Source organism: Acinetobacter sp. YH01022 (genome assembly GCF_013420235.1).
In the GTDB taxonomy this organism is placed as follows: Bacteria; Pseudomonadota; Gammaproteobacteria; order Pseudomonadales; family Moraxellaceae; genus Acinetobacter.
The window spans coordinates 57672-115342 of sequence record NZ_VOYP01000006.1; the positions used below are offsets into that span (position 1 = coordinate 57672).

A 57671-nucleotide genomic window follows, 5' to 3' on the forward strand; every position below is an offset into this window, starting at 1 on the left:
TAGGTGATATTAAAGGTATTTGGGAAGCTTCGCGTTTTGATTGGGTACTCAACTTTGTTCTGCAAGCTCAACAACATAATGATGAAGCACTGCATGTGTTAGATGCGTGGTTAAACGACTGGTGCCAGAAAAATGCTGCCTATTTAGGGCCCAACTGGAAATGTGGGCAAGAAGCCTCTATTCGGGTCATGCATTTAATTGCAGGCTTAATTGGTTTAAATCAACTGACACAACCGAGTCAAAATATACAACAACTTATAGCATTACATTTAAAACGGATTGCACCTACCATTGATTATGCAATTGCCCAAGACAATAACCATGGTACTTCTGAAGCGACAGCACTTTTTATAGGTGGGGCATTACTCAATCATGTGACACCTAAACCAGAATATAAAGCATGGCGAGAACTTGGGCATAAGTGGTTGGAAAATCGAGCTCAAAAACTGATTATGGAAGATGGTGGATTTAGCCAATATTCAGTGACTTATCATCGTGTGATGCTGGACTCATATTGTCTGGCAGAAATAGTTAGACAGAAATTAAGTTTGCCTAAATTTTCTCAGCGCTTATATAACCAACTGGGAAAAGCCACTAATTGGCTGTATATTTTGACACAGCAAGATGGTGATGCACCGAACCTAGGTGCGAATGATGGCGCTAAGCTTTTGCCTGTCAGTGCGACTGATTACCGCGATTTTAGACCAACTGTACAGTTGGCGAGTACTTTATTTTGTCAGCATAGTTATTATGCCGAATCAGGAAATTATGATGAGACATTGGATTTCTTCGGTATAAATAAAGTGCAGAAATCGGATTTTAATCTGCCAAATAAAAATGTCTTATTTGATTCCAGCGGTTTAATTACTGCTGAGAACAGTAGATTTTTTATTGCTTTTAAATTGCCTATTTTTCAATTTAGACCGAGCCAATGCGATGCCTTACACTTAGATGTATGGTGTAAAGGCAAAAATATTTTAAGAGATGGTGGTACTTATAGTTATAACTCTTCAGCAGAAGAGCTAGAGTATTTTAGCGGTACAGAAAGTCATAATACTGTGCAGTTTGATCAACATTTGCAGATGCCAAGATTAAGCCGTTTTTTATTTGGTGCATGGTTGAAGCCTGAAAATTTAAATTATCAAAAGTATCAATTTTCTTGTGGTTATAAAGATAATTGGGGATGTAAACACCAAAGAAATATTGTTTTAAAAAATAAAACTATCCTTGTTACAGATCATATTTCAGGTTTTCAAGATCAGGCAGTTTTACGTTGGCGCTTACAGCCTGGTAAATGGGAACTTAATGATAAAAAAATTTGTAATGGTGCGATTTCAATTGAAATTAAAACAGATAACGAGGTGGAGATAGTTCTTTCTTCGGGATTTGAGTCTCGTTATTACTATCAGAAAACCGTCTTACCTGTACTAGAGGTGAAGGTAAAGCAGTCCTCAACAATAATCACAGTAATTAAAGATATCTCATGAAAATTTTATATTTCCATCAGCATTTTTCGACTCCTAAAGGTTCGGCAGGCATTCGTTCTTACGCGATGGCGCAATCGCTTATTCGTAATGGACATCAAGTGACGATGGTATGCGGCTCCTTTGGCGCTGGCCAGACTGGCTTAACACAGCCCTTTGATAAAGGCGTGCGTAAAGGAAATGTAGACGGTATTGATATTATCGAATTTGAATTGCCATATTCAAATAGTTTGTCTTTCTTAAAACGCATCTTAATTTTTTTAAGCTTTGCATTTAAATCAATCAAAGTTGCTTTTACAGAAAATTATGATGTGTTATTTGCAACTACAACACCCCTAACGGCTGGCATTCCAGGAATTTTTGCTAAATGGTTGCGAAGAAAGCCATTTGTATTTGAGGTTCGGGATTTATGGCCAGAACTGCCTAAAGCCATGGGGGTGATTAAAAATCCAATTGTATTGTGGATGATGTCTATATTGGAGTGGGTGTCTTACCATTCAGCAGACCGTTTGGTTGGACTATCGCCAGGTATCGTGGAAGGTATTGTCAAACGTGGTATTGATCCACAAAAAGTGGCATCTATTCCGAATGGCTGTGATTTAGATATTTTTGCCCAAGAACAACAGGCTTGGCGTCCTGAGCAGGTAAAAAATACTGATTTAATGGCAATTTTTACGGGAACACATGGTTTAGCCAATGGCTTAAGCGCTGTGATTGAGGCTGCGGCTCAGCTGCAGCAGCGTGGACGTGACGATATTAAAATTGTGCTTGTGGGCGATGGGATGCAAAAAAAAGCATTAATGGAACAAGCTAAGCAGTTAGATTTAAACAATATTATTTTCCATGATCCTGTAAATAAAACCAAATTGGCTGGCTTAATGGCAAGTGCAGATGTCGGCTTGCAAATTTTGGCGAATGTACCAGCATTTTATTATGGTACCTCTCCAAACAAATTTTTTGACTATATTGCAGCAGGATTACCTGTCTTAAATAACTATCCTGGCTGGCTGGCAGAGTTGATTGAGCAAACGAACTGCGGTTTTGCTGTACCGCCAGAAAATGCACAGTTATTTGCAGATGCATTAGAATATGCAGCAGATCATCGTGATGAGCTTGTGGTTATGGGTGAAAATGCACAGAATTTAGCTCGCTCTCAGTTTAACCGTCAGGAACTTTCACAAAAGTTTGCTGAGTGGGTAGCGCAAGGATAATATAATGCTAAAACGCCTCCTCGATATTATTATTGCTTCTATTGCCCTTATCTTGCTGTCACCGTTGTATTTTTATGTGGCACATAAAGTGAAAAAAAATCTGGGCTCACCAGTGTTATTTCGTCAGGTGCGTCCCGGTTTACATGGCAAACCTTTTGAGATGATCAAGTTCCGAACCATGAAAGATGCGGTGGATGAACAAGGCAATCCATTACCGGACAGTGAACGTCTAACGGCTTTTGGTCAGATGCTGCGCTCTACCAGTCTGGATGAAATGCCAGAATTGTGGAATGTAATTAAAGGCGATATGAGTATTGTTGGTCCACGTCCATTACTGATGGAATACCTGCCACTTTATAATGCCGAACAAGCTAAACGTCACAATGTGCGTCCAGGTATGACCGGTCATGCACAGGTGAATGGCCGTAATGCGATTAGTTGGGAAGAAAAGTTTAAGCTGGATACCTGGTATGTTGAAAATCAATCAATTTGGCTTGATTTTAAAATTATGCTGAAGACAGTAAAAAAAGTTATTGCTAAAGATGATATTAATGAAGCTGGTGAAGTGACAATGACAAAATTTACTGGCACTAAGACGGATCATCATTATGATTGAAGTCTATGCAATTTATGGTGCATCTGGGTGTGGCCGTAGTTTAATGCCAGTAGCACGTGAACAGCTAGAGCGTGATAATATTCAAGCTGAAATTTATTTTATTGATGACAGTTTAACTGAAAAAATTACAATTAATGGCCATGTGGCTTTGAATTATGAAGCTTTTAAAGAATTAAAAGCTGATAAAAAATTCACTTTAATTGCGATTGCCAATAGTCAAATTCGTGAAAAAATTGCGATAAAACTTGAACAAGATGCAATTGAGCGATGGACTGTTCAGGCAGATAATGTCGTGCGTATGGATGCAATAGAAATTGCTCCGGGTGCTGCTTTAAGTCCATTTGTGACTCTCACTTCCAATATTAAAATTGGCAAATGTTTTCATGCCAATTTATATAGCTATATAGAACATGATTGTGTAATTGGCGACTATGTTACTTTTGCTCCTGGAGTAAAATGTAACGGCAATATTCATATCCAAGATCATGCTTATATTGGTGCAGGTGCCGTGATTAAACAAGGCACACCAGACAAACCTTTAGTGATTGGTAAGGGTGCTGTGGTAGGAATGGGCGCTGTCGTGACTAAAAGTGTGCCACCAGGCGTGACAGTAGTTGGCAATCCGGCACGTATTTTAGAGAAAAAATAAGCTTTTCAATTTTAAAAATTCAGGACACATCATGTTAAATACTGTATTTGAACCATGGCCAAGTTTTACTCAGGAAGAAGCGGATGCAGTTTCCCAGGTTTTATTGTCGAATAAGGTCAACTACTGGACCGGACAGGAATGCCGTGAGTTTGAAAAAGAATTTGCCCAGTTTGCAGACACCCGGTATGCAGTGGCATTGGCCAATGGAACCGTGGCGCTCGATGTGGCTTTAAAAGCACTGGGTATCGGGGCAGGGGATGATGTCATTGTCACCTCACGTACCTTTCTGGCTTCAGCCAGTTCCATTGTGACAGCTGGGGCAAATCCGATTTTTGCCGATGTGGAAATGGACTCGCAAAATATCTCACGTCGTACGATTGAAGCAGTTTTAACGCCTAATACCAAAGCGATTATTTGTGTGCATCTCGCTGGCTGGATGTGTGATATGGATCCCATCATGCAGCTGGCTTCCGATAAAGGCCTGTATGTGATTGAAGATTGTGCCCAAGCCCATGGTGCCAAGTACAAAGGGAAATCTGCAGGTTCAATCGGTCATATTGGTGCCTGGTCATTCTGTCAAGATAAAATTATGACCACGGGTGGTGAAGGAGGAATGGTCACTACCAATGATGAAAATTTATGGAAAAAAATGTGGTCTTATAAAGATCATGGTAAAAACTTTGACAGTATATATAACAAACAGCATCCACCGGGATTCCGCTGGTTACATGACTCTTTTGGTACCAACTGGCGCATGATGGAAATGCAGGCTGTGATCGGCCGTATTCAGCTGAAAAAAATGCCAGAATGGACCGCAAAACGCATCGCCAATATGCAGAAAATTTATACCGCATTTGCAGACAATCTATATTTTACCGTGCATCGCCCCTCCAATGACTATGTACATGCTGCCTATAAATGTTATGTACAAGTCAATAATGAAAAATTGCCTGAAGGATGGTCACGTGATCGCATTATGGGTGAAATTAATGCGCTGAATGTGCCTTGTTTTAGCGGTTCCTGTTCAGAGGTCTATTTGGAACATGCGTTTGATGGCACGTCATGGCGCCCGGAACAGCGCCTGGCGAATGCACAAAAACTTGGCGATAACAGTCTGATGTTCTTGGTGCATCCTACCTTAAGTGATGAAAGTATTAACAAAACTGTGACGGTAATTCAACAGGTCATTAATAGAATAGTTGCTTAAACTTTTGAGAGAAATGCACCGTATTCGGTGCATTTCTCTATTATCACTCTAAGTTACCAATAGAATCATGATTCATTAAAAATTTATTAGAATTGAGACAACGTACCCAGTGAAATCGATCATTACGCCTTTCGTAGAATCACCGCGAGCCGCCAAACTTGCATTTTTAATTATTCTGGATTTTTGTACTTTTCCGGTCTTGATCTGGCTATGTTATGCGATTCGCCTTTTTGATTTAGGCGCAGAGGTAGTGCCTCATCTGGCTTTTGGTGCAGTTTGGGTGAGTGTCATTGCCGTTGCATCGCTTTTGCTCTGTGGGGTTTACCGCTTTATTGTCCGTACTTATAATGAAGTGTTTATGATCAAAATAGGACTGGCGACTGCATTGGCTGTCTTCGGTCTTTATGCCTTGGCTTATTTTACCCCGGCATTTATTCCGACCTCTATTCCGCTGATGTTCGGCTTTATGATGTTTGCCTGGATCTGGTTTAGCCGTGGCATTATCCGCTTTATTATCCGTTCCTATTTGCAGGCTGACGTACAGAAAAAACGCATTGCGATTTATGGTGCGGGTAATGCAGGCCAACAGGTTGCTGCTGCACTTTATCGTTCCAATGAGCATTTACCGGTCATGTTTATTGATGACAAACGCTCATTGACTGGACAGCAGCTGGGGCGACTTAAAGTCTATGATGCCCAGACAGCCCTAAAGCTCATGAGCAAGCAAAAAATTGATGAAATTCTGATTGCTTTGCCTTCAGTCGGACGGGTCCGTAAAAGTGAAATCATTAAATTTTTAGAACCGGCACATTTAAAAATTACCGAGATTCCGGGATTGACCAAACTGGTCGATGGTGAAATCCGGATTTCTGATATTCAGGAAGTAGATATTATTGACCTGCTGGGACGCGATCCGGTGCCGCCCGTAGCAGAGCTTCTGGCCAAGAATATTAAAGATAAAGTGGTGATGGTCACCGGTGCAGGCGGTTCGATTGGTTCAGAGTTGTGCCGCCAGATTGTAAAAAACCAGCCGGTGAAAATCATCATTTTTGAATTAACCGAGTTTGCCCTGTATAGCATTGATAAAGAACTCCGGCTAATGTCACAGTGCGAGATTATTCCGATTCTGGGCTCGGTGCTGGACCAGCAAAAACTGGAACGTGTGATTGAACAGTATGGTGTGCAAACCGTCTATCATGCAGCAGCCTACAAGCATGTACCATTGGTTGAGTGTAATCCGCTGGCAGGCTTGAAAAATAATGCAGTAGGAACGGCGTTTAGCGTGAATGCGGCTGTGAAGAAAGGCGTCGAAACCTTTGTGCTGATCTCAACTGATAAAGCGGTACGTCCGACCAATGTCATGGGCGCCAGTAAACGTATGGCAGAACTTTACTGTCAGGCTATGGCGGAAGCTCAGGACCAGACCCAGATCAGCATTGTCCGTTTTGGCAACGTACTCGGTTCTTCTGGCTCCGTGGTGCCCTTGTTCAAGCAGCAAATTGCCAAGGGTGGACCGATTACCGTGACTCATCCGGACGTGACCCGTTACTTTATGACTATTCCGGAAGCGTCACAACTGGTGATTCAGGCCGGTGCCTTGGGTGTTGGTGGCGATGTATTCCTGCTGGATATGGGTGAACCAGTGCGTATCCAGGATCTGGCCCGTCAAATGATTGCCTTGAGCGGACTGAAAGTCCGTGATGAGCAGCATCCGGAGGGCGATATAGAAATTCAGTATGCTGGTTTGCGTCCAGGTGAAAAGCTGTATGAAGAACTGTTAATTGATCAGGAAAATACCGATATTACCTCACACAATCGTATCCTGAGATCATTTGAAAAACACGTTCCGTTACAGGAAATTACACAAGTGTTTGATAAAATCCAGGAACTTTCTGCTACGCAGGCAGATATCGACTGGGCCTTGTCACAGCTTGAATATTATGTTGATGGCTATCAACGTGGTAAAGAAATTAAAGTCAATTAAGTGAAGTTCATTTATGATTAAGAAAGCCATTTTGCCAGTCGCAGGCTTGGGTACCCGTTTTCTTCCAGCCAGTAAGTCTATTCCTAAAGAAATGGTGACGGTGGTGGATCGTCCAGCGATTGAATATGTGGTACGTGAGGCTGTTGCAGCAGGAATTGAACAGATTATCCTGGTCACACATTCATCTAAAGCATCGATTGAAAATTACTTTGACCGTAATTTTGAGCTTGAAACGACACTTGAAAATAAAAAGAAATTCGATTTGCTTGCAGAAATCACAGAAATTTTACCCTCGCATGTCAGCGTGATCAGCGTACGTCAACCACAACCCCTAGGTTTAGGTCATGCAGTACTCTGTGCCAAGACCGTGATTGGCGAAGATGACTTTGCGGTTTTATTACCTGATGTATTGGTGAAAGATCCAGAGTCAGTAAATGATTTGAGCTTAATGATTCAACGTTTTAATTCATCTCAAGCTTCACAAATTATGGTGGAAGCTGTGCCGGATCATCTGGTCGATCAATACGGCATTATAGATGTTGCAAGCTCACCTTTAGAAGGTGAAAGTAGCGTAATGCAAGGGATTGTGGAAAAACCGGCAGTCGGTACTGCACCCTCCAATCTTTCCGTCGTGGGGCGTTATGTCCTGCCTGCCAAGATTATGCAGTTATTGGAAAATACCCCCAAAGGTGCAGGCAACGAAATTCAGCTCACCGATGCGATTGCGGAATTACAAAAGACCGAAACAGTTGAAGCCTATCGAATGAAAGGTCAAACCTTTGACTGTGGCAGCAAATTGGGTTATCTCAAAGCCGTGTTACATTATGGTGTAGATCATCCTAAATTGGGTGAGGACTTTAAAGCGCTTATCCAGGAACTTGCATTATAAGGCGGTGAATGATGAAGGTTGCAGTATTTGGACAAACCCTGTACTCAGGTGTTCTGTCAGCATTGTTGGCTGAATGCGGCCATCAGGTGTACTGGTGTGATTTTCTAAAAAAAAGTGCTTTAGAACAAGCCTATGCCCAAGATGATGCAGTCAAACAGTTACTGGATAAACAGCAGCAAAATGGATTTTTAAAATACTGTCACCTGAATGATATTGCCCTGGATATGGATGCCTATTTCTTTAGTTTTAATCCGACTGAAGAACATCTGGGAATTGAAATATTAAAAGAAATCGGTCAGCGTCAAATTATTCATCCTAAACTGATGATCAATGCGTCCACGCTAGGCTTGCATGGCACCGACAAATTGCAAAAATATTTACCTGAGGATGACTGGGTGTATTTACCTGACATTATTCAGGAGGGAAATGCCTTGGCCAGCATGACTCAGGCCGAACAGTTGATTGTGGGCTGTGAGCAAAGCAAGGTTCAACTCAAAATCCAGGAATTACTGCGTCCATTGTTTCCACGCCATCAGCAATATCTATTTATGCCCGTTTTAGATGCCGAATTTACCAAACTCAGCATTTCAGGCATGTTGGCAACACGGATTAGCTATATAAACGATTTGGCCGTAGTTGCGGAAAAACTGGGCATTGATATCGAGCATGTGCGGCAGGGCATGGCAGCGGATAGCCGGATCGGGTCGTCCTATCTGTATCCGGGAGCGGGTTTTGGCGGAGAAAACTTCTCGCATGATATTCTTACCTTGGCCAATACCGTGTCCGGGACAGGAACGAAAAGTCAGCTGTTGGCGCAGGTGTGGGACATCAATGAACAGCAAAAAGAGCTGCTGTTTAGAAAGCTGTGGAAATATTACCATGGCGATTTAAAAGCTAAAACGGTGGCAATTTGGGGTGCCTCTTTTAAAGAAAATACGGCACGTATCCAGCAGTCCCCCATTCATACCATGCTGAAAGCTTTATGGGCACAGGGCGTAACGGTCAAGCTGCATGATCCGCAGGCATTGGCGGAAATTGAGAAAGTCTATGGTCATCGTGAGGACCTGATTTATTGTACTGACCAGTATGAAGCCGTAAATGGCGCACATGCCTTATGCCTGTTAACTGCCTGGAAACAATATTGGAGTCCGGATTACCCGACTTTATTAAAAATCATGCGGCATCCGCTGATTTTGGATGGTCGAAATATTTATGATCCAGACTATGTGAAAGGTCAGGGATTTGCCTATATGGGGGTAGGGCGTTAATGATGAATCAAGCACAACCTTATCCAGTAGAAGTGGCTGATACAGTTCTAAGCAAGCTGCTGAAATTGAAAAATGAAATTGGAAACAAGCATTTAACCGATTTTTTTGCAGAAGAAGATCAGCGTTTTCAAAAAAATTCTGTAAATTTAGACACGCTTGTCTTCGATTTTAGCAAGCATCGGGTCAATCAGACGGTACTTGACCATTTGGTGGAATGGGCCAATGCACAAGAGCTCAAGCCCTGGATTAAACGGCTGTTTTCCAGTGAAGCCATTAACTATACCGAACAGCGTGCAGCGATGCACTGGGCATTACGTTTGCCTCCGCATGATCAACTGCATGCTGACGTTGCAGCACAGGTTCATCAGCAACTTCAGCGCATGTATGCCCTGGTGGAAAAAATTCATGCCGGTCAATTTCGTGGTGCGACCGGAGAAGTGATCCAGGATGTGGTCAATATTGGGGTGGGAGGGTCGGATCTTGGGCCAGTGATGGTCAGTCATGCCTTATCCGATTTTAAAAAACAGACCACCAAGCCTTTAAATATACATTTTGTATCGACCATGGATGGCAGCCAGTTGTCGGCATTATTGCATCAGCTGCGTCCTGAGACCACTTTATTTATTATCTCATCCAAGTCTTTTAGCACCATTGATACCTTATCCAATGCGCAAACCGTGCGTTTATGGCTGGAAAAAGCATTAGGTCAGCATCCGCATATTCTCAAGCACCATTTTATCGGGGTATCGACCAAACCCGAGAAAATGACCGAATGGGGCATTGCGCCTGAAAATCAGTTGTTGCTCTGGGACTGGGTCGGTGGGCGTTATTCGCTCTGGTCATGTATTGGCTTGCCGATTGCATTAACCATTGGGGTTGAGGGCTTTAAGCAGTTACTGGTTGGCGCATATGCGATGGATCAACATTTCCAGCAGGCTCCTTTCAATGAAAATATTCCTGTACTGATGGGCTTGCTGGGTGCCTGGAATACCAATTTTTTAGATATCCAGACCCATGCCATTTTGCCTTATGATGGTCGTTTAAAATACTTTGCCTCATATTTACAACAGCTGGAAATGGAATCGAATGGTAAATCGATTCAGCGCAACAATGAAAAAGTTCAACTTGATAGCTGCCCGATTGTGTGGGGTGAGGTTGGACCCAATGCCCAGCATGCTTTCTACCAGTTATTGCATCAAGGTACACAAGCCGTAAGCTGTGATTTTATTGCACCGGTAAAACGTTATAATGCCAATCAATTTACCTATGCCGAAAATGCCGAAGCCTTGGTCGAGCAGCACCATTTGGCCTTATCCAATTGTCTGGCTCAATCACGCTTGCTGGCATTTGGCAATCAAGCCTTGGATCAGGCTGAACTCAATGATTTACCTGCCTATAAACAATATGCAGGCAATCAGCCCAGTAGCACCATTTTACTCCAGGAGCTGACACCCTATAGCCTGGGGATGCTGATAGCCATGTATGAACATAAAGTGTTTGTACAGTCTGTGCTATGGAATATCAATCCCTTTGACCAATGGGGTGTGGAAAAAGGCAAGGAAATAGCTAATCAGCTGCTGCCGATTTTAAGTGGCGAAAGTCAGAATATTTCAGACCTGGATGACTCGACTCAAGGTTTAATACATATTTTATTAGGAAAAACACATGGCTAAAATTTTAGTGACCGGCGGTGCAGGCTATATTGGCTCACATACCTGCGTGGAACTTTTAAATTCAGACCATGAAGTGATTGTGCTGGATAATCTTTGCAATAGTTCGGAAGAATCTTTAAACCGTGTACAACAGATCTGCGGAAAAACCTTAACTTTTGTGCAAGGCGATATTCGTGATGCACAGGTTCTAGATCAGGTTTTTCAGCAGCATCAGATTGATGCGGTGATTCATTTTGCCGGTTTAAAAGCGGTAGGGGAAAGCCAGCAGATTCCACTGGCTTATTTTGACAATAATATTTCCGGCTCCATTCAACTGCTACAGGCCATGCAGCGCGCCGGAGTATTTAATCTGGTCTTCAGTTCATCGGCCACAGTGTACGATGAGGCGAATGTGTCGCCTTTAAATGAAAGTATGCCGACTGGTATGCCGACGAATAATTATGGCTATACCAAACTGATGGTTGAACAGCTTCTACAAAAGTTGTCGATTGCAGATGAACGCTGGTCGATTGCACTACTGCGTTATTTCAACCCGGTCGGTGCACATAAGAGTGGTCGTATTGGAGAAGATCCGCAAGGCATTCCAAATAACCTGATGCCATTTGTCACTCAGGTTGCTGTAGGCCGCCGGGAAAAATTGGCGATCTTCGGCAATGATTACGATACCGTTGACGGAACTGGCGTGCGCGATTATATCCATGTGGTGGATTTGGCGAATGCTCATTTGTGTGCCCTGAATAACCGCCTTATGGCAAAAGGCTGTCGTGCCTGGAATATTGGAACCGGTCAGGGCTCATCGGTTCTGGAAGTGGTGAAGACGTTTGAACGGGTCAACCATGTGCCGGTCGCCTATAGCATTGAGCCACGCCGTGAAGGCGATGTGGCGACTTCATTTGCAGACAATAGCCGTGCTGTGCAAGAGTTAGGCTGGGAACCGCAATATACTCTGGAAGATATGCTGGCGGACAGCTGGAACTGGCAAAAGCAGAATCCGAAAGGGTTTATCTAAGATCCGATCATGAACAGACAGGTGAATTCGATGATCTTGAAATTAATTTTGAGTGATTTATATCGATATACAGGCAATCAAAAACTGAGTTCTTTCATTAAAAATTATTTTTTTAATCGAGGGTTTAATTTTTCTGTCTGGCTTAGAATCGCCAGTTCCAAAACCTGGCTTGCCAAGATTGCCTATCCTGTTTTTTATTATAAAAAGAAAAAATATGGCATTGATATTCATGTCAATACAAAAATTGGCTTTGGCTTATATATTGGTCATGGTGGACCATTGGTGGTAAGTCCAACGGCAACCATAGGTAATAATGTGAATTTGTCGCAATATACCACCATCGGTGCAAATTTAGGTCCGGCGGCGATGATTGGGGATAATGTCTATATCGGGCCGAATGTGTGTATTATTGAAAATGTTAAAATTGGCAATAATGTCACCATTGGTGCGGGCAGTGTAGTGACCAAAGACATCCCTGAAAATGCGACTGCTGCGGGTAATTATGCCAAGGTGCTTAATTTTGAACAGCCAGGAAAGTTTGTGAACAAAAGATATAAACTTTAAATGACTGGTTTTTAAAATAAAAAGAGCTCAAATCGAGCTCTTTTTATAAGATGGCAATACTAGGCGATTGCCATCTTATTTTTAATGATTGCCTTGAATCAGCAGGGTCAATTCATCGACATAATCCTGTATCGGTTCAGGATTCCTATCTGCACGGCTTTCAATATTTAAGCGCAGTAATGGCTCGGTATTGGAAGCGCGTACATTTAAACGCCATGCGCCAAAATCCAGGCTCACACCGTCTGTTCGATCAATGGCCGGATTTTGATCGGCATAGTGATCAAAAATCTTTTGAATGGTCGTTTGGGTATCTGCCACTTTGAAGTTGATTTCGCCTGAACATGGAAATTTTACAATCATTTCTTCTACCAGGGCGGACAACGGTTTTTGGGTTTCAGACAATACCGACACTGCTAACAGCCATGGAATCATGCCGCTATCGCAATAGGCAAAGTCACGAAAATAATGGTGTGCACTCATTTCTCCGCCATATACGGCATTATGCTCGCGCATTTTTTCTTTAATGAAAGAATGACCTGATTTAGACTGGATCGCTTCACCCTGGTATTGTTCAACAATGTCAAAAGTATTCCAGACCAGGCGCGGGTCATGCACAATTTTCTCACCCGATTGTTTCAGCAAGAATGCTTGGGCCAATAGCCCTACAATATAATAGCCTTCAATAAACTGGCCTTTTTCATCAAACAGGAAGCAACGGTCAAAGTCGCCATCCCATGCAAGCCCCATGTCAGCCCCATGCTCAATGACGGCTTGACGCGTGCTATCCCGGTTTTCAACCAGCAGCGGGTTGGGAATGCCATTCGGGAAGGTGCTATCAGCCTCATGGTGAATTTTAATAAATTCTACCGGTACATTCAGAACCTTGAATTTTTCTTCAATCGCATCAATCACATGACCAGCTGCACCATTACCGGCATTTACCACCAGTTTCATCGGTGCGATCTTGGAAGCTTCGATGTAAGTCATGAGATGATCTACAAATTCAGGCAGGATATTATATTTTTCGGTCGTCCCTTTTTGCTCAACCTCTTTAAAGACCCCTGATTCTGCCAAAAGCTGAATGTCTTTTAGACCGGTATCTGCACTGATTGGGCGGGCATTTTCACGCACCAGTTTCATGCCGTTGTAATCCATCGGATTATGACTGGCAGTCACTTCAATGCCGCCTTGAACATCGAGATGGAAGGCAGCAAAGTAGACTTCTTCCGTTCCCGTCATGCCTAAATCGAGTACCTTAACACCAGCATCATTTAAACCGCGAATAGTGGCCTGTTTCAGGCCTTCACTGCTCAAACGAATGTCACAACCGATGACCACTGTTTTAGGTTGATAGATCTGTCCATAAGCCCGGCCAATTTTATAGGCAATGTCTTCATTTAATTCTTCACCCAATTTTCCACGAATATCGTAGGCTTTAAAACAACTCAGCGTCATGTTTTTTACTCTTTCCTTTGCAAGAAAAAGGCCGGTTACCCAGCCTTATATCAGAATTTATTATTCAACTGTGACCGATTTTGCCAGGTTACGCGGCTGATCGACATCCGTTCCACGTAAGACTGCTACATGGTAAGACAGCAGTTGCACAGGAATACTGTAAACAATTGGCGCAAGGAGCGGGCTAATACCTGGGATATGAACCACATGCTGACGCTCTTTGCCTTTAATGCCGCTGTTTTCATCGGCAAAGACAAACAGCTCGCCACCACGAGCCTGAACTTCTTCCATATTGGATTTAAGTTTATCGAGCATGTTATCTTGCGGAGCAAGAATTACCACTGGCATGTCATTGTCTACCAGTGCTAATGGACCATGTTTCAGTTCACCAGCCGCATAACCTTCGGCATGAATATATGAAATTTCTTTCAGTTTCAATGCACCTTCAAGGGCAATCGGGAACTCGGTACCACGACCTAAAAACAGGCAGTGCTGTTTTTCTACAAACAGCTCAGATAAACGCAGAATATCTTTATCTTGCTGTAGGGTATCTAAGATGACTTTAGGCGTATGCCATAAATCAGTGGTAATGGCGGTAATTTGTTCAGCCGGGATGCTTTGCTTGACTTGACCGATTTTCAGTACCAACAGCATGAGTGCGGCAAGCTGGGTGGTAAATGCTTTGGTTGACGCAACGCCAATTTCAGGGCCAGCCAGGGTTAACAGGCTATGATTGGTTTCACGCACCATTGAAGAGGTAGCCACATTACAAATGGTCATGGTCGTAATGTTCAAACTTTTTGCAGCAGCGCGTTTTTGGGTATCGCGCAGCGCAGCCAGAGTATCCGCAGTTTCACCAGATTGAGAAATACACACATACAGTGTGTTATTGACAATCACAGGGGTGCGGTAACGGAATTCGCTGGCAATTTCCACCTGGCAAGGCAGGTCAATCAGTTGCTCAAACCAGTATTTTGCAATCATGCCGGCATGGTAACTGGTCCCGCAGGCAATAATTTGCACCTGCTGAATCTTTTCAAAATCCGCAACTGCATTTTTCAAGAAATCTTCGCGCAAATTGTTGCCATTCAATGCTTGGGAAATGGTTTGCTGAATGGCCTCTGGCTGCTCATAAATTTCTTTGAGCATGTAGTGCTTATATTCACCTTTAGATGCATTGCTGACTGTTGCATCCAGCTCTTTTACTGGACGATTCACCAATTGCCCATCCACAAACACTTCAATGCTATTACGTGTTAAACGTGCAATATCACCTTCTTCCAGATAAATAAAACGGTTGGTAATTGGAAGCAGGGCCAATTGATCCGAACTGATAAAGTTCTCGCCAATGCCGACACCAATAACCAAAGGTGAACCTTCACGAACGGTAATCAGCTCATTCGGATGATCGGTATGCACGATACCCAGTGCATAAGCCCCTTTGAGCTGAGGAACAACCTGTTGAACCGCTTCTAGAAGACTGGAAGTTGATTTCAATGCATCATTGACCAGATGTGCGACAACTTCGGTATCCGTTTGTGAAGTAAACACATAGCCCAGTGCTTCAAGATCATCTTTCAGTTCTTGATAGTTTTCAATAATGCCGTTATGCACCACAGCCACCGTACCAGAAACATGCGGGTGAGCATTATTTTCAGTCGGTTTGCCATGGGTTGCCCAGCGGGTATGGGCAATCCCCAGTGAACCTTGGATATTCGACTCATTCACTGCCTGTTCCAAGTTGATCACTTTACCCACACGGCGTTCGCGCAGGACATGACCGCCATTGATCAGCGCAACCCCAGCTGAATCATAGCCACGGTATTCCAGGCGCTTAAGACCTTCAATTAAAATATTGCTAATATTACGTTCTGCAACGCCACCGACAATTCCGCACATATTTATAATCCTCTTATTTTTTCAATTTTTGGGGGCGTTGATAGTTTTCTTTAGCCACTTGTTTTGATCGTTCAAAGGCCAAACTATTTTCTGCTACATCGCGTGTGATGACTGAACCTGCACCGACAGTGGCACCATTGCCAATACTGACCGGGGCAACCAGTGAACTGTTCGAGCCGATAAAGGCTGAATCACCAATAATGGTTTTAAATTTATTGGCACCATCATAATTACAGGTAATGGTACCGGCACCAATATTTGAACCTGCGCCGACTTCAGCATCACCTAAATAAGTAAAATGATTGGCTTTAGAGCCGAGGCCAATTGTGGAATTTTTCACTTCAACAAAGTTGCCAATATGCACTTCATTGGCAAGCTTGGCACCCGGGCGTAAACGGGCAAATGGTCCAATTTGCGTATCTTCACCGACTATTGCATTGTCGAAAATACTATAGGGTTGTACTTTGGTGCCTGAAGCAATCTTGGTATTCTTAATCACGCAACCCGCACCAATTTCAACATTGTCTCCGAGTTCGCAATCACCTTCGATGATCACGTTGATATCGATCCGCACATCTTGACCGACTGTAAGATTGCCACGCAGGTCAAAACGGCTTGGATCAATGATATGCACGCCTTGCTGCATCAGCAGTTTGGCCTGATAGGCCTGAAATTCACGTTCCAACGCTGCCAGCTGAACCCGGTCATTCACGCCTTCCACTTCAAAGGCACGTTCCGGTTCAACAGAAGCCACTTCAAGACCATCGGCAATCGCCATGGCCACGATGTCGGTCAGGTAATATTCGCCTTGGGCATTGTTGTTGCTTAATTTTGGTAACCATTGATGCAGTTTGGCATTACTGACACAGTAAATACCGGTATTGATTTCCTTGATTTGACGCTGTGCATCGTTTGCATCTTTATGCTCAACAATGGCTTGAATTTTATTGTTTTCACGTACGATACGGCCATAACCTGTAGCATTGGCCAGGGTTAATGTCACCAGACCAATTCCTGTTTCACGTGAAACAGCGAGCAGCTTTTCCAGGGTTTCTTGGCTAATGCAAGGGACATCACCGGAAAGAATGAGTGAAACACCATCAGTAGGTAGCACCGGTAAAGTCACTTTTACCGCATGACCGGTACCGAGCTGCTCGGCTTGTTCAACCCATTGTACATTTTCCTGTGCAAAAGCTTGTTGAACTAGATCACCACCATGTCCAAAAATGGTAATAATATTTTTGGCATTTAATTTTCTAGCAGTTTCAATGACATGGCCGAGTAGAGGGCGTCCTGCGAGCGGCTGCAATACTTTGGGTAAGCTCGAACGCATTCGAGTTCCTTTACCTGCAGCAAGAATAATCACAGAAGTTGACATAATACACCTTAAAAACTTGGCTTAAGCCATTGAAATGTTGAGGTACACGAGAATACAGATTGCGGCCCAAATGCCGGCAATAATATCGTCAAACATAATGCCGAAACCTCCACCGACTTGTCGGTCGATGACACGAATAGGCCAGGGTTTCCAGACATCAAATAAGCGGAACAGGACAAATCCGATGAGCACCCAAAGCCAGCTCATTTGTGCGAAGTAAATCAGGGGCAGGAAGGTAATCGATTGTCCTGCAAATTCATCCCAAACAATACGGCCATCGTCATGTACGCCCATTACTTTAGCGGTTTGCCCGCAAATATAAATGCCGATAAGTGACATTAAAACCATGGCAATAATGGAGTTGGTAAAGCCAATTGCAAGCCAGGCAGGAATAAACAGCAATGCAAAGGCCGAACCAAAAGTGCCCGGCGCTTTGGGTAACAACCCGGAACCAAATCCGACACCGCAAAAAACGATAAAGCGGTTGTACCAGGACATGTCTTTAAAATGAATCGCAGGTTTATGCAAAGTGTTGATATCCATGAAAATGCAGCGAATGATCTACGCCATTCTGCACAAAAGTTAACTCAGTTTTTTGGTCAATTTGTCCAATTTTGCTAATGTTGACATCTAATTGTTGTTGCAAAAGCTTTTCATAATTTTGCGGGCTTATTGTAAAGCATAACTCGTAGTCATCGCCACCCGCGAGGGCATATTGCCATTGCTGTTCTTGAGTTAAATTTTGTAAATCTGGACTGATCGGTAACTGGCTTAATTCCAGTATTGCACCCACTTTTGAGGCTTTTAAAATATGGCCTAAATCTTGTGCTAATCCATCAGACACATCTATCATGCTGGATGCCAGGCCTTTGAGTTGTTGTCCAAGCTGACAACGTGGCGTTGGATAATCCAGACGTTTTTGTAGCGAATGTCCTAAATTGTGCAAAGCAAATGCAGCATCACCGACTGTGCCAGAGACACAGACATAATCACCGACTTGTGCGCCTGAGCGTGTGATGGCTTTGCCGGTTTCTATCCAGCCAAGTGCAGTGACCGAAATGGTGAGATGAGGACTTTGCGTGGTATCACCGCCAATTAAACTCACCCCAAATTGATCGCAGCAATCATATAAACCCTGGCTAAAGCCTTTGAGCCAGTCATGATCAATTTGGGGTAGGCTCAATGCCAGTAAAATGCTGTGCGGTTTGGCACCCATGGCGGCAATGTCAGATAAATTGACTGCAACAGATTTCCAGCCGATGGCATGGGGATTTGTATCTAAGGGGAAATGTCGTCCAGCAACTAAAGTATCGGCACAGATGACCAGTTGTTGCTGTGGAGGAGGGGTGAGCAAGGCTGAGTCATCACCGACACCCAAATCGACCGACGCAGAAGTTTGTCGATTAAAATAAGTATCAATGATCGAGAACTCAGCCATACAACAAATCTACTTTATTTAGTTGGCTTGTTGCTTTTCTGCTGCACGCAAGGTTGTCGCTAAACGATCCAATACACCGTTGATGTATTTATGGCTGTCTGCACCGCCAAAATGTTTAGCCAGCTCGATTGCTTCATCTAAAACGACACGATATGGAATTTCAAGATGTTCTTTCAATTCATACGCACCCAGACGAAGAGTCGCGAGTTCAACGCCGTCAAGCGCACTAATTTCACGATCCAGCACAGGGATTAGGAGCGCATCCAATGCTTCATGATTGGCAACCACTTGAGTCAACAATTCATGATAATAGCCGAGATCCACTTTGTGCATGGCATTTTCCACACGTGTACGTGCTTCAATTTCATGTACCGGATTGTGGCTCATCTGCCATTCATAAATTCCTTGTACAGTAAAACGACGTGCTTTGCGTTTTGCTGCATAAGTTGCTTGAAGTGTTTGCGACATAGCGTTAAATAGCCTTTAACAAGTTAACCATTTCAATCGCAGTAAGAGCAGCTTCACTGCCTTTATTACCTGCTTTTGTACCCGAGCGTTCAATCGCCTGTTCAATACTATCCGTAGTCAATACACCATTAATGATCGGTAAGCCAGTGTCCAGGCCAACCACGCCTAAACCTTTGGCACATTCGCCAGCAACAAAATCGAAGTGCGGCGTGCTACCACGAATCACTGCGCCCAGGGCAATAATGGCATCAAAACGATCAGCAGCAGCCAGTTTCTTAGCCACTACCGGAAGTTCCCAAGCGCCAGGTGCATGAACAACAGTGATATTATCCTCTGATACACCATGACGTTTCAATGTATCAATTGCGCCTTCTAATAGATGTTCGACAACAAAACTATTAAAACGACCCACTAAAATCGCGTAACGGCCTTCGCTCGCGAGATGTAACATACCTTCAATACGGCGAACTGCCATAGCAACCTCGATGATTTCTTAAGTTGTTTGATGTGCAGTGATGTATTCCACCACTTCTAAGTTAAAACCTGATAACGCATTAAAACGTAATGGAGAGCTGAGCAATTTCATTTTCTCAACCCCTAAATCACGTAAAATCTGGGCACCGACACCAATGGTTTGGTATTGTTGAGACAGTGCAGCATTGGATTTGGCTGGTTTGGGTGTATTTAAACTTTCCAGTGCAGGGCCAAGGTCCGGTAGATGATGTTGGCCAATCCAGACTAAAACGCCACGCTCGCTAGAGGCAATTTCTTTCAGCGCCTTGTCGAGATTCCAGGCCGGTTCGCCATCTTGCTTGTTGATTTTCAGCAGGTCACGTACCGGGTTAAAGCCATGAACGCGAACGGTAGTGACCCCTTCTTTGGGTTCACCTTTGACCAAGGCTAAATGAATGTCCGGGTTACCAATTTCACGGTAACGGAACAGTTCGAAAGTTCCATATTCCGTATTTAAAGTCTGTTGATCCAGACGTTCAACCGTTTGTTCATTGGTCATGCGGTAATGGATTAAATCCGCAATAGTTCCGATTTTCAAACCATGCTTTTCAGCAAAAATTTCTAAATCTGGACGGCGCGCCATGGTGCCGTCTTCTTTAATAATTTCACAAATCACTGATGCAGGTTCAAGTCCTGCAAGACGGGCCAAGTCACAGCCTGCTTCAGTATGCCCGGCACGGTGCAATACGCCACCTGGCTGTGCCATCAACGGGAAAATATGACCCGGTTGTACAATATCCGCAGGTTTGGCATGCGCGGCCACAGCAGTCTGAATGGTATGAGCACGTTCAGCTGCTGAAATACCCGTTGTAATACCGTTGGCAGCTTCAATTGAGAGCGTAAAGTTAGTCCCGTGCTGTGCGCCGTTGGCATCCACCATGAGGGGAAGATTGAGCTGCTGACAACGGTCGCGGCTCAAGGTGAGACAAACCAGACCACGTGCATGTGTGATCATGAAGTTGATGTCTTCAGGACGTACGTGAGTCGCAGCAATGACGAGATCACCTTCATTTTCGCGGTCTTCATCATCCATCAGGATGACCATTTTTCCTGCACGGATATCTGCTACGAGCTCTTCAACGGTATTGAGCGGCATCAACCTTCACCTTCTTTTTGTCTCAAATGACATTTTGCTTGCATTGATTGTTGCATAGTCTACCGTTTTTTTACGATGTTTGCCTATGCTTATTGATTTCCATTCCTGGTTCATTGTTATACACAGAGCCTGAACGCTTGAAAAGAGGCCTTTATTTTAAAAAGCCGTGATTATGCTGAATCTTTAAGCAGTTGAAATACATAAATAATGACAAGCTTATGCAAAATGCTGCTGATTTATAGAGTTTTGTATGCGAATAGAAACCCCAACCTTGGCAAGAGTCACCGACATAAAATACACTAAATAACATAATTGGTATTTTAATAAACCCTATATATAACAGTTATATAGAGTTTTTATTTTGTGTGGTGTGATTTAAGGTAGGGTAGGGTACTTTGATTTTTGGTCACTAATTTATTGTGATAATCAACAATAATAACCAACATATACATGCTTAACCTAAAGGTGTTTTACTGACTGGTATAATTTTATGATGAGAGGGGTGTTGCCTGGGGCTACGGTTTCTGTTTTGCCTTTTGGCGTAAGACGTACAAATATAAGCTTTCTACTTTTTCACGTGCCCATGGTGTGGTACGCAAGAATCGCAATGATGATTTAACACTTGGGTCTATGCAAAAACATCTAATTTCAATTTTACGACTCAAGCCTTCAAAGCCACCATAGTAATCTAGCAACTCATCCAAAATGTCAGCAAGTTTTTTGCCGTGTAAAGGGTCGTTGGGGGTGTTCATAATAGATCAATCGTATTTTGGGTGGCCATTATTATAACCTTGGCTAGTTGGAAAACTAGAGAGTTGGAATGTAGGTAATGATGGACTGAATAGCCACCAAAATTCTGGAGCACCCCCAGCCATCGAGTGAGGCATCATATATATGACTCGGTAATCCCATTTGTTGTGTAGGAAAGTTTTTTCTTAATGGGTCACCTTTTTATGGAAGTAGGTAAGAGGAAAGCTCTAAACCTTTATGGATCGCTTCAGTACTGTACTCAAAGGAAATTAATGGTTGACCTGTGATTGCTGTTGAGAAGACCAGTGTATCCTAAAGCCAATATTCACCCCATCCATTGTAGTAAATATTAAGTTTTTTGAGCATGGGTTTATTTTCTTTTGATACGTTGGCGAGCCGTATTGCTCTCATAGCGAAGAATGTCATCTACACTGTTTAAATGAGGTTTGAAGAGTTCCTCTAATTCTTTTAATCGGCCTAGTACCATGGCAACGCGTATTAAATTTTCAAATGAAACATTTCGACCAGCTTCCAGATTAGATACTGTATTCACACTAATACCAGCACGTGTAGCGACATCTGCCTGAGTCATTTCCAGATAAAGTCGTTCTTTACGAAGCCTCTCACATAATAAAGTAACAACTTCTTTAGGTTTTCTGAATCTTAAATCCATAATATTGGGTCTTATGTTTATATATGACTATTAAGCCACAAAATAATGGAGTTATAAAATGTGTTGGTTGATCGGTGAAAAGGTGCTTTATTGGCTGATTAGATCCTATTAGATTAAAGAAGTCTAATTAGACATTTACAATCTATAGCAATAAAGAATCATTGCTGAGTAATTAAAATGATGACCATCTCCAATGACCCTTGGCATTTTCCACGTACAGAACTAGCTAAACAAATTTTGGGCATGCTTGAAACTGGGCTAGCTAGTTCTCTTACTTTTTTGCCCCGCGCAGAATGGGAAAAAGAATTTTTACGAAAAGATATTGCGCCCCTAGCAGAACAGCTTGGATGGCGCGTTTTTTATTTCAGTTTTTTAGATGCAGGCCTGCATAGTGAGGGGGCAGTTTGTAAAAGCTCTTGATGAGTTTTCAAAACAAAATGGCTATCGTGCCTGCATTTGAATACTAATTTAGTGAGCGATGCATCAGTTGTTTTTTCTTTCTGATGCTATCTCATCTTGCTTTCAACCTAAATTAATCTTTGTTGCACTTCGTCTGAGAATCTAAGAATATAAAAAACCACCGCAAGAGGTGGTTTTCTTCAGACTCAAAACATAAAGATATTACTCTGGGACGTATATCATCCGGCCATCACTCATTTGATAAGTCACTCCGGCTTTACTGCCTTCTCCCTCACCCATTTTCCCGGTTGATTCGTACTGCCTGATTTCCTTGCCATTCTTGTATGAAATTTTCATATTGGCTTCACCAGGATTTTGGACCACAATCACCTTGTCTTGCGAAAATGGATTCAATGGGTTTTGCACCACCAGCATCATCAAAATCACGCATAACACTAAAAACAAATCAATGAGATTGACTACTGACAGCATTGGATCATCACTTTCATCCTGTTCCATAAAACGCATCAGCTATCTCCCTGCAATTTTGTCAACCGAGTCAGTTCATAGTGTCGTAATTCTTCCAGCAGCCAACGACGACGTACCACCAAGATATAAAAACAAATGGAGGCAGATATGAGGGATAAAATCACTGACGAAAAAGCCACAACCATGTTTTGTCCTACCTGCTCCGACTGACCACTCGACAGTGCCAATAGGGCAGGCCCCATTGGAATCATGGTGGCAATCAGACCAAGCATCGGCGCGGTACGTGACACAATCCGCAACCATTCCAGACGTTTAATGATCCACAGTTCGAGATCATCACTACTGATTGGTGTTGTTTGACGATCTGCATAACGCGCCAACATGGACTGATAACGTGTCGTGTTTCTCAGCCATGCTTCAGTGATAAAGCTGCCCAAAGCACATAAGGCAAAAATCAGCATTAGTAAGATCAACAACATCACAGGCCATAAAAATAATTTAGAGGCATGATAAATCAGACTTTCGAGTTGTAAAATTTGCATAACCGACCTTAGCGTTGACGTTGTTGATAGATTTGATGCGCTGCACCAAATCCTAAAATCGTGAATAAAAATAAAAGGCCATAGTGCATGACATCTTGTTGTGGCTCTTTTGGCTTTTGTACGGCTTCTAAGGTTTGACCTTTGACTTTGACCGTGTTTGATACCGTTTCAGGAAGCGACTGTATTTTGGCTACATCCATCTGAAAATCGGTCTTTTTCATCAGTTGTTGTGTTGCTGTCTCCTGTTCGACAGATACTGGCGTATTCAGCCCCACACCTTGATGACGCATCGCTGTTGATGCCGCTACATGCGCTGGCACTTGCGATGCGGATACAGAAGCCACATGCTGATCAGTGTTCCAGGTTTGTGTTTCTGCTTCTGTCGAGTTGAGCGGCATCTGATGCAACTGTGCTTGCATAAATGCATCCACACGACGCGATGAATCGACATGATCCAAGCGCTTACGTAAAGTGTGAATACGTTCTGCGATTTCAGCTTTGGTTTCTTGATCCGCCTGCCAGTAATCTTGATGAATGGCTTCAGCCATACGATTTAACATTTGCAGCTGTGCACTGGGATGATGCTTTTCAAACCATTCATTGACACCCAACTGACGTTTATCCTGTACATAAGTGTCATATAAATCATCCCATTGATCCTTCCGGACCACAGCCGGGTCTGCCACATTCCATCCATATAAATTGTTCGTGGCATTTAACACTTCTAAAGTACCTGCATAACCTTCTTGTTGCATGGCCTTAATCCAGGTCGGATTTAAATAACGCGTGCGCATTTCATCAGACAAATAGGAGTTTAATAAGGTCACTTGCGCTTTATTCTGGCGTAAATCAGTTATCAGTAATTCTGGCGAAGCACCTTGAACTTGACGTACAGCCAGCGATAAACCACCCAAATATTCAAAAGGGTGATCGGTTGATAAGACGCCCTGTACATTAGATGAGCGCGACATGATCGCCATTTCCACACCTTTCAGGTTTTCGGCAAACATGTTGACAGGCAGCTGTTCTCCCCATGTCTGTTCACCATAGGCATATTGCAATCGATTTAAAAACGTACTGGCCAGCTGCTGTTCCTGATCCCATTGATCATCTGTTAAAATTTGCTGACTAAAACCCGAACCATATTCTCCCGGAGCATTGCTGAAAATGCGTAGGCGCGATAAAGACTGAGCCTGTTCGGGGGAAATGTGCTGTGCAATAAGGGCCTTTTCCAGTTGCTGGCTATGCGTATAAATTGGGTTGTCTGCTTCATCCAGTTGGGCAAGTTTGGACATGGCTTGTGCCAACAAACGGATAAAACCATCAAACTGGTCCCTGTAGACACTCGTGGCCTGTACCACCACATCCACCCGTGGACGCTGCAATGCTTCACGTGGAATAATCTCCAGTTGTACCAGTTTACCCGCATCATTCCAGACCGGCTTTAAACCCAAGGCGGCAAGGACCTGACCTTCAGAGACACCCAAATGGCGAATCGTTTCAGAAGACCATAAACTCACTGCAATTTTGGCAGGATATTTATCCGGATGTTTTTGTTGATATTGTTGAATCATCTGGCCAAAGGTTTCACTGCCCATGCTATAGGCAGATGGAGTAGGAATTTTACCGGCTTCAAAAGCATATAAATTCCGTCCACTGATCGTTTCGGGTTGGCGAATCGGATCACCGCCTGAGCCAGGAACGATAAAGCCGCCATTTAATGCCGTTAACAGGCTGCTCAGTTCCATCTCTGCACTCAAACGTTGATAATTTTCCTGAGCCGTCGTGATCCATTTTTTTAACTTGGCATTTAACTTCATCTGTTCAATTTCAGTATCCTGATCCGGATTGGCCAACACATGCTGCTTTAAGAAACGAAATGGCAGCGACTGTTGAATCGCGGCAACATCACGATTAAAAATTTCCTTCGGGTCATATTTTAGGTCCTGAATAAAATCTGCACCTAACTGTTGTAGTACAATTATCAAACGCTGCTCATCTTCTGCAGCTTGCCCAAACTGGTGTAAGCCCATCGGCACGGCCTGTCCTGCCAAAGCATGCAGATGATCATGCAACTGTGCATAAAAGGCTGGGAAATCTGCCTGCATTTGTGATTCGGATAAGCTTAAATCCTGAGCAATCCCACTTTTCAGGGTTTGTTGGATCAGCCGGTTTTGCGTGTCCTGTTTCACCATGCCATCATTCAGCTGTACATATTGATGAATAAGATCATGCAAATCACGCAGTTCATCATATAGACCTGAAGGTGCCAACGCTGCCGTTTGATGGCTAATGGTCACCGCACGTCCACGACGTTTGGCTTGTATTGCCTCTGCAAGATTGTCCTGGACATAAGGATAAAAAATCGGTAAATCGCCTGCCGTCAGATAACTATAATCATCGACTGACAAACCCTTATCCTTGCCCGGCAACCATTCTTGTGTGCCATGTGTTCCTAAATGAATCAGGGCATTGGCATGCTGTTGCAGATATAGATATGTGGCCAGATACAACGGGTCTGGAACTGAATCTTGGCGATGGTAATCTTTTCCCGAGCTTGAACGAGGTGGCTGTGGCAGAAGCATCACCTTACCGTATTGCACGCGTGGAATCGCGAAATACCATTGTCCCTTACGTTCGACTACGGCCCAGTGTTCTTGCAATCGTGCCAGAGTCGATGTTGTGGCGAGTTCTTGCTGACGGTCAGCAGGCAGTTGTGCCAGCCATGTCAGATAATCCTGGACTGGGAAATAGGCAAGCAGGTCCTGTGTGGCTAAATCTTTTAATTTTTCAGGTTGATTCAATCCTGCAAGGAGCTGTCTGGCATCGTGAATGATCTGTTGTTCACTCACCGTGTGGGTGTCATATCCGGCGTGTTGCAAGGCTGTCTGAATATTTTCCAGGCTTCGCGGAATATTCAAATTCGAGGCTGACAGATTTTGCTGCCCGTGCGGGTAGTTCCAAAACATCAGCGCAAGCTGCTTTTCTGCATTGGATAAATATTTCAGCCTGGCTTGTGCCTGGGTGCGCCGTAGTAAACTGCCAAGTTGCCCAGGCATCCAGCTTTCTTGACCATGCTCATGGATGGACAATACCGTCGGATCAGAAAACCCCCAGGTTTCCGGCAAACTTAAAAACACCGATGCCAGATGTGGTGGCACACCTGAGGTCGCGCTGTGCCAATCTTCCATGCTGCCATGAAAGGATAAGGCTTGAATCATGGGGGCATTGATTTTCTCAAGCTCTGCGACCAGTTGCTGACCATTTTGAATATGCGTCAAATTCACCATCGCCGTGATGGGCATGTCCTTAAAATATTCAGACAGTGTCGTTTTCGCTTTAGACTCACTCCACAACAGTACAACAGGCATCACGTGCTGCTGTTCAGTCAGCTCAATCAACTCATCAAGACGTGCTGTGGTTAAATTGGTTAGATTGCTTGGATGCATCACATACACCACACGTGTCTGTGCTTGAGTATGCTGTGTCTGATAGCTGTCATACCATGCCTGATAGGCTTTCACGCTGTCAAAAATCTGCTCGGCTTTGGAATGATAAATGGCGATGTCCGGCATTTTTTCAGCCTTTAAAGCCTTTTTTTCCCCGGTCGTGATCCAGCGCTGCAGGGATATAAATAATTGCTTAAAGTTGTTCATGCCACCACTCGCATATAAGTCAAGCAGTTTAAAACCGTACAGCATTGGAACTTTGTGAAACTTGGGTGCTCCACCGCCTACAATCATATAAGGACGCTTCTGCTGTTCAAGTCTTGCAAGTGCAGCGTCCTCGACCTGCTTACGGTCTGGTGGCCGAGGTACGTCTAAAATCACCATTTCGGCTTGCTGAATGGCCGACTCAAGCTGTTCCATTTTTTGCTCAACATTCATATGCTGAAGCTGGACACCTTGTTGTGCTGCCAGCGCTTTTAATTTTTCATACTTCTGTGCACTGACAAAATCATTATGCAGAATTAAAAGCTGTGTCTGTGCTGACTGCTGTGCCATGGCCGCTGTACTGAATCCAGCCCATAGACAGATCAGGCAAAAACAGAATTTCCCTAGAGAATACCCACGGAGTTGACCTGCGAGTAAATGCTGAAAGATCACCATGCTTAAAATCTCGCATTCAGGCCGAGGAAGTAGCGACGACCAGCATCGGTAGAACTGTGTAATTGATCAGGATCGAAACCGGTTTTCTCATCGGTAAAGTTTTCGATCCCTGCTTGTAGCTTGAGTTGATGGGTCAGCTGATAATCAGCATAGAGATGCCATAAGCTATAGCCTTTGCTATAAGGCTGATCCGCCGCCTGGAATTGGCGACTGCGGTAATGGTGACGTAACCGTGTGCTGAACTGGTCTGTGGCTTGCCAATTTAATGAAGTATTCCATTGATGCTTAGCGCGATCCGGTAAAGGCTGTTTACTGCTTTGATCTTGTGCATCTAGATAGGTGTAATTGGTTTCAAGATGCCATGCTGGTTCAAACTGGTAGGCCGCACGCCATTCCAGGCCTTGCAACCGGGCCTGAGCAATATTGACATAATCCAGACAGACCTTGCCCGCCACATCACAACGCGTGCGCCGTGCAGTTTCAATCAAGTCATCGACATCGTTTTGGAACCAGCCAAGTGAACTCTCAAACTCGCCATGATGAAAATGCAGTCCGATTTCATAAGCGGTGTTGGTTTCTGGCTGCAAGTCAGGATTGCCACGAATGATGCCACGTCCGCCCATTGCTGCATGCGACTCGAACTCAGCTGAAAGCTGTTTCAGTGTGGGGGCTTTAAACCCCCGGCCGATGCCGGATTTTAGGGTCCACTGTTCAGTTAAATCCAATGCGGCACTCAGTTTCGGGCTGAGTTCCCAACCAAATTTTTCATGCTCATCCCCACGCAAGCCCATACCTATTTTGAGGGGGTCACTGACTTGCCATGTGTCTTGCAGATAAATACCGTAATGCGTTGCACGATCTTTGTGTTGCTGATTCACGGTGGGGTCTTTTAACTGTTCGGAACGCAGTTCATTGCCGACAATAAACTGATGCTTGCCCTGTTCAAATTGCAACTGCATACTGGCAATTTGATCCGTCAGTTGCTGTGGTGAGGTCGTGTCTCCGCCATCGCTACGCCGGCTGTCACGTTTAAAGTCCGTTTGATACAGTTGTACAGTGCTTTTGCCCCAGTCCCATTCACCTAAATGCTTCAACCCGACACGACGACGCTCAATATCATCATTAACCTGATAATACTGACCGCGTGTTCCACTGCGCAGATCTTGACGCTGTTCTTCAGCATAGTCCGTAAAAATTTCTATCTGCTGTGCAGGGTTTAATTGCCAGAATAGTCCCACATGGGCTTGGGAATTTTTTTGCTGGTCTTGTAGATATACTTGATGCTGTGCAGGATCATGCAAAGCATCGCGCTGACGGTATTCGCCCCAAAGACTGATGCCTAAACGGTCTTGAATCAGTGGCCCTGCAAGGTAAGCACTACTTTTAAACAGATCACCTCCCAAGTCGCTTTCATTCCATACCGACTGCAGACTTGCTGAACCTTGCCATTCATCAAGCGGTTTTCGAGTAATTACATTGACCACCCCGCCCAAAGCTTCAGAGCCATACAATGACGACATGGGGCCTCGCACCACTTCGACTTGCTGGATTACCTCAGCGGGAATCCAGTTGAGTTCGGCATCCGAATGGGCCACCGCAGACGAAGATGAATTAATGCGCTGACCATCGACCAGATAAAGGGTATGTTCTGGATTCATACCGCGAATAGAAATACCTTTTCGATTTAAGCCGAGTCCTTGACTTTGAATCCCGACTCGGTCGTCCAATGCATCCGATAGATCTCGTACAAAACGATTTCTAAGGCTATTGCCATCAACGACATCAATACTTGCAAGTGCTTCATGGATATTTTCTGGTTGGGCCGATGCCGTAACCACAATGGTGTTCATACTGTGAATGGGATGCTCCGCTGCTACATCTTCAGCGGCAAAGGTGCTGTGTTGAACACATAACAGTCCGGCACCTAAAATAAAAATACGCATATTGTCTTATTGGGTTTTCATCTATTTCCATAAAATGTTATGTTATAACATAATAAAATGTAAATGATTTTATACGCTTTTCTGCATTCATGGTCAAAATGGATACAATTGTTAGAAGTAAAGGACTTTGTTGCACAAACAAAGGCACTGTTGTACATAACAACGAAGGGTAAGCTAAAGGGGTGGCCTATAAATCCCTTCGACGGCCTAATGCCAGTCAGTTAAGAGATTGACTGGCATTTTTTTGGATATTTCTGTGGTTTTCCTTTCACAACTCGTGGGTAGTTTCTACTTCTTCTTTCCGGTAAAACATACCTTTTAGATTTTTCCATCAAACTTTCTAGATGTTTAGGCAAATTGCCTGCGGAGGCCAAAGAATCAAATCTCAATAGGTTAAGGATAGCAATAGAGGTAATATGAAAGCTCATTCTCAAAGGACTGACTTTTGCACGTTGAGCCATATATAGCTAAATACCAAATAAATTATCACAATGTTTTTGAATAATTCATCAATGTCTTTTATTCGCAAATTATTTTTAAACCAGAAAATGGTAGTTATGAAATCGAGGATGCTCTTTTCAAAGAATGGATTATGGATGAAGCATAATTTTGAAAACTCACTTGGATAAAAATAATACTTTACTACTATAATAAGTATATAATAGGCAAAACTGCCTATACTTTACTATTTAAATAGAATTATGAATGATTTTTGCTCTATCCAAATATTTCTGAATAATCAATGGATCGATTGTGCCACTATTGAAGTAATAGGTGAAAAAGCTAAAGGTTGGAAAGCTAGCTGCGGAACATATTATTCAATGGATTATGCAATTGAACATATGGGGTTACGAGATGGTCATGCTGTTTCAAACCATTATCCGATTAATTTAGAAAGCAATATTGAGCCTACGTGGCCAGCTTTTCTAATTGATCTATTACCTCAAGGATATGGTCGAAAAGAATTATTAAAAAAACTTGGCCGCCCTGAGTATGAAGAAGAGTCAGCAGATTGGCCATTGCTTAAAGTAGGAGCGAGCAATCCTATTGGTAACTTAAGAATAAAAGAAGCTCATGAATGGCTTTTAACTCAATATTCAGATCAGTTAGTACAAGGATTTTCAATACAGGAAATTATTGAACGTAGTGAAGAGTTTCTTGAGTCATTATCATCTTTTGGACTATTTATCTCTGGATCATCTGGCGTTCAAGGCGAGTGGCCAAAACTATTACTCACACAAGGCCATGATGAGTTATTTTATCTTGATCATACGTTACCTGATGAAATGGCTAAACAGCACTGGTTGGTTAAATTTAGCCGAGGAACAGATCAATGTCTGAACAAAATTTTGAATCAAGAACCCTTATATATGCAAATAGCAGCATATTTAGGATTGCGAGTGTTTAGACCGCTAGAATTACATGGAAGAACTTTATTTATTCCACGTTTTGATCGGCAAGTGGTGAATAACCGTGTTGAAAGAATAGCTCAAGAAAGTTTAGCTTCTTTTAGTGGAAAAGCGGGCTTCGGAGTAAAAATGTCTCATAACGAAGTCTGCAAAATTATAATGAATTGCTGTACGGATCCAGAAACAGAAATTCTTGAATATGTAAAAAGAGATTTAGCCAATATCGCTTTAGGAAATAAAGATAATCATACCCGTAATACAGCATTTCAAAGGTTTAACAATGGCGATATTCGATTAACGCCTTTATTTGATTTTGCCCCTATGTGGTTACATCCAGATGGAATCGCAAGATCTACTCGATGGGAAAAAGACGATAACAACTGGGCTTCAATTGCCCATCAGATTGTAGAATGCAGTTCTTTAACCATAGAACAAATAAAATCTTTATTTTCTGAACAGTTACCTTTGTATCAAGGGCTTTTAACCCAGATGAAATCTATCGGGATAGATGATGAAATTCTAGAAAATTGTGCATATCGCATTGAAGGTATTTGCGCACAATTAAAGGAGATTTGTTATGGATAAACGTTTTATTCCCCTCTCTCAAATAGAGCAAATTAGAAAAAGACAATATGTTTTAGAAATGATTAAGCTTAATCCAGACTGGCCGATACATGTCATTGCAAAATTCATTAGAACAGAGCTGCATCTGACATTACATGAAATGTCCAAGATCACTAAAATTTCGCTTCAAACTTTACAGAAACTAGAGCGATCAGATGCAAATCCAACTCTAGAAACAATGCTAAAACTTTTGACCCCATTTGGTTTAAAATTAACTGTTGTGAAGAAATGATCACTTTCTATCAGGATATTTTCGATCTCAATGAACTGTTTAACTTCTCGAATTTGATTGTCTTTATTCACAATATTCCTATTGAGTGAGTCGAATCTGTGCTCAGGTTGAGCAGTTCGGCTACTGTTCTGAAATGACAGCTTTGTCCGTTATAATTGTATAAACATTTTTAGTGTCTGGTAATTATGTCCTCATTGATCAATTTTCTATCTCGCTTTAGTACTGCAACTCTTCAGCGCAGCCAGAGCTATGCTAAACACATTGATAGGAAAACGATTGAGTTCTTTGAGGAAAAAGACGGGGTTACGATGTATGCCCAAATTGAAGGAACAGATTATTACGATACCGCAATTACCTATAATCCCCAAAAAGACCGTTTAATCGATGATGACTGCACTTGTCCAGTTGGATATAACTGTAAACATGCTGCTGCTTTAGCGCGGTTATTCTTTCAAGAATATCGTCAGGAATTTCAACAGCGTTATGCTGAATCTCAATCTCCGCAGGGAATCGCAAAACGCCAATGGGGGGATGATCAGGCGCAGCGCTGGTTGAATGATTTTAAACGGTATTTACAACAGACTGAACCAGAGCAATCTGTCGAAACAAACAATTATTTAATTTACCTTCTAGATCAGTCGGTCAGCTTAAAGAAATTGACAGTTGATGTTCAGAAGGCTAGACGCAATAAAAACGGCTCAATTGCAGGGGAAAGTTATTATACCCAATATGAAAATATCACCAGAAAGCATCTGACTTTACCTGAACAAAAACGACAATTATTTAACCAGATTTATTATTACGCCAAAATAAACAGCGACGAACGCTTTTATCAAAGCAATCTTGATATCTCCAGCATTTTATTGGAGCATTTCAAATCTTTTATTCAAAGTGGCGATGTGTACTGGAAAAAAAAGAGCCATGCTGCACTTCAATGGTCAGAACAAGGCTATCACATCGAACTGATCTGGCAACAAGGTGTAAACAAACAGACAGAGCATTTAAACATTGAATTGGTCAATGGTGATATTCGACTCGATTTAAAATCAAATCCTCATATTCATATTCTCGCGAGCCATCCACCATGTTATGTGGATATTCAACAGAACACGGTGGGCCAGTTATATGGTGAATATACGGCAAATCTTCTGTACCATTTTTTACAGATGCCTGATCTTCCAGCTAAGCTCTTGCCAGAGTTTGAGAAACTGACTCATCAATATTCAGAGGTGAAAAAAATGCCTCAGCCCGAGTCTATTCAGCATATTGATGTCCTTGAGGGAAGTCCCCAGCCAATTTTACGCTTCGGTGTTTTAAATAAATTTGATTGGAAATGGGAAGAGTCTGTTTGTGCTGAAATTGAATTCTCCTATGCAGGCGGGCGAATTAAAGCAGGTACATCAGGTGACAGTTTTATTGGTGAACAGCATGGCAAAATGGTGCGACAGCTTCGGGACTTAGTTCAGGAACAACAGTCAATCCAGCGTTTACAGCTATTGGTCGAATCACTGAAGTGGGTGAAAGATCTTAGTTATGACCAGCAATTAAAACTGGATAAACAACGTCTTGATTCTATGGTTTTTGCTTTCTATGGAGACTGGATCAAACAGCTGATGCCCATCAATCAAATTGAGTTGATGGGCTGGCAGATAGAGCATCTGGAAAACAGCCCCTTTAACCTGCAATATGTTGAAAATTTAAATATTTCCATCACTGAATCTGAAGGCCAGCAGGACTGGTTCAATATCGGGGCGACGGTTCAAGACAGTGCAGGCAATTCTTATAATTTGCTTGATGCGCTCGTAGCTTTGGTGCGAGTAAATCCTGATTTACTTGATCCGCGGACTTTTATTCATCTGCATGACAGTCAAATTTTCACCGTAAAAACTGCAGTTGATCAACCTGATTTGGCTCTATCTGCTAGGGATATTAAGCCGATATTGTTGCATCTGCAGAGCATTTTACAGCAAGAAGAGCGCAGTATTGATCGCTATGATGCGAGTCAATTATTAGAATTGCAGCATAATCTTGGGATGACATGGCAGGTCAGTGATCGCCTGCAGCAATTTGTACAGAAATTCAAACAAGGCTATCAGCAACAACTGCCGACACCACAAGGTTTTCAGGGGGAGTTGCGTCCATACCAGCAGCAGGGCTTAGGCTGGTTACAGTTTTTAAGGGAAACCCAGCATGGCGGGATTCTGGCAGATGATATGGGCTTGGGGAAAACAGCACAAACTTTAGCCCATTTACTCATGGAAAAGCAGGCTGGGTATTTGCAGGACAGTCCCGCCTTAATTGTTGCACCCACATCGCTGATGCATAACTGGTTCAAAGAAGCGGAGAAATTTACCCCTGAGCTCAAGGTATTGCTGCTACAGGGGCCCGACCGCCATCAGAATTTTGAGCAGATTCCGCACTATGATATTGTGTTAACCACCTATCCGCTTCTAGCGAGAGATGAAGAACAACTAAAGCAATATGAATATCATCAACTCATTTTGGATGAGGCGCAGAATATCAAAAATCCGCGTGCCAAAGCTGCACAGGTAGTACGCCAATTAAAAGCACGACATCGTTTGTGTCTAACAGGTACCCCGATGGAAAATCATTTGGGTGAACTGTGGGCACTATTTTATTTCCTGATGCCAGGATTTTTATATTCACAAGAAATTTTTAATAAAAAGTACCGTCATCCGATTGAAAAACGCGGTGATCAGCAGTTAAGGCAAAAGCTGGTCAACCGGATTAAGCCCTTCATTTTACGTCGCTTGAAAACTGATGTAGCCAAAGAATTGCCAGAAAAAACTACGATTGAAGTCAATATTGATATGAATGACCAGCAATCCAAGTTATATGAGGCTGTTCGTGCCACGATGCAGGAAAATATTCAGAAAATTGTGGCAGAAAAAGGCTTTAAACGTAGTCAAATTCAAATTTTAGATGCCTTACTGAAGCTACGTCAGGTGTGCTGCCATCCTAGCTTACTAAAGCTGGATTCAGTGAAAACCGGGCAGGCACACTCTGCCAAACTTGAACAGTTGATGGATATGGTCGTTCCAATGGTGGAGGAGGGGCGAAAAATTCTGATCTTCTCTCAGTTTACCTCAATGTTGGAACTGATTGAGCAACAGCTCCATCACGCAGAAATTGGCTATGTGAAGCTGACTGGAAAGACCAAAAAGCGAGATGAAGTCATTACAGCATTTCAGTCTGGACAAGTGCCAGTATTTTTAATCAGTCTGAAAGCAGGAGGGGTCGGTCTGAATCTAACTGCCGCAGATACGGTCATTCACTATGATCCATGGTGGAACCCTGCTGCTGAAGATCAAGCTTCAGATCGTGCATGGCGGATTGGACAGGACAAGCCAGTATTTGTGTATAAGCTGATTACCAATAAAAGCATAGAAGAAAAAATTCTTGCCTTACAGCAAAATAAAGCAGAACTGGCACAGTCTATTCTAAGTACCGATCATGAGGGCGAAGCGAAACTGACGGAAAATGACGTGATGAACTTGTTTGAGAAATTTTAGTTTGGTTTCAGATTACCCTAATCATCTGTAAGTATCTGAAAGTCTGGATGCAATTTTTTCCAATGTTCTCTTAATTTTTCTTTATGAACAGAAATCATAGGTAAGTCTAGTAATAGCACTGGCCATACTGACCGTGCTTTGTCCATGATCGCGTGAAGTTGTTTTTCAATAACACGCCATGGAACACCGACTTTTTCAGCCCATTGTTCAAAGTGTTTCATCTCAGCTAAATACCAATCTTTATTTTTGGTAAGATTCAATGCGAAATGACGTTCATTTTCAACATATACACTAGTCATCAATATATCGTATGCGGGAGATAATCTTGGTGTTCTTTTGTCCTGATAAATCATACTCCAGTTTTTTAAGTGTGCATCTCCATTGGCGAGCAAAATGTTGACAAGTAAGCGGCTAGCAAATTGCTGAATATCAAAAATTTTGTTATCTGAAAATTGATAAATGATCTTTCCTATCTGCTCATAATTTGTGGTGCTGTATTTCTGATGTGGATATGCGCCGAAGATCTGAGCAAAATCTTCGATGTGAATAAGCTCTGTAGTATCAGCAGTACTCTGTCTATCAAATCTTTTGATTGCGAAAGCATATTGCTCTTGGGGTAAATTTAATGGTGGAAGGTCTTGTAAAAGGGCCATATCCACCAAGCGAATCTCAGGGACATCTATTCCGACCGTTTTGGCAAGGGTCATCATAGAATATTCATTTAGCGGAACAAAAGCATGTCTGGAAGAAGGAGTTTTGATAATCCAGTCCCCGAGTAGAGTCGTTTCCGTTGCCTGTGCTAGTGTAAAACGCCCATCTTTGGCTTTCATGGAAAACTTCATTTGGACGCCGGCCAAGGAAAACTTATTATCTGTTCGAATCTCTTGCTTTAAAATTTGATCTGGATTCGAGATCTGCAGTTTGAATTTTATTTCATCTGGAATTTCTTCTGGATCTAATGGAGTCGCAATGAGTGCTCCAGGTAAATCATGACCTAAATCTGCCAATAACTGAAATTCATTGTCTATATGTACTTTGAGGCTTTGTGCAATCAGTTCACGTAATGCCCCTTCTGGTAGCAAGTTTGATAGCAAGGGGTGTAAGCGCTGATGTGTAACATAGGTCTTTTCTAAAATTTTATCCGCTTGAGGATACAAGGGGGAAGTTAGCAGGCTCAAGGTCGGACGTTGCTGATCAAAGCGGAAAGAATCTGTAAAAACCAGAATATTTTTTCCGCTCTGAAATCCTGCCAAGTATCCAACGACAGCGTGATGTAATGTTAATTTCAGGACGGCAACAGTATTCATGGTTCCTCTTCTCCGAGAAGACCCTTCCATGGGTTTGTCATTAAGTCATCCTCATCTTCAATAGTGACTTTAATTTCATCATTCAATAATTGTCTGATCAAATGAACCTTATCATCAGGGATGAGCATCAGTTGAGCATTTAATCCTGCTGCGATAATTTCTAAGGTCTCTAATCGAGGATTCCCCTGACTTTCCAGTTTTTGGTACTGCTGTCTTGAAATGCCTGTACGTGATTGCATATCAATTTGCTTTAAACCCAATAGGGTTCGTCTTTTTTTGATTTGCTGAAGTAAAGATTCACTCATTGTAGACATATTTATTGCTTTTAGGTGTTATAGGAAATATATTAATTTCTTTTTTTTAAAAAAGCAATTTATCAAAAAGCTCCTAAGATAGTGATAAAGTGGTCGTGGATTGAGAGCATTTAAGGTCCATTGAGACCATTTTTATTGTCGTGGGCGCGCGGTCACATCTTGGTCACAAAATTATAGGTGCTGTTGTTGCTATCCTTCTCAGGAAGAAGCCCAAACAATGGGGGATGAACTAATCAGGTTTTATGGAGTATGAAGGGCGTATCAAGCTCGATGGGATGAGCCCAGAAGCATTTGAGGTAGCTTCAAAATGAGGCTGTTTCATGTCTAGGATACTGGGAGCAGTCCAAGTTGAATAGCCACCGATTTTGTAGACGACTTTTAGTTAGATAGACGAAATTTGTCTAGGAGAGTGGTGGTAGTCCAAAGTATGTTGAATTAATCGGAGAAAAGCTCCGTATTGATGTCGAGATTCTTATAGAAAAACACATAGGTTTCAATGCCTAACATTAAAAAATGAGAGCTTAAGGCTCCCATTTTTGTGGATTAAGTTCGAGAGTTTGTGGTCGGCCAACACAGGCTAGATGCAGACAAAATTTAAACGCTGCAAGTGCTCTACCATCTTTTATTGAGTAAAGCTGTAGACGAACATAATCTTCCTGTGTCGTTGGATGCTTTTTTGTTTTTGATTTAGCAAGTTTTCGTAATAAAGGATGTTTCTTAGTATCTAGAAATTCTACTAAATCATCTTGTCCAAGCAAATGCCAAAATTGACGTGGAAACAAGTCTTTTATCATGGAATAAAATGATTCCAATTGATCGATTTTTCCCCATCGATAGTGAATACCTGTATGAGAAGCGGTGACACGACTTAAGAATATTTCAAGCACTGCTTTAATTTGATCTGGATTCTTTTTAAATGAATTTTGAATCTTCTCAAAAAAATGGATCATTGCTGTTTGTTCTTCTGCGGTGTCGATCATGGCAGGTTTGAGGGGAGCTGACTGATGATTTATGTTGTTAAGATCAAATAATCGGGGGTTGTTTTTTTGAGACTTAAGATTGCTTAATTCTTTGGCATTTTCATACCAATGGTTAACGAGTTCGATGGGTAAACTCATTTCTAGTGATACACGCTGTGGGTCACGATGAATCTCTAGTAAATTAAGACACTTGTAAAACAATGCAAATGAGACTTTAGATTCTTTTGTTCCAGCAAAGTATTTAAAATAGTCATGGGATTCAGAGTTAAATAAAGCAATCTCATTTAGAATATCTTCTGCATTGCTGTTTAACCAGCCAGTTTGATTGTTGAGTAAACGCTGACATAAATGATCAGCATGCTTTTCGAAATTAAATTGATCCGAATCTTTCGCTGTATTTAAAAATTTGAAAGAAGGTTGATATCCCATTATTTTCTTGGCTAACTGATTATTCATGTCTGGGTGATATTGCAGTATTTTGTATCCAGCCATCAGATAACTTAAATGGATATAACTTTTAAATGTTTCGGTAGGATCAATATGACCCAGTAAATGGGCAATAATAAACCAATGATGTTGACCATGTGAATTGCGGAGTATCTCTGCTCGAATAGATTGATATTCTTCTTCGGTGTAATCCGTCAGATTTTTTACAAGTGGAGTGTAATCAGAGTTGAGAAGAACTGATAGGTGATTTGCTGCAGTGTGTCGGAACGAGTGGAAAGAATAATCATGATAATTAAAAAGCTCATTCAGAATCATTTTAAAAGGCGTAGTCACCGTATGCCTATTAAGTTTTGTGTTCTCATTCCAATTGCGAAACAAGTATAAGTTTTTTTGTTTGAGTAGACGTTGCTCGACCACATAGCTGTGGAATAGTTGATATTCATCAGCTTTTAACAAACAATATACAGGTACTATACGTTCAGCACTATCTGTTTTGAGTTCATGTAGATTCCCTTGCTTTTTAGAACCATAAGGTTGAATCCAGACTGATAGATTGATCAAACCTTCTATATCGCGGACGCGTAATCCGAGAATTTCATTAATACGCATACCAGTTCGGTAAGCTAAAATATATATAATTTTTAATGTCTTATAATGATTTTCTTTGATATTGGTATTTGTGAATAGTGCATCCAACTTGTGCATGAAAGCCTTATAAGTTAAAGGGCCTATGATGCGGGCTCTAGGTCTGTTTTGAGTAGCGATGAATTCTAAGTCAAATGACTCTGTGTTGAAGACTTTTTGTTGGAATACATGGAAGCGTTTCAACATCCTGATCGTTTGGCCTTTTGATTTTTTGAAATCAGGTTGATTTGCTTCAGCTGCAAGTCGAGTATTCGTAATGATTTGTTCGTAGATTTTATTCAGAGTCGTATTCAGTTCATCTTCGGCATCGAGATATTGTAATGAATGAGTCAACCAAGGTTCAGCAATCCGGGTGTAGTAGGTGTAGATCGAGCTAGCAGCTAAACGTTGATTTTCCTGAAATGTCTTTTGAAATTGAATCACGCAAAATTTAAAAATTTCAGCGATAGGCTGGATTTTTTCCGGAGCAGGTTTATAAAGACTAATGAGCCATAAAACCATACGTTTGCTATATTCATTAAATTTTTCGGCATTTTCAATACAATATTCGATAATTAATAGATCAATACCTTTATCGGTTTGTACAGTACGAATAAGCTTTAAAAGATCTTTATGAATTTTGATGACATTGTCTAAGGCCTGTTGAGTATCATCAGAGTAGGACTGATTCAGGATAGAAGGCGATTTTTCTATATCGACATCATTAATAGGATCCTGCTGATATTTGAATTTTGGTTGAAGAAATCGTTCAAATTCAGTCTCTGATAATCCACATGTTGCAGTGTTTTCAAGCAGACATTGTGAGAGTGCCGGATCAATGGCAACGTTCGGGAGTTGCATCCAGTTAAAACTAGTATGGTCACGTAATAATACTTTAAAATTTTTGAAGAGAACTGATAATGGTAACTGAAGTTTATTAAAAATAAGCTCCAAGTAATCATCAATATTTTGATTTACGTTACGAATATTTCTGGTGTTGAAGTGGATTAACCATAAACGGGTAATTTGATCTGGAATAAAATTACGTGATTTTCGTATGGTTTTTTCATCAATAAATAGATCTCCATAAGATGGAGAGAGTGGTTCCAAAAATATGATGTTGATATCTTTGATATTTCTAATTTTTTCCGGATTTTTTAAATGCTCAAGTAAAGCTTCTAAAGACGCCCTTTGATTCAAGCCTGAGTAAAGCATGGCAGATACAAGAATATTCCCAATGATCTCATCATCAGAAAATGCCTGACTATCTTTCGCTAGAATCCAATAGTCCCAAAGCTTATCAATAATTTCATCAATCTGATGCCCCTTCTCGATCCAGTCCATTGTGAAAACCGGCTGATCACGCTGCATTTCAAATGTCAGACTAGGCAGGGGTAAAGGCTCAGAACGATTTAAATTGATTTTCTTAGTATAGGCCCGGAAAAATTCATGGGCGTATTTTTTCCAGTTTAGGCTTTGAGCTTTGCGCTTAATAAACTCATAAATTGCCGGGTAGAATGGTTCTAGATCCTCTTTTTTTTCAAATTCTTGTTCATGAAAATATTGGCTTAACTCATTTTCTACATCGGCTCGCAGCATTTTCTCCTGATCAAGACGATTTCTTTTTCGGCGTTCTTCAGCGTGAAACTTTTTATTTTGCTTATTGGATGAGGACATGGAGTTCAATACCAGTGATTTCAAAATGATCTTTCATCTGCCCAAGAATAGGAGCGATACTTAAATATTGAGAAAGGGCTAAGCTCGAATAGGGATGAGCAGCTTCTTGCTGTATTGGTTCATGACCGAATAATGCTAAAATTTCAGGTTCGCTAATTTTATTGGTGAGAAAAGCTCGGGTTGTATGTCGATGCCAGTTCTCATATTCCAGGCCTAACTCAGGATGAAAATTATTCACAATTGATGGACTCAAAGTTTGGCATTCTCCCTGCTTAAAAATATTTAAGAGTGGGAGTTTATTCTTCATAATCTCTTGAATACTGTCCTGAAACTCGGGATGAGTAGAGCAAATTTGACGTTTAAAATAATCTATAAACTGTATGAATTTTTTCACCTCCTGCACTACAAAATTACTTAGTGGAATTAAACGTCCATAACCTTGACGCCCACCAATTTCTTTATCAGAAACCATGCATATTTGTCTTTTCAAGTTAAAACTTTTTAAAAAACCTGGAAACTCAGCGACCGGTCGCGCAGCAGTAAACAGCAATAAAAAGTGCCACATCCAGATGTTATAGTGGTTAAAAACAGCAATTAAATCATTTTCCTTTTGCACAAAAATTTTAGCTTTGAGTAGGGCAAAGATTTTTTTAACCATATCCGGTGTGGGAGCTTTGCGGCTACCAAAGTTTTTTTCTGCAGCATGTTCGATGTTCTGGTAGTCATTGGATAATGACTCACATAGCTCTTTTAAAATCGAGACATACTCGGTCTGTAAAGTCTCAGTATTTTGATGACAATAAGAAATAGAAGAAGATTTATTGGCATCAATTCCGGTAAGTAGGTCAGCAAGCTGTTTATTTCCAGTTCGTTGCAGAATTGTTTGATGTAAAAGGGAACTAATTTTGATCAATGACAATTTGGGAATATGAAGTTCTATTCTTAGCTGTTTTAAAAACTGTCGAACATCGTCGTCATTGACAGGATCAGTATTTTGCAGGTCATGAATAAATTTATTAGGTATCGGGATGTCCAGATAGACAGTTTGGTTGAGTAAGGAACCTGGATAAGCAAAATCCTTATTCTCAAAAATTGAAAATTTACTTCTCAGAAAATATTGCCCTTTCTTCAGAATTACTCTCTGACGAGAATTTAAATTCTTAGCACGTTTATTTTGTAACTTTAACCATTCATCAATTTTATTACCCGTTAAAAAGGACAGCATCAGAATCAGAGCAGCCTTTTTTTTCTGAAATCTTTTTAATATTTCATTGGGATTCCCATCAATTTTTGCATGATAATTTTCGTACAGTTTATTAAGTACTGCACTAACACTTGTGGTATTTGGAAAAAGGCTGCTGAATGGCAGTAAATGCTCTTTTCGGTGAATATGTTTTGCAATTAAAGGTAGGACATAGCTTTGACTAGATTCTGAATACTTAGCTAGCGGTGTAACAACAGTCGGGTCTATGTGTATTTGACGCGTATCCTGGTCATCTAACTGTTTCTCTATATTAAGAGCTATAGACTTTTGACCGTTTTTAATCTCTGTAGTTTCTTCAATCAGCTGCTCTTCATCTAAAAAATTATATTGCAGTGTAGTGTCACTATTTGCTCTTGCAATTTTCGCTTTATTTTTTAAAACATAAGTAAAGGCGATACGAATAATTTGCAGCAGGTTTTGTACAAAATCTTCGGATTCCTCTTTATCGTTATCTTTATTAGTTAACTCATTAAGATATTGAACAAACTCTTCTAAAGAAAGGTTAGGGTTTTGAAGATGCTGTTTCCAAAGCAGCTTGTATTCGCGTGTGTTTTGATATTCTTTGTTGGTGTTTAGAACCCGATTCGCTATACGAAAGCGTTGAAATAAACGTTTTACAGTAGTGAAATGTTCGGTGTTGTTTTCTTTAAAAAGTTCCGGTTTTATGTCTGGAAGGGCTATCAGATAGGTTGCTGCTTTCAAGACCAGGATATTCCAGATTAAAGCATTTTCTTCTGACTTCGCTAATTGTGCAATTGAGTTCACATACCAAGTGACAGGATTTTCGTTAATTGTATGCTGTCGCGAAGGGGTTAGGGCGGCTGGTTTAGTCACAACATGTTTAGGTTGTAGCTTAAAATCTGTGAGATCGATCTTCAGGCCTTCAAGATATTGATCAGTTGGTTGTGAAGTAAGTAAGTCAGCAACATATTGAATATGTTCGGCACGGTTAAGTTGCTCATCCCCAAAGAGTTTTTCTAACGTCTTTTGTAATAATGTCTGTTGAGTTTCAGCCGTACTTTGATTTATTTGATTATATTCAGACATCATGATTTCCATAACTGATCAGGTGAGAGAACGAAGTCGGCGTTGTTTAAAAGCTGTTGAACAATTCCGCTGGTTTGTTCCAGTTGATTCAATACATTTCGTCTTTGCTGCTTGATAATATTATTGCGATGATTCAGTTGATTTCGTGTGCATGACAGCAGTTGGGCAAGCAGATCTAAGCTCATAGAACAGTGGGGCTTGAAAGAATTTTCTTTGTTTAAATCGAGCATTGCTTTGGGGGAAAGAGAACTATTAATCAGTGTTTGTAATCTTTCAGGATTCATTTTTTTCAAATCATGATGAAAAGAGGACAGAAATTTGAGGAATTCTGAACTTGTTTGTTGTTTTAACAGGTCAATTTTTTCAACATCTTGAGGGAAAGAATGTACCAGCAGCTTGATATTTTGAGGAATGGTATTTGACCAATATAGATACAGGTGAAAATTATTTGCCACTGTATAGCCGGTAATATTTGGATCTCTCCATACACGAAGTTCTGGGTGAGAGACAAATATAGATAAATCAGCTTTTATGGATTTGAGAACTTCTTGATAGCAAAAGTGAATTCCATAAAAATTAGGATGAACACTCAGATGAAGTTTATTTAAATTTTTGCAGCATACTTCTTTGGCTGCACCAAATTCTTGATTGAACTCAAAAGTTGTTCCCATATAAATGAGAGTCCTCAGAAATTATTAAAAAATAACCAAGTGAAAATTCTTATTTTGTGTGCGCTAAATTTTTTTCATTTTTAGGATCTCAAGTTTCTTGAAAGTAATTCAATACTACTTGTAAGAAGTAATTATTTCAAGTGTTTGATTTAATTGAAAATAATATATCAAAAAATGTTTCTTTTGTACATGTGGGATAATTGATCTCTATATCAAAAGGAGGGGAATGGTTATAAAACTCTAGATATACCTATGATCCTTGGCAGTATAGTGGATTGTTTTTTCCTCTAAATGCCCAAAAAAAAATTTTCAAAAGCTTTTTAGTTAGTCCTTTATTTGTAGAACTGTCTTTTATTCGATTGTAGTAAATTTAAATATAAGGGAGGTGATGTCTACTATTGTGGTTCGGAGAGTGGTGGTAGTCCATAGTGAACCGTACCGGGTTTGTCGGAGACTTTTTATTTAAGTAGGCCACTTGACCTAACGGTTTAATCTTATCATAGTACATTGCTTCAAAATCAAAAGGCGATACATAACCCAGTGCACTGTGTACACGCTTTTTATTGAACCAATCTACCCAGTTTAGTGTCGCAAGTTGTACATCTGCTAAACCTTGCCAATCTGCTTTTAAATATTCAATCACCTCTGTTTTGTATAAACCATTTACCGTTTCAGCCAAAGCATTATCATACGAATCACCAGTCGTGCCGACTGACGCTCGTAAATTTGCTGCTTCTAAACGATTGGTATAACGAATGGAAAGATATTGCACACCTCTGTCGGAATGATGAATTACATTCTTTGGCATACCTCGATCATGCAATGCTTGCTCCAGTGCATCAAGTACCATATCTGTATTCATCCGTGTTGATACTTTCCATCCAACAATTGCTCGCGAGAACACATCAATAATAAAGGCGGTGTAGACCCAGCCATAATTGGTTTGAATATACGTAAAGTCACTGACCCATAATTGGTCAGGTCGATCAGCACTAAAATTCCGTTTCACTAAATCATCTGCTCGTTTTTGATCATCTCGGCTGCGGGTGGTTTGTTTATTCTTCCCACGCCAAACACCTTGTATACCTAGCTTTTGCATCAATCGAGCAACTGTACAGCGCGCAATAATATAGCCTTCACGTTTCAATTGTTGCCAAACTTTACGTACACCATATCGACCTGAACTTTCCTTCCAAATTCGTTTAATTTGTTCAGCATGATGCTCATCATGTAAATCTCGTTTCGCTCGATGTTCTGGATTTACTGTGAGATCTAGTGTTCGATAATAGGTAGAAGCCGCGATTGGTAAAATCTTACAAATCGCCTCGACTCCGTACAGCTCTTTATTATTATGGATAAAATCCACCATTATTTGTGTGGGCGGTCGAGCTCCGCCTGGGCGAAAAAAGCGGCTGCTTTACGTAGAATTTCGTTAGCACGTTGCAGTTCTTTATTTTCGCGTTCCAGTTGTTTGATACGTTCTTGGTCTGAAAGCTGCTGTACTTTAACTGGATTTTGTTTATCTAAATATTTTTGATACCAAACACGTAGTGTTTCAGGAGTACAACCTATCTTAGGAGCAATTGCTGTGATTGCAGCCCAAGTAGAAGGATAATCTTTTTCGGATTCAATCAATAATTGAACCGCTCTTTCTCTGATTTCAGGGGTATATTTTGGTTTTGTCATTGGAACATTCTCTCAAGAAAGTTGGTCTCCGACAAACCCGGTACGGTTCATATTTTAAAATTTATAAGCTCTTAAGATGGAAATTAAACAACTGAAACAGGTAGAAGTCGTTACAGATGTTGTATGTGATGTATGCAACCAATCAACGAAACTGGAGTTTGGAACTTTATCGGCACATTGGGGCTATGGTTCTAAGCATGACGGGGAATGATATGAATTGCAGTTATGTGAAAAATGTTTCTTTTATGCCTTTGCAATATTGAAAAAAGAGCGAGCAGATGAGTTTATGTTTGAGGAAAATTTTGACCCTTCGACCCTAGAGGGGGTAGGCTTGAAGTGAACCTATCATCACGATAGGTTCTAAGAATCCAGAAAATACTGATTCATATCCACGCTAGCAGCTTCATTTTTAATGGCGAGTAAGTGATTCAGGAAAAATATTGTTCTTTGCTTCAAGGTCACTGAGTTCTGAAAAGGCTTGAATACCGCCTGCAGCTTTAATTCCATCTAAAGCAACAGATAGAGCTTCCTGATCTGACGGGAATGTTTCATCCCATACCGTAGAAGTACCATTTTGGTTTACCACTTCCAGTGTCCAGTCACTATCGGGTAATCGATAAATTAGAACTTCAATTTGCTCATTATCCTCTTTTAAAATTTGAGACAAGGGAGAATCGATTAAATCATTTTCATCATAATCCATAGTACTGTCATTATCAGACATCAGCGGCAGCCTTTATTGTATTTAACATCCGTCCATAGTAATGAATGAATTAAATTTTGCCTAGCAGTGGATATTATGGGGTACAAAGAATGGCTAAATTCAAAAAATAATTGCCCCGACAATAAAACAAAATAATCCAAAAATTACCCAAATCCAGACATTCGATTTGGGTTGCTCGGTATCTGATGTATAGAGCGGTCGTTGTTCCTGAGTAGGATTTTTTGGGTTACCAGCTCTGTTTTTATAGGGTTGGTGCTTGGAATAGGATAGGCCTGTGCCAGGAATACCAACGCTGGTTCGGGTGCCTTTTTTACCAATATTTAAAGAAGCACCGGGTTTGCCAATGCTTGCACTGCTGATGCCTTTATGCGTCAGATTGATTTTTAATCCAGGTAATATTTTAATACTCTTGCGAAATCTGAAGCTCATATTTTTTCCATTTACAAGAACCAGTTTGGTTTCTATCAGAGTTGTCCGGATAAAGTGAAATAAGAGTTTGATTCATTCATAGGACTGATCATTTGACTTAGCTAGTGAAATATCAGTATGTTCTTTAACATAAGATATTGGCTTTTAGACAATGAATCAAACATCAAATTATTACAATCAACATGCTCAAGCATTTTTTGAAAATACCTATCAGGTTGAGATGGAAAGTCTTTACGCACCATTTCTAAGATATTTGCCGGAACAGGCATTGATCCTGGATTTGGGCTGTGGCTCTGGGCGTGACACTCTGGCATTTAAGAAAAAAGGCTATCAAGTTGAGGCAATTGATTATTCTGCCGAGCTGGTTGAAAAGGCGAGAGAGCTGACAGGCATCGAGGTACGTCAGCAAAGTTTTTATGAGCTGAATGAAGTAGCTAAGTATGATGGGATTTGGGCCTGTGCTTCTCTTTTACACTGTGAAAGAGATCGCCTGACTGAAGTGCTGGCGCGCATATTTAAAGCATTAAAGCCAAATGGTGTGTGTTATATGTCTTTTAAATATGGCGATACAGACCGTGAGAAAGAAGGGCGCAGCTTTACTGACTTGAATGAGCAGCAAGCTTACGATTTACTCAAACAAATAGATCAGGCTTTACTGTTACAGCAATGGATTACTGTAGATAAACGTCCAGACCGTACGGAAGAGTGGATCAACGTAATATGGAAAAAGCAATCACATGCTTTTGATTATTACCCGCAGCGTTTATACAGTCGTGCCGAGTTAATGAAAGAGCCCTCTTTGATTCCTGCAGAACACGGGATTTATTTTTGGTGGTTCAAAACAAATCCACCGGGAATCCCAACAAAAAACTGTATAACGTATCAAGAATACACTTTGTTGTATGTTGGCATATCGCCTGACAAAAAGACTAAACCAAATAGTAAATCAAACTTGAGAATACGGCTTAAAACACACTTTACAGGTAACGCAGAAGGTTCAACACTAAGACGAACATTGGGCATACTTCTGGCTGAGATGAGTGGGTATCCGCTTAGAAGAGTAGGGTCAGGTAATCGCATGACTTTCACGCATTCAGGTGAGCAATGGCTGGATGCATGGCTTGAAGATAATGCGTATGTGTCCTGGATAATTTGTGAAGAACCTTGGAATGTTGAGGAAAAGGTTTTTGAACAAACGATACTGCCACTCAATTTGAAAGGTAATCAGCACGAGTTTAAAGAAACCCTTTCAGCTATGCGTAAAAAAGCCATTCAAAATGCGAAAATGATGGAAATCGCTACGGAAGCAGGATTACAAAGACAGGTGAAGCTTCAACATGTGGCAGGATGATCACTTTATAGAAAATAATAAACCTACACCCAACGAGCAGCTGAAATTCTTGAAGCATATTCAGCAGATATTGCAGTCAGGGACTTTTACTTCGACATATAAGTTTGCTTTGCTGATCAGCATTACACGACTTGCGATTGAACAGGGTCAAGATACCGGTGCTGCCTTGCATTTGGAATATCAGGATATTGCTGAAAAGTTTATTGACCTGTACTGGAAACAGTCACTGCCGTTTCAGTTTAACCAGTATGAGCCTTTTACTATTCATCAAAGCACTGGTAAGCAGGCAAAGATCATCAGTGAAATTCAGAATGCACAGCAACAATTCAAGACTTTGGCCGCGTTGAGAAAGGATGTACTTTACTGGAACAGGCTGAAGCGAACAGTGGCGACAACGGTAAAGCAAATGCCGGTGGTATATTTGCAGAATCTGAATGGTCAAACGGTAGAATTTCTCTATTGCCTTGAAGACTCCAAACAGTCCCTCAAGCTTTTACCCAAAGTGATGTATTGTTTGAGACAGTTTAGTGAAATTATTGAAGAGCTTTGCCAGAAGCGCTGGATTGATTTTGTCCGGCTGAATAAGCAGAACCTGGTTGTATTAGATGGGTTACCTGACCTAGATGAATTCATGTTTGCACCGAGTCGTAACCAACTAGGACAGGTCGCAGACTTTCTGATTGATTTGCAAGAATGCCAGTGTTTTTATTGCGGTAAAAGCCTAAAAAACTCCAAATATGCAGTGGATCATTTTATTCCATGGTCTTTATATCCTGCCGATACCGGACATAACTTTGTTCTGGCAGATGATAAATGTAACTCACAGAAAAGTAATTATTTGGCATCGGAACTATTTCTGCAAGAATGGCAGGAGCGGAACTATCTACATGATCAATCTATTACACGCGAGATTTCTCAACTTGGCTTCTTAACAGATCTGCAGCGTTCACATCGCGTTGCTGACTGGGCATATAAGCAGGCGATCGAAAATGAATACTTAGTTTGGTTGGGTGGTAAAGATAAACAGATATACCACAGTAATTTATAGCCTAACTTAAATAAAAAGTCTCCGACAAACCCGGTAGGATTCACTTTAATAAAGAAACGTACTTAAATTATTAAATCAATCGGTAGAAAGTGCGAAGCAAAATAGTAGGGTGAAAAGTATGGTAGATATTGTCGATGTTTCTACCCGAAGTCGTATGATGGCGGGTATCAAAGGGCGGAATACGAAACCTGAGATACTAATCCGTAAATTACTACATAAAAAAGGATTCCGCTTTCGTCTTCATGTAAAGAATCTACCAGGTAAACCAGATATTGTTCTGCCTAAATATAAGGCTGTGATTTTTGTAAATGGATGTTTTTGGCATGGTCATAAGGGGTGCCGTCTTTTTAAATTACCCGCTACCAGAACTGAATTCTGGCAGGAAAAAATAACACGCAACCAAGCTAATGACAGTAAATCAATAAATTTATTGTTAGAAAATAACTGGAGGGTAGGTGTTGTCTGGGAATGTAGTATTAGAGGTGCAACTAAAGATCCAGATAAAGTAATTAATCTTATTACTGAATGGTTACGTGGGGAGAGTTCTTTTATTGAAATTGTTTAAATTCGCTTTTAGGACTATTAACCATGCAACAATTCCGATGTTCAGTCATTCATGAGTGAACATCGGAATTTAATTTTTATAAATCGCTATAATGTTTTTTTAACAATGAGAAAACAATTTTACTGATCTGTCGAGCAAGAAATGGAGGTACAGCATTTCCGACCTGCGTATACTGATTAGTACGGTTTCCTTCAAATATATAGTTGTCAGGGAAGGTTTGTAATCTTGCCGCTTCCCTTACAGTGAGACTTCTACACTGCTTTGGATCATAATGAATGAAATAATGACCATCTTTTGAAATATGGCTTGTTATTGTAGTCGCTTCCTTATGAGCAAGCTGCACGCGAAAACGGTCATTATAAGACCCAGAATTCCAGTTCTGGTGTTGTGGAGCAAGCTTAGTCGGGAAATTTTCAGCTTTAGGTGAGAACCCTCTCTGTTCACCATATAATGCACAAAAACTGTATCTGAGCAGATCTGACTCCATATGTCCTCTTGTCTCATGATTGAGAACTAGATTCAGTTCAGGATCAAGAATCCATTTCTTCAAATGATCTGGCAACTGGTTTGATGATTTATATTTATGAACAGTTTCTTTTCTTTTTAAATCTTTATATGGTTGGAGATAAGTTTTATTAACATCAACACCAATATTATTTAATGCGCTTAATGTTTCGGCATTACTTGATACAACTTGCTGCCAGGAATAATAAGAATCATCTTTTTTTGATAACCCGCTTCGTAGTTTTGGTAAATCACCAATAACCTCTTTAACTGAAACTTTAGGATAAATATTTTTATCCAAGATATCAGGGGCCTGTTGAATATCCTTTCTTACGCCAAGCAGAATAACTCGGTGTCGAGCTTGAGGAATCCCGAACTCTTCGGATTTAATCAGGTAGTTCAGCTTGTCTGGAGTAGAGCTATCTGCATCATCAGCTTTTTCCACAAGAGAATATATTCGATATGAAGGGCAATCTTCTGATCCCGTAATCTTTGAAGGATTTTGCAGGTCATTAAGAATTTGAGGAAATATGAGTTGATTCTCAACTTTGGCAGTAAGAATCCCTCTCACATTTTCCATAACAAACACATCAGGTTTTGCTATCGATAAAACCTTTAAATATTCTTTATAAAGGAAGTGGCGGTGATCTTCTTCAGGAACATATTTTTTATTGCCGGCATTTCTAGAACGTCCAGCTAAACTATAGGCTTGGCAAGGGGGACCTCCGATTAAAATTTTAGGTCCGTAATGATTTTTTGTTAGCTCTTTTACTTTAGCATGAATGTGGTCATTATCTTTACCTAATTCAGAAGGACCTTTCAAGGTTTCCTGAAAAGCTGATTCATAAATTTCTTTATATGATTCAAAAAGTTCAGCTCTGGTAAGGTTGCCATTTAAATATTGATAGTAACCATCTAGACAGCCCTTTTGTTTTGCAAGTCTGTAAAATGCTCTTGTAGTTAGTGTCATATGAGCATGTGGATCTTTTTCAACAGACATGCCTATTTTAAAAGGATGCTTATTATTATCTATGTAAGAGGCGAATCCTTCGCCGAGTCCACCTGGCCCAGAGAATAGATCAATTACTAAAATATCATTATCTTTCATAGTAGCCTGATAACTTAAAAAACACATGCATAATACCAGGTCCTGTCAATCGCACAAGACTTAAAAAACTTTAATCAGTAAACGCCTAGAAATATGAATTTTAAAATATCTTTAGGTTAGAAGGTAAATTTTAAAGTTAACTATTTAGCAGATTTATTGTGGATGAGGTCCTACAGGGTTTATTAAAAGATGGTTATTAAAGAAGATTTAAAAATATTAATTGAATAAAAATATGAAATGTATGTTTTAAAATTAAATTATTGGTATATTTGAATAAATAGTAAACTTTTCAAATTTTATAATAGAAATGAGTGATACCAGATTACTTCAGCCAAGCGCAGCTTCAATTTTGCAATCTATGCGCGATATAGGGTACACACTCGATACAGCAGTCGCAGATATTATTGATAATAGTATTGCAGCTTCAGCAGATAAGATCGAATTAATCTTTTTGGAAAATCCCACCCCACATTTTTTGATAATTGATAATGGGGTCGGGATGTATGATGAAGAATTATATGATGCTCTCAGGTTCGCTACAAAAAGTCCTGTTGCTGCAAGAGCAGATGAGGATTTGGGGAGATTTGGCTTAGGACTTAAGACCGCTTCTTTTTCTCAATCACGTCGATTAACAGTAATCTCTTCAAAGAATAGCAAAATTTCTGCTGCCAGATGGGACTTGGATTACGTTGTTGAAAAGGATCAATGGTTATTAGAGATTTTGGATCCAAAGGATATCCGTTTGGATAAGGAATATCTGGAAAAAATCAAAGTACATGGAACTATTGTCATGTGGGAGAACCTTGATAGGGTTTTATCAGGTGACAAAGATACTTTTTCCCCACGCCAAGTTGCGGGGGTGCTTGGTAAATTAAGAGAACATCTTGAGTTGGTATTTCATAAATTTCTTGAAGGAAAAGTATTTGGGAAAAAAATATCCATATTGTTAAATAACATAGAACTTCAACCTTTTGATCCTTTTTGTTTACAAAACAGTTTTACTCAAAACCAAGCCCAAGAAAAAATAGTTATTAACGACTCTATTGTTACTATTCAGGCTTTTATCCTTCCTCATTTTTCTAAAATGGATAGAAGTGATTATGAAAATTTCAAAAAGAGAAGTGATTTTTTAAATAATCAGGGTGCTTATGTTTATCGAAATCATCGCCTTATGGTATGGGGTGACTGGTTTCGTTTAATTCCAAAATCAGAAGCAACCAAATATGCACGTGTTCAGATTAACTTTGATAAGAAGATTGATGATCTGTGGGCTATTGATATTAAAAAATCCAAAGCTACACCACCACTCGCAGTTTTAGAGAGGCTGAAACAGGTTATTGGTAGAATATCGGAAGCTAGCGTACGTTTATCATCCCGAAGGGTTAATAAAGCTTTAGAAACCAATGAAGTGCCTTGGAACAGGTTTTCGGGGGAATATATAAATTACAGAATTAACAGAAACTTTCCAGTTTATCAGAAGTTTAAAAATTCACTTTCAGAAGAACAGAGAAATAATTTTAATACTTTACTAGAAATTCTGGAAAGTAGTTTACCAGTTCAAAGCATTTATGCAGATATGACTTCTAATCCTAAGCAGATCTCGTTACATGAGAATTATGATCTGGAGGAGATGCAAGAAAAATTTATTGCTTTTGCAGATTTCATGGAAGCTAAACAAATGCAAAAGCATAGTTTCAAACAGGCTGCTTTAGCATGTGGTTTATTTGAAAAATACAGTAATAATTTAGAAGAGTGGTTGGAAGCATATTATGCTTAATTCAGAACAATATGATGTAGCACAATTTTCGATAGCTAAATGTACCAAAAAAAATGAGGAGTCTTATGAAATTCCTTATATTGAGGAGATTGTAAGAAAAACAGCTGATTTCTTGGATTATGAAGGTAATGTAGAGGGTATAGTTCGATATGTAGAATCTAAAGTAAATTGTCGAATGGATTTAGGGACATCAGTCGTTAGTGAAGAGGCTGAACATGATAAGGATTGGGTTAAGCGTATCGAAAGTAGTGAAAAAATTTACGCTACTGCATATGAAAATTATTTACGTGGGAAGGGTATGCCTCCAGGAGTAGTAAATTCGATCTCACGAGTTAACGACTCTATTTTGAGCCTTTTAAGTGATCCTAAAAAGAAAGACAAATCTTTTCAGAGAAGAGGCTTGGTAATTGGTGATGTACAATCAGGAAAGACAAGCAACTATCTGTCATTAATCACAAAAGCTGCCGATGCAGGATATAAATTCATTATTGTTATTGCAGGCATCCATAACAATCTCAGATCACAGACTCAGCAACGTATTGATGAGGGCTTCATAGGACGTATTAGTGCCAAAGACAGTAAAAAAACTCCAATTGGTGTTGGTGCAGAATTTGATGGACAATTCCCACATCCAGTTTCGTTTACTACGGTTGAGCAGGACTTTAATAAAACACTTGCGACTAGTATAGCTACAGAAATTGGAGGCTTTAATAAACCTGTTATTCTGGTAATCAAGAAAAATGTAACAACCTTAAAAAATTTGTATGAATGGCTTGTAAACTTTAATATGAACGGGTTAAAAGCCAATGGTGTAATTAATAATGTGCCTTTATTAATGATTGATGATGAGGCTGATAACGCATCAATTAATACGAATATTCCGGATTTGGATCCTACTAAGACAAATAATTATCTAAGAACAATTCTAAAGTCTTTTAATCAGGCATGTTATGTTGGATATACCGCGACACCATTTGCAAATATTTTTATTGATCCTGACTCTTACGGGGAATGCGCTGAAGATCTTTTTCCAAAAGACTTTATCTATAATCTAGATGCTCCAACAAATTATTTTGGTGCCAGAAAAATATTTCTTGAACCTGATTACCGATATGTACATGTAATATTAGATCCACAGGAAATAGGTAAGTATATCCCATTAAAACATAAAAAAACTTTTGTGTTAAAAGACTTACCTGGGTCACTTAAAGAAGCTATAGCCTCTTTTTTGATAAGTAAATGTATCCGAAATATCCGACATGACGCTTATGAACATTGTTCAATGCTTATTAACGTTTCTACATTTGTAAATGTGCAAAACCAGATTAAAGATAAGGTGTTGGATTATATTGACGAGGTAAGTAATGAAATTCTTGCTTATTCCGCAATGCCTACAGCTTTAGAGCATGAAAATATAGCTTTACTTCATAGAGTATTTAATAAGCACTATGCAGAATCACAAGACTTGGATGAAAAGCTTATACCTTGGGAACAGATTGTTGAACAACTTGGATCAATTTTTGATGGTTCTGAAAAAGAATATGTTTTTAAAACCTGCGTTGTAAATAGTAACTCACAAGATAATTTGGATTATTCAAGTTATGGAAAGCGTGGACTGATGGTCATCGCGATTGGGGGATTCAGTTTATCACGCGGATTAACTATTGAAGGATTAACTGTAAGCTATTTCTACCGTAGTACCCAAATGTATGACACTTTACTTCAAATGGGGCGTTGGTTCGGTTATCGCCCTCAGTATGAAGATTTATGTCGTATTTATATGACAGATGAAGCTTTCTCTTGGTATGAACATATTACGCAGGCGGCAGATGATGTTCGTCGACAAATTGCTGAAATGAATCAGCTCAAGAAAACTCCAAGAGATTTTGGTTTGTATGTTCGGGCGAGCGATGTAGGATTGATGATTACAGCTCGAAATAAAATGTATAGTGCTGAAAGCGGTTATTTAAGACGAAGTTTTAGCGGTGAACAAAAAGAACAAACTAGTTTTGGTAATCAAATAGATATTCATTGTCAAAACTATAAGAAACTAGAAGGTTTTTGGAAAAAATTGAAGGGTGAATATAACCCAGAGAGTTATCGTACAGGAAGTTTTTTCTCAAATGTAGATACCCCGCATGTTATTGATTTTCTAAGTCAATATGGGTTCGGGGTAAGTAATAAAGTCTCAGATAATCAAGAGATTATGGAGGCATGTGTACGTTATCTGGCTGAGATTCAGTTTAAGTATCCTCAAATGGATGTTGTTTTTAGAACCAAGGAGCTTAATGGGGAAAAGTTGATCGAGTTCCAAGATATGGAGCCGATAGAACGAAAGGTTTATAAAGGTGATTGTGATAATTTTGTCTTAAACAAAAGCCGTTTAGGTTCGGTTGCAGATCTGAAAATAGGACTCTCAAAAGAAAAAATAGGTGAAGCGACTAAGCCTAAAGATTTGATAGACAAACGTAAGAAACCACTTTTAATCTGCTACTTAGTAGACATGGTAGAACATGATTTTATAAACGATGATAAATCTATAGGTAAAGTAATCGACTTTACTCAAGAAAATATTAAAGGTGTACCAGGCTTAAGCTTAAGTTTCCCATCAGGAGATTCTGATAAGCAGGTTCAAATTTATGGGAATAGGGTTTATTCAGAAAGCTCATTCTTTGCTGCAGATACAGAGTTTGAGGTGGCCTAATGAACAGAAATTTTGAATGGGATGAATTAACTGTATCTGCAGAAAATTCATTTACAACACGTCGTATAGCAGAAGATTTATGTGTTGATCTCTATATTGCCAGAGATCATGAAGGTGCTTTTTGTGTGCTTATCCAGCATTCAGAAGATTTACGTAAGCTATTTTTGAAACATAGAGTAGATTTAAGAGCTATTCATCTAGACTACAGGCATTTAGAAACAGGAAAAAGTACATTCATTTTGTTACTGAAGCTCAATAATGATCAACTATTGGATTACTTTGATCAGTTTATCTGGTTTGTACTGCAAGGACTAAAGCACTGTAAAAAGGAGAAGGATTTTGTAGGAGGGATTTTAGCCAAACTCAAAATCTGGAAAAATTTTTTATCTTCAAGCAGAGAAGGAAAATTAACTGAAGAGCAGATACGTGGTCTGCTGGCGGAAATGTATTTACTTGACCAGTTACTCGACCAGTTCCCTCATGATTATGAAAAAATCCTTCATGGATGGTATGGTCCACAACGGCTTCAACATGATTTCCTATATAAGGATCTGGCAATTGAGGTCAAGTCAGTAAGTAGTACTGATAAAAGATATATTCGTATCTCATCCCTAAGCCAGCTCGACAGTACAGTCTCACGCTTACTTTTAAGTGTATATGCAGTAATTAGATCTCCAGAGAATATTAAGGAAAAATTCAATTTAAATACTTTATCTCAAAGAATCATAGCGAAACTTTGTTTTCATGAGCGCGATATATTTGAGCGTAAGTTAATAGAATGTAACTATATTCCTGATAGTTTTTATGATGATTATAATTATATTATCCGCCCAATTAATAACTATGAGGTCAAGGGGGACTTTCCACGGTTGCATTCTGGCTTAATTCCATTAGGCATACTTAATGTCACTTATGATTTAGATCTAAATATAATTGATAGTTATAAAAGCGAAAGTTTTTTCTCAGATGTGGGTAATGCATTATGAGTTTATCTAAAGATTTTTTTAATACATTAAAAAAGGATGTCGCTGTATCAGCAGCAGCATTTAATATTTACAGTATTGAAGCCTTTATTAGTGAATATATACATGAGCTAATAGAAATCGGAGATTTACCAGATTTCCAGTTATGTGAAAATACGAATCATGTAGGTTCTAAAGGAGCGTACATACACGGGTTCAATATTGATACTAATGATAATACCGAAGCAGTAACATTAAATCTTATTGTAACCGATTATGATCAACGCTTATATTTAGAAACGTTGACTCAGACTGAAGCTAGTTTATGGTTTAAACGTTTGCTTAAGTTTTTTAAAGAATCATATAGTAATGAGTTCTATGACAAACTGGATCCATCAACAGAGGTATATAGGCTTTCTGAATATATTGATGTTTATAAAGATAGTATAGAGGAAGTTAATCTTTTCTTTTTAAGTGAACGCCAAATTTCGTCATCTTTTAAAGAGATAAAAAGAGAAGATTTTGAAGGCATTAATATCAAATACCATCTATGGGATATTAGTCGACTAGAGAAATTAAGAGCTTCAAACTTAAGTCGTGAGGCTTTAGAAATTGATTTTGTTAAAAATTATCAATCACCATTAGATTGTCTACATGCTCATTTAGGTGATACAGCTTTACCTTCTTATCTAGTTATTTGTCCAGGTGATATTCTTGCTGATCTATATAATGATTATGGAGCAAGATTGCTAGAGCAAAATGTACGCAGTTTTTTACAAGCAAAAGGAGGAGTGAATAAAGGAATCAGAAATACTATTTTACATGAACCAGAATATTTCTTTTCTTATAATAATGGTATTACTGCTACAGCATCTGATATAGAAATTATTTATAAGGAAGGACGAAGCTGTATTTCACGAATAGTTGACTTACAGATAGTAAATGGTGGACAAACTACTGCTTCTTTAGCAAAAGCAA

43 protein-coding genes, 6 pseudogenes and 1 other annotated feature (2 of these 50 cut by a window edge) are annotated in these 57671 nt (G+C 40.4%); of the genes and pseudogenes, 24 read left to right on the forward strand and 25 right to left on the reverse strand.

Features of this window, described 5'->3' with window-relative positions:
* The 11 genes from FTT87_RS03185 to FTT87_RS03235 all read left to right on the forward strand — a co-directional run.
* A protein-coding gene (locus FTT87_RS03185) for a heparinase II/III family protein (RefSeq protein ID WP_180174354.1) crosses the window boundary here: on the forward strand, nt 1-1487 show its 3' portion. 322 nt of this gene lie to the left of the window's left edge; the window shows 1487 of its 1809 coding nt (coding positions 323-1809); the start codon falls outside the window, past its left edge; it ends in the stop codon at nt 1485-1487.
* Entirely contained in the window at nt 1484-2695 is a 1212-nt protein-coding gene (locus tag FTT87_RS03190) for a glycosyltransferase family 4 protein (protein ID WP_180174355.1), read from the forward strand. The genes FTT87_RS03185 and FTT87_RS03190 overlap by 4 nt, the downstream gene beginning before the upstream one ends.
* A 4-nt stretch (nt 2696-2699) precedes the next feature.
* Complete coding sequence (locus FTT87_RS03195; protein WP_180174356.1) at nt 2700-3311, forward strand: sugar transferase; 612 nt, start codon at nt 2700-2702, stop codon at nt 3309-3311.
* Nucleotides 3304-3960, forward strand: a complete 657-nt coding sequence (locus tag FTT87_RS03200; protein ID WP_218954187.1) for a NeuD/PglB/VioB family sugar acetyltransferase — start codon at nt 3304-3306, stop codon at nt 3958-3960. The genes FTT87_RS03195 and FTT87_RS03200 overlap by 8 nt, the downstream gene beginning before the upstream one ends.
* 31 nt (nt 3961-3991) lie before the next feature.
* Nucleotides 3992-5167: a DegT/DnrJ/EryC1/StrS aminotransferase family protein gene (locus FTT87_RS03205; RefSeq protein ID WP_180174357.1), complete on the forward strand. Its 1176-nt coding sequence runs from the start codon at nt 3992-3994 to the stop codon at nt 5165-5167.
* 109 nt (nt 5168-5276) lie between these two features.
* Nucleotides 5277-7151 (forward strand): nucleoside-diphosphate sugar epimerase/dehydratase, encoded by a 1875-nt coding sequence (locus FTT87_RS03210; RefSeq protein WP_180174358.1) that lies wholly within the window; start codon nt 5277-5279, stop codon nt 7149-7151.
* Between the two features lie 13 nt (nt 7152-7164).
* The gene (gene galU, locus FTT87_RS03215) at nt 7165-8040 is read left to right on the forward strand and encodes a UTP--glucose-1-phosphate uridylyltransferase GalU (protein ID WP_180174359.1); all 876 of its coding nucleotides are present in this window, start codon (nt 7165-7167) and stop codon (nt 8038-8040) included.
* An 11-nt stretch (nt 8041-8051) separates the two neighbouring features.
* Entirely contained in the window at nt 8052-9308 is a 1257-nt protein-coding gene (locus FTT87_RS03220; protein WP_180174360.1) for a nucleotide sugar dehydrogenase, read from the forward strand.
* Nucleotides 9308-10981 carry a glucose-6-phosphate isomerase gene (gene pgi, locus FTT87_RS03225; protein WP_180174361.1) on the forward strand — a complete coding sequence of 558 codons (1674 nt, stop codon included), beginning with the start codon at nt 9308-9310 and terminating at the stop codon, nt 10979-10981. Before FTT87_RS03220 ends, pgi begins: the two co-directional genes overlap by 1 nt.
* A complete protein-coding gene (gene galE, locus FTT87_RS03230) occupies nt 10974-11990 on the forward strand; it encodes a UDP-glucose 4-epimerase GalE (protein ID WP_180174362.1) in 1017 nt (338 codons plus the stop codon). The genes pgi and galE overlap by 8 nt, the downstream gene beginning before the upstream one ends.
* Before the next feature lie 30 nt (nt 11991-12020).
* On the forward strand, nt 12021-12554 hold the full coding sequence (locus tag FTT87_RS03235) for a serine O-acetyltransferase (RefSeq protein ID WP_180174363.1): 534 nt from the start codon (nt 12021-12023) through the stop codon (nt 12552-12554).
* Between the two features lie 81 nt (nt 12555-12635).
* On the opposite strand, the gene FTT87_RS03240 is transcribed toward FTT87_RS03235, so the two are convergent.
* The 11 genes and pseudogenes from FTT87_RS03240 to FTT87_RS03285 form a co-directional block, all read right to left on the reverse strand.
* Complete coding sequence (locus FTT87_RS03240) at nt 12636-14009, reverse strand: phosphomannomutase CpsG (protein WP_180174364.1); 1374 nt, start codon at nt 14007-14009, stop codon at nt 12636-12638.
* Nucleotides 14010-14069: 60 nt separating this feature from the next.
* Nucleotides 14070-15908, reverse strand: coding sequence for a glutamine--fructose-6-phosphate transaminase (isomerizing) (glmS, locus tag FTT87_RS03245; RefSeq protein WP_180174365.1), 1839 nt, complete (start codon nt 15906-15908; stop codon nt 14070-14072).
* A gap of 13 nt (nt 15909-15921) precedes the next feature.
* A complete protein-coding gene (gene glmU / locus FTT87_RS03250) occupies nt 15922-17286 on the reverse strand; it encodes a bifunctional UDP-N-acetylglucosamine diphosphorylase/glucosamine-1-phosphate N-acetyltransferase GlmU (RefSeq protein WP_180174366.1) in 1365 nt (454 codons plus the stop codon).
* Nucleotides 17287-17307: 21 nt separating this feature from the next.
* Nucleotides 17308-17829 (reverse strand): phosphatidylglycerophosphatase A, encoded by a 522-nt coding sequence (locus tag FTT87_RS03255; RefSeq protein WP_180042643.1) that lies wholly within the window; start codon nt 17827-17829, stop codon nt 17308-17310.
* A complete protein-coding gene (thiL, locus tag FTT87_RS03260; protein ID WP_180174367.1) occupies nt 17807-18724 on the reverse strand; it encodes a thiamine-phosphate kinase in 918 nt (305 codons plus the stop codon). Before thiL ends, FTT87_RS03255 begins: the two co-directional genes overlap by 23 nt.
* Nucleotides 18725-18742: 18 nt before the next feature.
* Nucleotides 18743-19192: a transcription antitermination factor NusB gene (gene nusB, locus FTT87_RS03265; RefSeq protein ID WP_086196721.1), complete on the reverse strand. Its 450-nt coding sequence runs from the start codon at nt 19190-19192 to the stop codon at nt 18743-18745.
* Between the two features lie 4 nt (nt 19193-19196).
* Nucleotides 19197-19667 carry a 6,7-dimethyl-8-ribityllumazine synthase gene (gene ribE, locus FTT87_RS03270; RefSeq protein ID WP_086196720.1) on the reverse strand — a complete coding sequence of 157 codons (471 nt, stop codon included), beginning with the start codon at nt 19665-19667 and terminating at the stop codon, nt 19197-19199.
* An 18-nt stretch (nt 19668-19685) separates the two neighbouring features.
* Nucleotides 19686-20801: a bifunctional 3,4-dihydroxy-2-butanone-4-phosphate synthase/GTP cyclohydrolase II gene (gene ribBA / locus FTT87_RS03275; RefSeq protein WP_166169799.1), complete on the reverse strand. Its 1116-nt coding sequence runs from the start codon at nt 20799-20801 to the stop codon at nt 19686-19688.
* 515 nt (nt 20802-21316) lie between these two features.
* Nucleotides 21317-21553 carry a VF530 family DNA-binding protein gene (locus FTT87_RS03280; RefSeq protein WP_005173763.1) on the reverse strand — a complete coding sequence of 79 codons (237 nt, stop codon included), beginning with the start codon at nt 21551-21553 and terminating at the stop codon, nt 21317-21319.
* Nucleotides 21554-21665: 112 nt separating this feature from the next.
* Nucleotides 21666-21857, reverse strand: a pseudogene (locus FTT87_RS16150) (type II toxin-antitoxin system HipA family toxin); the annotation flags it as partial.
* Nucleotides 21858-21921: 64 nt separating this feature from the next.
* Nucleotides 21922-22224 carry a helix-turn-helix transcriptional regulator gene (locus FTT87_RS03285; protein ID WP_180174368.1) on the reverse strand — a complete coding sequence of 101 codons (303 nt, stop codon included), beginning with the start codon at nt 22222-22224 and terminating at the stop codon, nt 21922-21924.
* A gap of 177 nt (nt 22225-22401) precedes the next feature.
* On the opposite strand from FTT87_RS03285, the gene FTT87_RS03290 reads away from it, so the two are divergent.
* On the forward strand, nt 22402-22644 hold the full coding sequence (locus FTT87_RS03290; RefSeq protein WP_180082152.1) for a hypothetical protein: 243 nt from the start codon (nt 22402-22404) through the stop codon (nt 22642-22644).
* Between the two features lie 201 nt (nt 22645-22845).
* Here FTT87_RS03290 and FTT87_RS03295 read toward each other — a convergent pair whose 3' ends face one another.
* The 5 genes and pseudogenes from FTT87_RS03295 to FTT87_RS03315 form a co-directional block, all read right to left on the reverse strand.
* Complete coding sequence (locus FTT87_RS03295; RefSeq protein WP_180082151.1) at nt 22846-23151, reverse strand: DUF2149 domain-containing protein; 306 nt, start codon at nt 23149-23151, stop codon at nt 22846-22848.
* Nucleotides 23151-23654, reverse strand: coding sequence for a MotA/TolQ/ExbB proton channel family protein (locus FTT87_RS03300; protein WP_180082150.1), 504 nt, complete (start codon nt 23652-23654; stop codon nt 23151-23153). The genes FTT87_RS03295 and FTT87_RS03300 overlap by 1 nt, the downstream gene beginning before the upstream one ends.
* An 8-nt stretch (nt 23655-23662) precedes the next feature.
* The gene (cobN, locus tag FTT87_RS03305; RefSeq protein ID WP_180174369.1) at nt 23663-27763 is read right to left on the reverse strand and encodes a cobaltochelatase subunit CobN; all 4101 of its coding nucleotides are present in this window, start codon (nt 27761-27763) and stop codon (nt 23663-23665) included.
* A gap of 2 nt (nt 27764-27765) precedes the next feature.
* Nucleotides 27766-29706, reverse strand: coding sequence for a TonB-dependent siderophore receptor (locus FTT87_RS03310; protein ID WP_180082148.1), 1941 nt, complete (start codon nt 29704-29706; stop codon nt 27766-27768).
* 221 nt (nt 29707-29927) lie between these two features.
* Nucleotides 29928-30170, reverse strand: a pseudogene (locus FTT87_RS03315) (DDE transposase); the annotation flags it as partial.
* Between the two features lie 237 nt (nt 30171-30407).
* Between FTT87_RS03315 and FTT87_RS03320 the strand changes: the two are divergent.
* From FTT87_RS03320 to FTT87_RS03330, 3 genes are all read left to right on the forward strand, one after another.
* Nucleotides 30408-31700, forward strand: a complete 1293-nt coding sequence (locus FTT87_RS03320) for a type II toxin-antitoxin system HipA family toxin (protein ID WP_180082147.1) — start codon at nt 30408-30410, stop codon at nt 31698-31700.
* Entirely contained in the window at nt 31693-31971 is a 279-nt protein-coding gene (locus FTT87_RS03325; RefSeq protein ID WP_180082146.1) for a helix-turn-helix domain-containing protein, read from the forward strand. Before FTT87_RS03320 ends, FTT87_RS03325 begins: the two co-directional genes overlap by 8 nt.
* Before the next feature lie 185 nt (nt 31972-32156).
* Complete coding sequence (locus FTT87_RS03330) at nt 32157-35504, forward strand: DEAD/DEAH box helicase (RefSeq protein WP_180082145.1); 3348 nt, start codon at nt 32157-32159, stop codon at nt 35502-35504.
* A 17-nt stretch (nt 35505-35521) separates the two neighbouring features.
* On the opposite strand, the gene FTT87_RS03335 is transcribed toward FTT87_RS03330, so the two are convergent.
* The 6 genes and pseudogenes from FTT87_RS03335 to FTT87_RS03360 all read right to left on the reverse strand — a co-directional run.
* A complete protein-coding gene (locus FTT87_RS03335; protein WP_180174370.1) occupies nt 35522-36811 on the reverse strand; it encodes a type II toxin-antitoxin system HipA family toxin in 1290 nt (429 codons plus the stop codon).
* Nucleotides 36808-37116 (reverse strand): helix-turn-helix transcriptional regulator, encoded by a 309-nt coding sequence (locus tag FTT87_RS03340; protein ID WP_180174385.1) that lies wholly within the window; start codon nt 37114-37116, stop codon nt 36808-36810. The genes FTT87_RS03335 and FTT87_RS03340 overlap by 4 nt, the downstream gene beginning before the upstream one ends.
* A gap of 530 nt (nt 37117-37646) precedes the next feature.
* A complete protein-coding gene (locus tag FTT87_RS03345; protein ID WP_180174371.1) occupies nt 37647-40853 on the reverse strand; it encodes a tyrosine-type recombinase/integrase in 3207 nt (1068 codons plus the stop codon).
* On the reverse strand, nt 40837-43164 hold the full coding sequence (locus FTT87_RS03350; RefSeq protein WP_180174372.1) for a hypothetical protein: 2328 nt from the start codon (nt 43162-43164) through the stop codon (nt 40837-40839). The genes FTT87_RS03345 and FTT87_RS03350 overlap by 17 nt, the downstream gene beginning before the upstream one ends.
* On the reverse strand, nt 43164-43835 hold the full coding sequence (locus tag FTT87_RS03355; protein ID WP_180174373.1) for a hypothetical protein: 672 nt from the start codon (nt 43833-43835) through the stop codon (nt 43164-43166). The genes FTT87_RS03350 and FTT87_RS03355 overlap by 1 nt, the downstream gene beginning before the upstream one ends.
* Before the next feature lie 469 nt (nt 43836-44304).
* A pseudogene (locus tag FTT87_RS03360) lies at nt 44305-45521 on the reverse strand (IS3 family transposase); the annotation flags it as partial.
* Nucleotides 45130-45246 (reverse strand) — a sequence feature (AL1L pseudoknot). (Overlaps the previous pseudogene by 117 nt.)
* A gap of 76 nt (nt 45522-45597) precedes the next feature.
* On the opposite strand from FTT87_RS03360, the pseudogene FTT87_RS16155 reads away from it, so the two are divergent.
* A pseudogene (locus FTT87_RS16155) lies at nt 45598-45861 on the forward strand (hypothetical protein).
* A gap of 69 nt (nt 45862-45930) precedes the next feature.
* Here the strand turns inward: FTT87_RS16155 and FTT87_RS03365 are convergent.
* Both FTT87_RS03365 and FTT87_RS03370 read right to left on the reverse strand, forming a co-directional pair.
* Nucleotides 45931-46245 (reverse strand): hypothetical protein, encoded by a 315-nt coding sequence (locus FTT87_RS03365; RefSeq protein WP_016658948.1) that lies wholly within the window; start codon nt 46243-46245, stop codon nt 45931-45933.
* A 99-nt stretch (nt 46246-46344) separates the two neighbouring features.
* A complete protein-coding gene (locus tag FTT87_RS03370; RefSeq protein WP_180174374.1) occupies nt 46345-46674 on the reverse strand; it encodes a DUF4236 domain-containing protein in 330 nt (109 codons plus the stop codon).
* A 151-nt stretch (nt 46675-46825) separates the two neighbouring features.
* Between FTT87_RS03370 and FTT87_RS16160 the strand changes: the two are divergent.
* The 4 genes and pseudogenes from FTT87_RS16160 to FTT87_RS03385 all read left to right on the forward strand — a co-directional run.
* A pseudogene (locus FTT87_RS16160) lies at nt 46826-47404 on the forward strand (class I SAM-dependent methyltransferase); the annotation flags it as partial.
* Nucleotides 47405-47503: 99 nt separating this feature from the next.
* Nucleotides 47504-48025: pseudogene (locus FTT87_RS16210) on the forward strand (GIY-YIG nuclease family protein); the annotation flags it as partial.
* Nucleotides 48012-49073 (forward strand): HNH endonuclease, encoded by a 1062-nt coding sequence (locus FTT87_RS03380; RefSeq protein WP_180086279.1) that lies wholly within the window; start codon nt 48012-48014, stop codon nt 49071-49073. The pseudogene FTT87_RS16210 and the gene FTT87_RS03380, both read left to right, overlap by 14 nt.
* 118 nt (nt 49074-49191) lie before the next feature.
* The gene (locus FTT87_RS03385) at nt 49192-49638 is read left to right on the forward strand and encodes a very short patch repair endonuclease (RefSeq protein WP_180174376.1); all 447 of its coding nucleotides are present in this window, start codon (nt 49192-49194) and stop codon (nt 49636-49638) included.
* Nucleotides 49639-49714: 76 nt separating this feature from the next.
* Here the strand turns inward: FTT87_RS03385 and FTT87_RS03390 are convergent, their stop codons facing one another.
* Nucleotides 49715-51250, reverse strand: a complete 1536-nt coding sequence (locus tag FTT87_RS03390; protein WP_180174377.1) for a DNA cytosine methyltransferase — start codon at nt 51248-51250, stop codon at nt 49715-49717.
* Between the two features lie 307 nt (nt 51251-51557).
* Between FTT87_RS03390 and FTT87_RS03395 the strand changes: the two genes are divergently transcribed.
* The 4 genes in view from FTT87_RS03395 to FTT87_RS03410 are tightly spaced (each overlapping or abutting the next) and all read left to right on the forward strand, a layout consistent with a single transcriptional unit that may run on beyond the window.
* Nucleotides 51558-53027 carry an ATP-binding protein gene (locus FTT87_RS03395; RefSeq protein WP_174659122.1) on the forward strand — a complete coding sequence of 490 codons (1470 nt, stop codon included), beginning with the start codon at nt 51558-51560 and terminating at the stop codon, nt 53025-53027.
* Complete coding sequence (locus tag FTT87_RS03400) at nt 53020-55731, forward strand: Z1 domain-containing protein (RefSeq protein WP_180174378.1); 2712 nt, start codon at nt 53020-53022, stop codon at nt 55729-55731. The genes FTT87_RS03395 and FTT87_RS03400 overlap by 8 nt, the downstream gene beginning before the upstream one ends.
* Nucleotides 55731-56717 (forward strand): PD-(D/E)XK motif protein, encoded by a 987-nt coding sequence (locus tag FTT87_RS03405; protein ID WP_180174379.1) that lies wholly within the window; start codon nt 55731-55733, stop codon nt 56715-56717. Before FTT87_RS03400 ends, FTT87_RS03405 begins: the two co-directional genes overlap by 1 nt.
* Nucleotides 56714-57671 carry the 5' portion of an AIPR family protein gene (locus FTT87_RS03410; RefSeq protein ID WP_180174380.1) on the forward strand. The gene runs 1163 nt beyond the window's last position, so only the first 958 of its 2121 coding nucleotides appear in the window; its start codon is at nt 56714-56716; its stop codon lies beyond the right edge, outside the window. The genes FTT87_RS03405 and FTT87_RS03410 overlap by 4 nt, the downstream gene beginning before the upstream one ends.

What these genes read in the sequence shown, in the direction of transcription:
- FTT87_RS03190 (WP_180174355.1), top strand. Translation starts at nt 1,484, where the DNA reads ATGAAAATTTTATATTTCCATCAGCATTTTTCGACTCCTAAAGGTTCG.
- FTT87_RS03195 (WP_180174356.1), top strand. Translation starts at nt 2,700, where the DNA reads ATGCTAAAACGCCTCCTCGATATTATTATTGCTTCTATTGCCCTTATC.
- FTT87_RS03200 (WP_218954187.1), top strand. Translation starts at nt 3,304, where the DNA reads ATGATTGAAGTCTATGCAATTTATGGTGCATCTGGGTGTGGCCGTAGT.
- FTT87_RS03205 (WP_180174357.1), top strand. Translation starts at nt 3,992, where the DNA reads ATGTTAAATACTGTATTTGAACCATGGCCAAGTTTTACTCAGGAAGAA.
- galU (WP_180174359.1), top strand. Translation starts at nt 7,165, where the DNA reads ATGATTAAGAAAGCCATTTTGCCAGTCGCAGGCTTGGGTACCCGTTTT.
- FTT87_RS03220 (WP_180174360.1), top strand. Translation starts at nt 8,052, where the DNA reads ATGAAGGTTGCAGTATTTGGACAAACCCTGTACTCAGGTGTTCTGTCA.
- pgi (WP_180174361.1), top strand. Translation starts at nt 9,308, where the DNA reads ATGATGAATCAAGCACAACCTTATCCAGTAGAAGTGGCTGATACAGTT.
- galE (WP_180174362.1), top strand. Translation starts at nt 10,974, where the DNA reads ATGGCTAAAATTTTAGTGACCGGCGGTGCAGGCTATATTGGCTCACAT.
- FTT87_RS03235 (WP_180174363.1), top strand. Translation starts at nt 12,021, where the DNA reads ATGATCTTGAAATTAATTTTGAGTGATTTATATCGATATACAGGCAAT.
- FTT87_RS03240 (WP_180174364.1), bottom strand. Translation starts at nt 14,009, where the DNA reads ATGACGCTGAGTTGTTTTAAAGCCTACGATATTCGTGGAAAATTGGGT.
- glmS (WP_180174365.1), bottom strand. Translation starts at nt 15,908, where the DNA reads ATGTGCGGAATTGTCGGTGGCGTTGCAGAACGTAATATTAGCAATATT.
- glmU (WP_180174366.1), bottom strand. Translation starts at nt 17,286, where the DNA reads ATGTCAACTTCTGTGATTATTCTTGCTGCAGGTAAAGGAACTCGAATG.
- FTT87_RS03255 (WP_180042643.1), bottom strand. Translation starts at nt 17,829, where the DNA reads ATGGATATCAACACTTTGCATAAACCTGCGATTCATTTTAAAGACATG.
- thiL (WP_180174367.1), bottom strand. Translation starts at nt 18,724, where the DNA reads ATGGCTGAGTTCTCGATCATTGATACTTATTTTAATCGACAAACTTCT.
- nusB (WP_086196721.1), bottom strand. Translation starts at nt 19,192, where the DNA reads ATGTCGCAAACACTTCAAGCAACTTATGCAGCAAAACGCAAAGCACGT.
- ribE (WP_086196720.1), bottom strand. Translation starts at nt 19,667, where the DNA reads ATGGCAGTTCGCCGTATTGAAGGTATGTTACATCTCGCGAGCGAAGGC.
- ribBA (WP_166169799.1), bottom strand. Translation starts at nt 20,801, where the DNA reads ATGCCGCTCAATACCGTTGAAGAGCTCGTAGCAGATATCCGTGCAGGA.
- FTT87_RS03280 (WP_005173763.1), bottom strand. Translation starts at nt 21,553, where the DNA reads ATGAACACCCCCAACGACCCTTTACACGGCAAAAAACTTGCTGACATT.
- FTT87_RS03285 (WP_180174368.1), bottom strand. Translation starts at nt 22,224, where the DNA reads ATGGATTTAAGATTCAGAAAACCTAAAGAAGTTGTTACTTTATTATGT.
- FTT87_RS03290 (WP_180082152.1), top strand. Translation starts at nt 22,402, where the DNA reads ATGATGACCATCTCCAATGACCCTTGGCATTTTCCACGTACAGAACTA.
- FTT87_RS03295 (WP_180082151.1), bottom strand. Translation starts at nt 23,151, where the DNA reads ATGCGTTTTATGGAACAGGATGAAAGTGATGATCCAATGCTGTCAGTA.
- FTT87_RS03300 (WP_180082150.1), bottom strand. Translation starts at nt 23,654, where the DNA reads ATGCAAATTTTACAACTCGAAAGTCTGATTTATCATGCCTCTAAATTA.
- cobN (WP_180174369.1), bottom strand. Translation starts at nt 27,763, where the DNA reads ATGGTGATCTTTCAGCATTTACTCGCAGGTCAACTCCGTGGGTATTCT.
- FTT87_RS03310 (WP_180082148.1), bottom strand. Translation starts at nt 29,706, where the DNA reads ATGCGTATTTTTATTTTAGGTGCCGGACTGTTATGTGTTCAACACAGC.
- FTT87_RS03320 (WP_180082147.1), top strand. Translation starts at nt 30,408, where the DNA reads ATGAATGATTTTTGCTCTATCCAAATATTTCTGAATAATCAATGGATC.
- FTT87_RS03325 (WP_180082146.1), top strand. Translation starts at nt 31,693, where the DNA reads ATGGATAAACGTTTTATTCCCCTCTCTCAAATAGAGCAAATTAGAAAA.
- FTT87_RS03330 (WP_180082145.1), top strand. Translation starts at nt 32,157, where the DNA reads ATGTCCTCATTGATCAATTTTCTATCTCGCTTTAGTACTGCAACTCTT.
- FTT87_RS03335 (WP_180174370.1), bottom strand. Translation starts at nt 36,811, where the DNA reads ATGAATACTGTTGCCGTCCTGAAATTAACATTACATCACGCTGTCGTT.
- FTT87_RS03340 (WP_180174385.1), bottom strand. Translation starts at nt 37,116, where the DNA reads ATGAGTGAATCTTTACTTCAGCAAATCAAAAAAAGACGAACCCTATTG.
- FTT87_RS03345 (WP_180174371.1), bottom strand. Translation starts at nt 40,853, where the DNA reads ATGTCCTCATCCAATAAGCAAAATAAAAAGTTTCACGCTGAAGAACGC.
- FTT87_RS03350 (WP_180174372.1), bottom strand. Translation starts at nt 43,164, where the DNA reads ATGTCTGAATATAATCAAATAAATCAAAGTACGGCTGAAACTCAACAG.
- FTT87_RS03355 (WP_180174373.1), bottom strand. Translation starts at nt 43,835, where the DNA reads ATGGGAACAACTTTTGAGTTCAATCAAGAATTTGGTGCAGCCAAAGAA.
- FTT87_RS03365 (WP_016658948.1), bottom strand. Translation starts at nt 46,245, where the DNA reads ATGTCTGATAATGACAGTACTATGGATTATGATGAAAATGATTTAATC.
- FTT87_RS03370 (WP_180174374.1), bottom strand. Translation starts at nt 46,674, where the DNA reads ATGAGCTTCAGATTTCGCAAGAGTATTAAAATATTACCTGGATTAAAA.
- FTT87_RS03380 (WP_180086279.1), top strand. Translation starts at nt 48,012, where the DNA reads ATGTGGCAGGATGATCACTTTATAGAAAATAATAAACCTACACCCAAC.
- FTT87_RS03385 (WP_180174376.1), top strand. Translation starts at nt 49,192, where the DNA reads ATGGTAGATATTGTCGATGTTTCTACCCGAAGTCGTATGATGGCGGGT.
- FTT87_RS03390 (WP_180174377.1), bottom strand. Translation starts at nt 51,250, where the DNA reads ATGAAAGATAATGATATTTTAGTAATTGATCTATTCTCTGGGCCAGGT.
- FTT87_RS03395 (WP_174659122.1), top strand. Translation starts at nt 51,558, where the DNA reads ATGAGTGATACCAGATTACTTCAGCCAAGCGCAGCTTCAATTTTGCAA.
- FTT87_RS03400 (WP_180174378.1), top strand. Translation starts at nt 53,020, where the DNA reads ATGCTTAATTCAGAACAATATGATGTAGCACAATTTTCGATAGCTAAA.
- FTT87_RS03405 (WP_180174379.1), top strand. Translation starts at nt 55,731, where the DNA reads ATGAACAGAAATTTTGAATGGGATGAATTAACTGTATCTGCAGAAAAT.